Annotated in this window: 56 protein-coding genes and 1 pseudogene (1 of these 57 cut by a window edge); 28 read left to right on the top strand and 29 right to left on the bottom strand. The window is 67.6% G+C overall.

The window, feature by feature from the left end; translation table 11 throughout:
• Positions 1-80: 80 nt before the first annotated feature.
• The gene (locus tag ACFUJ1_RS23550; RefSeq protein WP_378648823.1) at positions 81-653 is read left to right on the top strand and encodes a methyltransferase domain-containing protein; all 573 of its coding nucleotides are present in this window, start codon (positions 81-83) and stop codon (positions 651-653) included.
• A gap of 108 nt (positions 654-761) precedes the next feature.
• On the opposite strand, the gene glgA is transcribed toward ACFUJ1_RS23550, so the two are convergent.
• Positions 762-1,925 carry a glycogen synthase gene (gene glgA, locus ACFUJ1_RS23555; RefSeq protein ID WP_378648947.1) on the bottom strand — a complete coding sequence of 388 codons (1,164 nt, stop codon included), beginning with the start codon at positions 1,923-1,925 and terminating at the stop codon, positions 762-764.
• A 138-nt stretch (positions 1,926-2,063) separates the two neighbouring features.
• Here glgA and glgC point away from each other — a divergent pair, with 138 nt between their 5' ends.
• Entirely contained in the window at positions 2,064-3,278 is a 1,215-nt protein-coding gene (gene glgC, locus ACFUJ1_RS23560; RefSeq protein WP_233020284.1) for a glucose-1-phosphate adenylyltransferase, read from the top strand.
• On the opposite strand, the gene ACFUJ1_RS23565 is transcribed toward glgC, so the two are convergent.
• Together ACFUJ1_RS23565 and ACFUJ1_RS23570 are read right to left on the bottom strand one after the other, a co-directional pair.
• Positions 3,275-3,520: a hypothetical protein gene (locus tag ACFUJ1_RS23565; RefSeq protein WP_378648825.1), complete on the bottom strand. Its 246-nt coding sequence runs from the start codon at positions 3,518-3,520 to the stop codon at positions 3,275-3,277. The genes glgC and ACFUJ1_RS23565 overlap by 4 nt on opposite strands.
• 84 nt (positions 3,521-3,604) lie before the next feature.
• The gene (locus ACFUJ1_RS23570) at positions 3,605-4,243 is read right to left on the bottom strand and encodes an O-methyltransferase (protein WP_378648827.1); all 639 of its coding nucleotides are present in this window, start codon (positions 4,241-4,243) and stop codon (positions 3,605-3,607) included.
• A gap of 234 nt (positions 4,244-4,477) precedes the next feature.
• On the opposite strand from ACFUJ1_RS23570, the gene sigE reads away from it, so the two are divergent.
• The 7 genes from sigE to ACFUJ1_RS23605 all read left to right on the top strand — a co-directional run bounded on the left by sigE (position 4,478) and on the right by ACFUJ1_RS23605 (position 9,343).
• Positions 4,478-5,152, top strand: a complete 675-nt coding sequence (gene sigE, locus ACFUJ1_RS23575) for an RNA polymerase sigma factor SigE (protein WP_378648829.1) — start codon at positions 4,478-4,480, stop codon at positions 5,150-5,152.
• A gap of 65 nt (positions 5,153-5,217) precedes the next feature.
• Positions 5,218-5,589, top strand: a complete 372-nt coding sequence (locus ACFUJ1_RS23580) for a zf-HC2 domain-containing protein (protein ID WP_378648831.1) — start codon at positions 5,218-5,220, stop codon at positions 5,587-5,589.
• Between the two features lie 10 nt (positions 5,590-5,599).
• The gene (locus tag ACFUJ1_RS23585) at positions 5,600-7,129 is read left to right on the top strand and encodes a trypsin-like peptidase domain-containing protein (RefSeq protein WP_378648833.1); all 1,530 of its coding nucleotides are present in this window, start codon (positions 5,600-5,602) and stop codon (positions 7,127-7,129) included.
• Between the two features lie 34 nt (positions 7,130-7,163).
• The gene (tatB, locus tag ACFUJ1_RS23590) at positions 7,164-7,598 is read left to right on the top strand and encodes a Sec-independent protein translocase protein TatB (protein WP_378648835.1); all 435 of its coding nucleotides are present in this window, start codon (positions 7,164-7,166) and stop codon (positions 7,596-7,598) included.
• A gap of 74 nt (positions 7,599-7,672) precedes the next feature.
• Positions 7,673-8,524 (top strand): hypothetical protein, encoded by an 852-nt coding sequence (locus ACFUJ1_RS23595; RefSeq protein ID WP_233020290.1) that lies wholly within the window; start codon positions 7,673-7,675, stop codon positions 8,522-8,524.
• Positions 8,525-8,645: 121 nt separating this feature from the next.
• The gene (locus tag ACFUJ1_RS23600; RefSeq protein ID WP_378648837.1) at positions 8,646-9,164 is read left to right on the top strand and encodes a hypothetical protein; all 519 of its coding nucleotides are present in this window, start codon (positions 8,646-8,648) and stop codon (positions 9,162-9,164) included.
• Positions 9,161-9,343 (top strand): hypothetical protein, encoded by a 183-nt coding sequence (locus ACFUJ1_RS23605; RefSeq protein WP_378648839.1) that lies wholly within the window; start codon positions 9,161-9,163, stop codon positions 9,341-9,343. Before ACFUJ1_RS23600 ends, ACFUJ1_RS23605 begins: the two co-directional genes overlap by 4 nt.
• Before the next feature lie 6 nt (positions 9,344-9,349).
• Here ACFUJ1_RS23605 and ACFUJ1_RS23610 read toward each other — a convergent pair whose 3' ends face one another.
• The 6 genes from ACFUJ1_RS23610 to dapE form a co-directional block, all read right to left on the bottom strand.
• Positions 9,350-10,288 (bottom strand): glucosyl-3-phosphoglycerate synthase, encoded by a 939-nt coding sequence (locus ACFUJ1_RS23610; RefSeq protein WP_378648841.1) that lies wholly within the window; start codon positions 10,286-10,288, stop codon positions 9,350-9,352.
• Positions 10,285-11,169 carry a dihydropteroate synthase gene (gene folP, locus ACFUJ1_RS23615; RefSeq protein ID WP_378648843.1) on the bottom strand — a complete coding sequence of 295 codons (885 nt, stop codon included), beginning with the start codon at positions 11,167-11,169 and terminating at the stop codon, positions 10,285-10,287. The genes ACFUJ1_RS23610 and folP overlap by 4 nt, the downstream gene beginning before the upstream one ends.
• Before the next feature lie 47 nt (positions 11,170-11,216).
• Entirely contained in the window at positions 11,217-12,968 is a 1,752-nt protein-coding gene (locus ACFUJ1_RS23620) for a long-chain-acyl-CoA synthetase (protein WP_378648845.1), read from the bottom strand.
• A 14-nt stretch (positions 12,969-12,982) separates the two neighbouring features.
• Positions 12,983-13,540: a TIGR00730 family Rossman fold protein gene (locus ACFUJ1_RS23625; RefSeq protein ID WP_378648847.1), complete on the bottom strand. Its 558-nt coding sequence runs from the start codon at positions 13,538-13,540 to the stop codon at positions 12,983-12,985.
• On the bottom strand, positions 13,537-14,331 hold the full coding sequence (locus ACFUJ1_RS23630) for a TIGR00730 family Rossman fold protein (RefSeq protein ID WP_378648849.1): 795 nt from the start codon (positions 14,329-14,331) through the stop codon (positions 13,537-13,539). The genes ACFUJ1_RS23625 and ACFUJ1_RS23630 overlap by 4 nt, the downstream gene beginning before the upstream one ends.
• Before the next feature lie 73 nt (positions 14,332-14,404).
• Positions 14,405-15,502: a succinyl-diaminopimelate desuccinylase gene (gene dapE, locus ACFUJ1_RS23635; RefSeq protein WP_378648851.1), complete on the bottom strand. Its 1,098-nt coding sequence runs from the start codon at positions 15,500-15,502 to the stop codon at positions 14,405-14,407.
• Between the two features lie 77 nt (positions 15,503-15,579).
• Between dapE and ACFUJ1_RS23640 the strand changes: the two genes are divergently transcribed.
• From ACFUJ1_RS23640 to dapD, 4 genes are all read left to right on the top strand, one after another.
• A complete protein-coding gene (locus ACFUJ1_RS23640) occupies positions 15,580-16,551 on the top strand; it encodes a LacI family DNA-binding transcriptional regulator (RefSeq protein ID WP_378648853.1) in 972 nt (323 codons plus the stop codon).
• A 69-nt stretch (positions 16,552-16,620) separates the two neighbouring features.
• Positions 16,621-17,688, top strand: a complete 1,068-nt coding sequence (locus ACFUJ1_RS23645) for a phosphotransferase (RefSeq protein WP_378648855.1) — start codon at positions 16,621-16,623, stop codon at positions 17,686-17,688.
• A 78-nt stretch (positions 17,689-17,766) separates the two neighbouring features.
• Complete coding sequence (locus ACFUJ1_RS23650; RefSeq protein WP_378648857.1) at positions 17,767-18,942, top strand: PucR family transcriptional regulator; 1,176 nt, start codon at positions 17,767-17,769, stop codon at positions 18,940-18,942.
• Entirely contained in the window at positions 18,939-19,886 is a 948-nt protein-coding gene (gene dapD / locus ACFUJ1_RS23655; RefSeq protein ID WP_378648859.1) for a 2,3,4,5-tetrahydropyridine-2,6-dicarboxylate N-succinyltransferase, read from the top strand. Before ACFUJ1_RS23650 ends, dapD begins: the two co-directional genes overlap by 4 nt.
• Here dapD and ACFUJ1_RS23660 read toward each other — a convergent pair.
• The gene (locus tag ACFUJ1_RS23660; RefSeq protein WP_378648861.1) at positions 19,883-21,334 is read right to left on the bottom strand and encodes an acyl-CoA synthetase; all 1,452 of its coding nucleotides are present in this window, start codon (positions 21,332-21,334) and stop codon (positions 19,883-19,885) included. The two genes, dapD and ACFUJ1_RS23660, sit on opposite strands and share 4 nt — an antisense overlap.
• A 68-nt stretch (positions 21,335-21,402) precedes the next feature.
• On the opposite strand from ACFUJ1_RS23660, the gene ACFUJ1_RS23665 reads away from it, so the two are divergent.
• Positions 21,403-22,248, top strand: a complete 846-nt coding sequence (locus tag ACFUJ1_RS23665) for an oxygenase MpaB family protein (RefSeq protein WP_378648863.1) — start codon at positions 21,403-21,405, stop codon at positions 22,246-22,248.
• Here ACFUJ1_RS23665 and ACFUJ1_RS23670 read toward each other — a convergent pair.
• Positions 22,245-22,913: a DUF4352 domain-containing protein gene (locus ACFUJ1_RS23670; RefSeq protein ID WP_378648865.1), complete on the bottom strand. Its 669-nt coding sequence runs from the start codon at positions 22,911-22,913 to the stop codon at positions 22,245-22,247. The two genes, ACFUJ1_RS23665 and ACFUJ1_RS23670, sit on opposite strands and share 4 nt — an antisense overlap.
• 90 nt (positions 22,914-23,003) lie before the next feature.
• Complete coding sequence (locus tag ACFUJ1_RS23675) at positions 23,004-23,654, bottom strand: TetR/AcrR family transcriptional regulator (RefSeq protein WP_378648867.1); 651 nt, start codon at positions 23,652-23,654, stop codon at positions 23,004-23,006.
• Between the two features lie 125 nt (positions 23,655-23,779).
• Between ACFUJ1_RS23675 and ACFUJ1_RS23680 the strand changes: the two genes are divergently transcribed.
• Positions 23,780-24,625, top strand: coding sequence for an oxygenase MpaB family protein (locus ACFUJ1_RS23680; protein ID WP_378648869.1), 846 nt, complete (start codon positions 23,780-23,782; stop codon positions 24,623-24,625).
• Between the two features lie 2 nt (positions 24,626-24,627).
• Here the strand turns inward: ACFUJ1_RS23680 and ACFUJ1_RS23685 are convergent, their stop codons facing one another.
• On the bottom strand, positions 24,628-25,614 hold the full coding sequence (locus ACFUJ1_RS23685; RefSeq protein ID WP_378648871.1) for a proline dehydrogenase family protein: 987 nt from the start codon (positions 25,612-25,614) through the stop codon (positions 24,628-24,630).
• On the bottom strand, positions 25,611-27,239 hold the full coding sequence (gene pruA / locus ACFUJ1_RS23690) for an L-glutamate gamma-semialdehyde dehydrogenase (RefSeq protein ID WP_378648873.1): 1,629 nt from the start codon (positions 27,237-27,239) through the stop codon (positions 25,611-25,613). Before pruA ends, ACFUJ1_RS23685 begins: the two co-directional genes overlap by 4 nt.
• 141 nt (positions 27,240-27,380) lie before the next feature.
• Between pruA and ACFUJ1_RS23695 the strand changes: the two genes are divergently transcribed.
• The 7 genes from ACFUJ1_RS23695 to ACFUJ1_RS23725 all read left to right on the top strand — a co-directional run bounded on the left by ACFUJ1_RS23695 (position 27,381) and on the right by ACFUJ1_RS23725 (position 31,853).
• The gene (locus tag ACFUJ1_RS23695) at positions 27,381-28,328 is read left to right on the top strand and encodes a hypothetical protein (RefSeq protein ID WP_378648875.1); all 948 of its coding nucleotides are present in this window, start codon (positions 27,381-27,383) and stop codon (positions 28,326-28,328) included.
• A gap of 211 nt (positions 28,329-28,539) precedes the next feature.
• Positions 28,540-28,731: a hypothetical protein gene (locus ACFUJ1_RS23700; protein WP_378610437.1), complete on the top strand. Its 192-nt coding sequence runs from the start codon at positions 28,540-28,542 to the stop codon at positions 28,729-28,731.
• Entirely contained in the window at positions 28,724-29,014 is a 291-nt protein-coding gene (locus tag ACFUJ1_RS23705; RefSeq protein WP_378648877.1) for a YbaB/EbfC family nucleoid-associated protein, read from the top strand. Before ACFUJ1_RS23700 ends, ACFUJ1_RS23705 begins: the two co-directional genes overlap by 8 nt.
• Positions 29,011-29,307 carry a hypothetical protein gene (locus tag ACFUJ1_RS23710; RefSeq protein WP_378648879.1) on the top strand — a complete coding sequence of 99 codons (297 nt, stop codon included), beginning with the start codon at positions 29,011-29,013 and terminating at the stop codon, positions 29,305-29,307. Before ACFUJ1_RS23705 ends, ACFUJ1_RS23710 begins: the two co-directional genes overlap by 4 nt.
• A gap of 237 nt (positions 29,308-29,544) precedes the next feature.
• Positions 29,545-30,528, top strand: a complete 984-nt coding sequence (locus tag ACFUJ1_RS23715; RefSeq protein WP_378648881.1) for a DUF6973 domain-containing protein — start codon at positions 29,545-29,547, stop codon at positions 30,526-30,528.
• Between the two features lies 1 nt (position 30,529).
• Entirely contained in the window at positions 30,530-31,069 is a 540-nt protein-coding gene (locus ACFUJ1_RS23720) for a hypothetical protein (RefSeq protein WP_378648883.1), read from the top strand.
• A gap of 43 nt (positions 31,070-31,112) precedes the next feature.
• Positions 31,113-31,853 carry an FAD-dependent oxidoreductase gene (locus ACFUJ1_RS23725; RefSeq protein WP_378648885.1) on the top strand — a complete coding sequence of 247 codons (741 nt, stop codon included), beginning with the start codon at positions 31,113-31,115 and terminating at the stop codon, positions 31,851-31,853.
• Positions 31,854-31,907: 54 nt separating this feature from the next.
• On the opposite strand, the pseudogene ACFUJ1_RS23730 reads toward ACFUJ1_RS23725, so the two are convergent.
• Both ACFUJ1_RS23730 and ACFUJ1_RS23735 read right to left on the bottom strand, forming a co-directional pair.
• Positions 31,908-32,102 (bottom strand): annotated as a pseudogene (locus ACFUJ1_RS23730) (hypothetical protein); the annotation flags it as partial.
• On the bottom strand, positions 32,103-32,351 hold the full coding sequence (locus tag ACFUJ1_RS23735; protein WP_378648887.1) for a hypothetical protein: 249 nt from the start codon (positions 32,349-32,351) through the stop codon (positions 32,103-32,105). It abuts the pseudogene before it with no gap.
• A 148-nt stretch (positions 32,352-32,499) separates the two neighbouring features.
• On the opposite strand from ACFUJ1_RS23735, the gene ACFUJ1_RS23740 reads away from it, so the two are divergent.
• Both ACFUJ1_RS23740 and ACFUJ1_RS23745 read left to right on the top strand, forming a co-directional pair.
• Positions 32,500-34,167: a hypothetical protein gene (locus ACFUJ1_RS23740; RefSeq protein ID WP_378648889.1), complete on the top strand. Its 1,668-nt coding sequence runs from the start codon at positions 32,500-32,502 to the stop codon at positions 34,165-34,167.
• Between the two features lie 53 nt (positions 34,168-34,220).
• Positions 34,221-35,288: a dTDP-glucose 4,6-dehydratase gene (locus ACFUJ1_RS23745; protein WP_378648891.1), complete on the top strand. Its 1,068-nt coding sequence runs from the start codon at positions 34,221-34,223 to the stop codon at positions 35,286-35,288.
• Here the strand turns inward: ACFUJ1_RS23745 and ACFUJ1_RS23750 are convergent.
• Genes ACFUJ1_RS23750 through ACFUJ1_RS23770 form a run of 5 tightly spaced genes read right to left on the bottom strand, consistent with a single transcriptional unit; the run spans position 35,285 to position 40,943 of the window.
• Positions 35,285-36,085 carry a class I SAM-dependent methyltransferase gene (locus ACFUJ1_RS23750; RefSeq protein ID WP_378648893.1) on the bottom strand — a complete coding sequence of 267 codons (801 nt, stop codon included), beginning with the start codon at positions 36,083-36,085 and terminating at the stop codon, positions 35,285-35,287. The two genes, ACFUJ1_RS23745 and ACFUJ1_RS23750, sit on opposite strands and share 4 nt — an antisense overlap.
• A gap of 6 nt (positions 36,086-36,091) precedes the next feature.
• Positions 36,092-37,711, bottom strand: coding sequence for a carbamoyltransferase (locus ACFUJ1_RS23755; protein ID WP_378648894.1), 1,620 nt, complete (start codon positions 37,709-37,711; stop codon positions 36,092-36,094).
• 15 nt (positions 37,712-37,726) lie between these two features.
• Entirely contained in the window at positions 37,727-38,665 is a 939-nt protein-coding gene (locus tag ACFUJ1_RS23760; protein ID WP_378648896.1) for an NAD-dependent epimerase/dehydratase family protein, read from the bottom strand.
• Positions 38,650-39,708 carry a DegT/DnrJ/EryC1/StrS family aminotransferase gene (locus tag ACFUJ1_RS23765; RefSeq protein ID WP_378648898.1) on the bottom strand — a complete coding sequence of 353 codons (1,059 nt, stop codon included), beginning with the start codon at positions 39,706-39,708 and terminating at the stop codon, positions 38,650-38,652. The genes ACFUJ1_RS23760 and ACFUJ1_RS23765 overlap by 16 nt, the downstream gene beginning before the upstream one ends.
• Positions 39,709-39,752: 44 nt before the next feature.
• Complete coding sequence (locus ACFUJ1_RS23770) at positions 39,753-40,943, bottom strand: NAD(P)/FAD-dependent oxidoreductase (protein WP_378648900.1); 1,191 nt, start codon at positions 40,941-40,943, stop codon at positions 39,753-39,755.
• 268 nt (positions 40,944-41,211) lie between these two features.
• On the opposite strand from ACFUJ1_RS23770, the gene ACFUJ1_RS23775 reads away from it, so the two are divergent.
• Positions 41,212-41,487 (top strand): hypothetical protein, encoded by a 276-nt coding sequence (locus tag ACFUJ1_RS23775; protein ID WP_378648902.1) that lies wholly within the window; start codon positions 41,212-41,214, stop codon positions 41,485-41,487.
• On the opposite strand, the gene ACFUJ1_RS23780 is transcribed toward ACFUJ1_RS23775, so the two are convergent.
• Entirely contained in the window at positions 41,441-41,728 is a 288-nt protein-coding gene (locus ACFUJ1_RS23780; RefSeq protein WP_378648904.1) for a WhiB family transcriptional regulator, read from the bottom strand. The genes ACFUJ1_RS23775 and ACFUJ1_RS23780 overlap by 47 nt on opposite strands.
• A gap of 481 nt (positions 41,729-42,209) precedes the next feature.
• Positions 42,210-42,662: a hypothetical protein gene (locus ACFUJ1_RS23785; protein ID WP_378648906.1), complete on the bottom strand. Its 453-nt coding sequence runs from the start codon at positions 42,660-42,662 to the stop codon at positions 42,210-42,212.
• 340 nt (positions 42,663-43,002) lie between these two features.
• Between ACFUJ1_RS23785 and ACFUJ1_RS23790 the strand changes: the two genes are divergently transcribed.
• A complete protein-coding gene (locus ACFUJ1_RS23790) occupies positions 43,003-43,857 on the top strand; it encodes a helix-turn-helix domain-containing protein (RefSeq protein WP_378648908.1) in 855 nt (284 codons plus the stop codon).
• Positions 43,854-44,054 carry a DUF397 domain-containing protein gene (locus tag ACFUJ1_RS23795; RefSeq protein WP_378648910.1) on the top strand — a complete coding sequence of 67 codons (201 nt, stop codon included), beginning with the start codon at positions 43,854-43,856 and terminating at the stop codon, positions 44,052-44,054. Before ACFUJ1_RS23790 ends, ACFUJ1_RS23795 begins: the two co-directional genes overlap by 4 nt.
• A gap of 327 nt (positions 44,055-44,381) precedes the next feature.
• On the opposite strand, the gene ACFUJ1_RS23800 is transcribed toward ACFUJ1_RS23795, so the two are convergent.
• On the bottom strand, positions 44,382-46,769 hold the full coding sequence (locus ACFUJ1_RS23800) for an AAA family ATPase (RefSeq protein WP_378648912.1): 2,388 nt from the start codon (positions 46,767-46,769) through the stop codon (positions 44,382-44,384).
• A gap of 568 nt (positions 46,770-47,337) precedes the next feature.
• Here ACFUJ1_RS23800 and ACFUJ1_RS23805 point away from each other — a divergent pair.
• Positions 47,338-49,461 carry an AIPR family protein gene (locus tag ACFUJ1_RS23805; RefSeq protein WP_378648914.1) on the top strand — a complete coding sequence of 708 codons (2,124 nt, stop codon included), beginning with the start codon at positions 47,338-47,340 and terminating at the stop codon, positions 49,459-49,461.
• 315 nt (positions 49,462-49,776) lie between these two features.
• Here the strand turns inward: ACFUJ1_RS23805 and ACFUJ1_RS23810 are convergent, their stop codons facing one another.
• The 5 genes in view from ACFUJ1_RS23810 to ACFUJ1_RS23830 are tightly spaced (at most 31 nt apart) and all read right to left on the bottom strand, a layout consistent with a single transcriptional unit that may run on beyond the window.
• Positions 49,777-50,499, bottom strand: a complete 723-nt coding sequence (locus tag ACFUJ1_RS23810; protein WP_378648916.1) for a M48 family metallopeptidase — start codon at positions 50,497-50,499, stop codon at positions 49,777-49,779.
• Complete coding sequence (locus ACFUJ1_RS23815) at positions 50,486-53,581, bottom strand: type I restriction endonuclease subunit R (RefSeq protein ID WP_378648918.1); 3,096 nt, start codon at positions 53,579-53,581, stop codon at positions 50,486-50,488. Before ACFUJ1_RS23815 ends, ACFUJ1_RS23810 begins: the two co-directional genes overlap by 14 nt.
• A complete protein-coding gene (locus tag ACFUJ1_RS23820; protein WP_378648920.1) occupies positions 53,578-53,943 on the bottom strand; it encodes a hypothetical protein in 366 nt (121 codons plus the stop codon). The genes ACFUJ1_RS23815 and ACFUJ1_RS23820 overlap by 4 nt, the downstream gene beginning before the upstream one ends.
• Before the next feature lie 31 nt (positions 53,944-53,974).
• Positions 53,975-55,189, bottom strand: a complete 1,215-nt coding sequence (locus tag ACFUJ1_RS23825; RefSeq protein WP_378648921.1) for a restriction endonuclease subunit S — start codon at positions 55,187-55,189, stop codon at positions 53,975-53,977.
• Positions 55,186-56,703: the 3' portion of a type I restriction-modification system subunit M gene (locus tag ACFUJ1_RS23830; RefSeq protein ID WP_378648923.1), read on the bottom strand. 930 nt of this gene lie beyond the right edge of the window; 1,518 of the gene's 2,448 nt are visible here — the last part of the coding sequence; the start codon falls outside the window, past its right edge; its stop codon occupies positions 55,186-55,188. Before ACFUJ1_RS23830 ends, ACFUJ1_RS23825 begins: the two co-directional genes overlap by 4 nt.

A 56,703-nucleotide genomic window follows, 5' to 3' on the forward strand; every position in this document is an offset into this window, starting at 1 on the left:
CCCCCCCCCCCCCCCCCCCCCCCCCCCCCCCCCCCGCCGCCCCGCCCCCCCCCCCCGCGCCGCCCCCGGAGGGAAACGGCGTGCTGCTCGAAATAGGGGCGGGCAACGGCTACTTTCTCGGCGCGGCGCTCGATGCCGCGCCCGGCGCCCGCGGGATCGCGCTCGACATCGCCAAACCCGCCGCGCGCCGCGCCGCCCGCGCCCACCCGCGCGCCGCCGCGGTGCTCGCCGACGTGTGGCGCGGGCTCCCGCTCCGCGCGGCGGTGCTCGACACCGTGCTCACCGTCTTCGCCCCGCGCAACCCGGCCGAGGTGGCGCGGGTGCTCGCCCCCGAGGGGCGGTTCGTCGTCGCCATACCCACCGAGCGGCACCTCGGCGAGCTGATCGGCCCGCTCGGGCTGGTCCGGGTCGACCCGGACAAGGAGCGCAGACTCGAAGCCGCGCTGGAAGCCGATTTCGCGCCGCTCGGCGCCGAACTCGTCGAGTACCCCATGACGCTCACCCGCGCCGACGCCGCGCTCCTGGTGCACATGGGCCCGTCGGCCTTCCACGCGGGCGCCGAAACCGCGGCTGGACTCGCGGCGCTCGCCGAGCGGCTCGACGTCACAGCGTCTGTGCGAATCGGCACCTATTCCCCGCGCAACGCGCTCTGACCGCCCGCTCGGCAGCGCAGACCCCCTCGTCAGCGCGGCCTCGCGGGCTGCGATGGCGTGCAGCACCACGGCCGGCCCGAGCAACAGCTGCGCCGGGCTCCCTCCAGCTCAGCGCACCGAGCGGTAGACCGCTTCGGTCTGCTCGGCGATGCGCGCCCAGTCGAATTCGGCGATGGCCCGCTCGCGCCCGGCCGCGCCGTACCGCGCCGCCAGCTCCGGATCGGCGGCGAGCCGGTTCACCGCGTCGGCCAGCCCGCGCTCGTACTCCGCGGCGGCGGCCGGGTCGTAGCGCACCAGGTTCCCGGTCACGCCCTCGACCACCACCTCGGGAATCCCGCCCACATCCGAGGCGACGACGGCGGTCCCCGCCGCCATGGCCTCCAGGTTCACGATGCCGAGCGGCTCGTACACCGACGGGCAGACGAAGACCGCCGCGGCGGCGAGGATCTGCCTGATCTGCTCGGTGGGCAGCATCTCGCGCACCCAGAAGATCCCGCTCCGCCGCTCGCGCAGCTCGGCCACGGCCGCGATGACCTCGGCCTCCAGCTCGGGCGTGTCCGGCGCGCCCGCGCAGAGCACCAGCTGGATCTCCTGGTCGAAATCGCGCGCGGCGGCGAGCAGGTGCCCGACCCCCTTCTGCCGGGTGATCCGCCCGACGAAGGCGACGATCGGCCGATCCCGCCGCACCCCGAGGTCGTCGAGCACCCGCGGCACCCCGTCGGCGGCCGCGCCCGGATGCCAGAGCGTCGCGTCGATGCCGTTGCGCACCACGTGCACCCGCCCGGGGTCCAGCGCCGGGTAGGCGTCGAGCACGTCGTGCCGCATGCCGTCGCTGACCGCGATCACCGCGTCCGCCAGCTCCACCGCGTTCCGCTCGGACCACGAGGAGAGCCGGTACCCGCCGCCGAGCTGCTCGGCCTTCCACGGCCGCCGCGGCTCCAGCGAATGCGCGGTGAGCACGTGCGGGATGCCGTAGAGCGTGCTCGCGAGGTGCCCGGCGAGCCCGGTGTACCAGGTGTGCGAGTGCACCACGTCGAAGTCGCCGACGGCGCCGGCCATCCGGACCTGGGTGGAGATCATCCGCAGCGCGGCATTGGCGCCGTCCAGCTCCGGATCGGGAGCGTGCACAACGGCATCCGCCCGCGGAACGCCCATGCAGTGCACCGTGACCTCGCACAACCGGCGCAGCCGCGCGGTCAGCTCGGTGACGTGCACCCCGGCACCGCCGTACACCTCGGGTGGGTACTCCCGAGTCATCATCGCGACCCGCAGCCGCGGGTCCGAATGCCCCTGCCCGTCGGAGCGCGCTGCCGAGCGTTCGCCGTCCGTGCCGAAACTCACCGGTCCCAAACTAGACGCTCCTGCCTGCCCGGGCCACTCGCCCGGCGGTGGCACGGTAGTTTGGCAATTGTGAGGAGCCAGCCGCACGTACTCGGGATCGTGCTCGCCGGTGGCGAGGGCAAGCGACTATTTCCCCTCACCGCGGATCGTGCCAAACCGGCCGTTCCGTTCGGAGGGGCCTATCGACTCATCGACTTCGTGCTGAGCAACCTGGTCAACGCCGGGTTCCTCCGACTCTGCGTGCTGACGCAGTACAAGTCGCACTCGCTGGACCGGCACATTTCGCAGACGTGGCGGCTCTCCGGGTTCGCCGGCGAGTACATCACCCCGGTGCCCGCCCAGCAGCGGCTCGGGCCGCGCTGGTACACCGGCAGCGCGGACGCGATCATGCAGTCGCTGAATCTCATCTACGACGAAGACCCGGAGTACATCGTGGTCTTCGGCGCCGACCACGTGTACCGGATGGACCCGGAGCAGATGGTGCGGCACCACATCGACTCCGGCGCGGGCGTCACCGTCGCCGGGATCCGGGTGCCGCGCAGCGAGGCCAGCGCCTTCGGCTGCATCGATTCGGACGAGACCGGCCGGATCACCCAGTTCCTGGAGAAGCCGGCGCACCCGCCCGGCACCCCGGACGACCCCAACGTGACCTTCGCCTCGATGGGCAACTACGTCTTCACCACCAAGGTGCTGGTCGACACGATCAAGGCGGACGCGGAGAACTCCGACTCCGACCACGACATGGGCGGCGACATCATCCCCACCCTGGTCGCCGCGGGCGAGGCGAGCGTCTACGACTTCGCCGACAACGAGGTGCCCGGCGCCACCGCCCGCGACCACGGCTACTGGCGCGACGTCGGCACCATCGACGCCTTCTACGACGCGCACATGGACCTGGTCTCGGTGCACCCGGTCTTCAACCTCTACAACCGGCACTGGCCGATCCGCGGCGCGGCGGAGAACCTGCCGCCCGCCAAGTTCGCCCAGGGCGGGCTGGCGCAGGAGTCGATCGTCGGCGCGGGCAGCATCCTGTCCGCGGCCACCGTGCGCACCTCGGTACTCAGCTCCAACGTCATGATCGACGACGGCGCGACGGTGGAGGGCAGCGTGCTCATGCCCGGCGTGCGGATCGGCCGCGGCGCGGTGGTGCGCCGGGCCATCCTGGACAAGAACGTCGTCGTCGGCGAGGGCGAGATCATCGGCGTCGACCTGGAGCGCGACCGGGAACGCTTCGCGGTGAGCAACGGCGGCGTCGTCACCGTCGGCAAGGGCGTCTGGGTCTAGCGGCAGGCGAACGGGTAGCAGTTGCCCGGCTGGCTCGGGATGGTCGTGTTGGTGTGCGGCCGATCGCTGGAGTTGCCGCCGCCGAGCATGACGGCGAGCACGATCGCGATCACCACCACCAGCAGCACGCCGATGAAGGCGCGGATCAGCCAGCGCTGCAGGCCGTCTCCGCCGCTGTTGGTGGCGGCCGCCTCGGTGGTCTCCACCGCGATGTACGTACTGCCGCCGCGTCCCCAGATCATGCCGCACCTCGATCTCGTTGCCGGGCCGTCCCTTTGAACAGCTTACGGCCCGAATACCCCCGTGCGGGACCGGAAATCCCCGGTTCAGCCCCGGCTGGCGCAGAGCAGGCCGTCGCCGACCGGGATGAGCACGCTGGTCAGCCGCGGATCCTCGGCGACCGCGCGGAGCGCCGCGCGCACCGCGTGCGTGGTGGCGTCGCGCTGCGCCGGGTCCGGCACCCGGCCGCCGAGCAGCGCATTGTGCAGCAGGATGGCGCCGCCGTCGCGGAGCAGCCGCACGCCCTCCTCCACATATTGCGGGTGCTCGATCGGCGCGGCGTCGACGAAGACCAGGTCGTAGGCGCCGTCGGCGAGCCGGGGCAGCACGTCCAGCGCGCGGCCGTTGATCAGCCTGGTGCGCGCGGTGGGGATCTCCGCGGCGCGGAACGCCTCCTTGGCGGCGCGCTGGTACTCGTACTCCGGGTCGATGGTGGTCAGCGTGCCGTCCTCGCGCATGCCGTCCAGCAACCACAGCCCGCTGATGCCCGCCCCGGTGCCGACCTCGACCACCGCGCGGGCGGCGAGCAGCTGGGCGTACATGCTCAGCAGCGCGCCCACCGACGGCGGCACCGGCGCCACGCCGAGCTCGAGTGCCCGTTCGCGGGCGCCGACGAGGATCTCGTCCTCCACGACCGAGTCCTCGACGTAGGCGAGGGTGCGCTCCAGGTTCGATGCCACGACCATGAGGCTAATGCGGACCAGGCGGTACCGGGTCGCTCCACGCGCCCGCGCGATTTTCTCAGCTCACCCTCAGCCTCTATATATCCAGGGCATATGACGGCAGGAGAGAGTGTGAATCACGCGGAAACCGCTCGACGGTAAACGCGGGCGACGGGAACAACGATGTACCCCCTGTCGGTTGTCTCCGTCGACGACCCGCGGCGTTTACGGTCCCTAGTAGGAGGTAGCCCCATCCACATGGTCGATGCGGCGAGAGAATACGCCACCCTGCCGGAACATCCCGAGCCGGGCGACTTCGATGCCACCGATGCGGTTGCCGAGGATTCGCCGGAAAGCCTGACCGGAACCGCCGCCTTCGACGCGACCGGCGACCGCTCCGCCATGCCGTCCTGGGAGGAGCTCGTCCGCGAGCACGCCGACCGGGTCTACCGGCTGGCCTACCGCCTCTCCGGCGACGCCCAGGACGCCGACGACCTCACCCAGGAAACCTTCATCCGGGTATTCCGCTCGCTGCAGAGCTACCAGCCCGGCACCTTCGAGGGCTGGCTGCACCGCATCACCACCAACCTCTTCCTCGACATGGTCCGCAGGCGCAACCGCATCCGGATGGAGGCGCTGCCGGAGGACTACGACCGGGTGCCCGCCAACGGCCCGACCCCGGAGGACGTCTACCACGACGCCAGGCTCGACCCGGACCTGCAGTCCGCGCTGGACTCGCTGGCCCCCGAGTTCCGCGCCGCGGTCGTGCTGTGTGACATCGAGGGGCTCTCCTACGAGGAGATCGGCGCCACGCTCGGTGTCAAGCTGGGTACCGTGCGCAGCCGGATCCACCGCGGCCGTCAGGCCATCCGGGATCACCTTGCGCATAATGGAGCACAGCAGCGGTCCAACGCTGACTCGACGATCGGGTGACCCGGCAGGGTCGGCGTCACCCGTCTGCTGTGGTCGATGTCGATAGTCGGAAGGGTGAGCACCGAATGAGTGGCGACTCCAGCGCATCGGGCCGGCCGCCCCGGTTCCACGCCACCGAGCATCTGGCCAGCGAAGCCGTCGCGGCCTATGTCGACGGCGAGCTGCGGATGAACGCCTACCTGCGCGCGGCCCAGCACCTGGCGGCCTGCCCGGAGTGCGCCGCCGAGGTGGACGCCCAGCAGCAGGCGCGGATCGCGCTGCGCCGCTCCGGCGCGGTGTCGGCCCCGCACGGGCTGCACGACAGCCTGAGCCGCATCCCGTTCGCCGAGCCGCAGCCCGGCCCCGCGCACCGGGAGAACCGCCGTGACGAGGCGGTCTTCGGCTTCCTGTCGGAATCGTTCACCGCGACCCGGTGGACAACGTGGTGGCGCAAGTAGAGTTCACCGGGTGACCACCGAATCGACGAATTCCGGATCGGCCGACACCTCGGATTCGGCGGCGAACCGGGGGAATCTGCGGCCGCCGGACGCCCCGGTGCTCGGCCCACGCCCGGTGTACCGGCCCCACATCGATACGCACACCGCCTCCACCTTCCGCAGGCCGTCCGGGCTGAGCGGCTCGTTCGCCGCGCACGACCAGGCGCGCGCCGCCGGAAGCGGCCCGGAGCCGGTTCCGCAACGCCCGCCGGACACCGTGCTGGCCGAGGCGTTCGGCAGGCCGGACGGCTCCGCCGAGCTGCTGCAGCGCGACCCGGACGCCGCCGAGCGGGACGACCGGATCGCCGGCCCCGCCGACCCGTGGCGCGATCCCGCCGCTGGCGCCAGGCTCGGCGCCCCCGCGCTGCCGACCCCGAAGCCGGCCGCGCTGCCCGCCGCCGAGCGGCTGACCGCGCGCGAGGTGCTCTTCGGCTCGCGGGTCGCGCCGCGCGCGCTGGCCGTGCTCGCCGCCGCCGCGCTGGTGATCGGGCTGCTCGGCGGGCTGGTCGGCAGGCTCACCGCGGAGACGGCCTCCACCCTGACCTCGCGCAAGGTCACCCTGGAGCAGGTCGAGGGCGGCGAGGAGCCGCACGGCCAGATCGCCGCGGTGGCCGACGCGGTGCTGCCGTCGGTGGTCTCCATCCGGGTCACCGTCGGCGACAACGGCGCCACCGGCTCCGGCGTGGTGATCGACGGCGCCGGGTACGTGGTCACCAACAACCACGTGATCTCCATGGCCGCGCAGGACACCAGCGGCCGCGCCGCCATCCAGGTCACCTTCAACGACGGCACCCGGGTGCCCGCCAGGATCGTCGGCCGCGACCCGAAGACCGACCTCGCCGTGATCAAGGTGGAGGCGAACAACCTGACCGTCGCCCAGCTCGGCCGCTCGGAGGAGGTGCAGGTCGGCGACGACGTGCTCGCCGTCGGCTCGCCGCTCGGGCTGAGCAAGACCGTCACCTCCGGCATCGTCAGCGCGCTGCACCGGCCGGTCAAGCTCTCCGGCGAGGGCAGCGACACCAACGCCGTGATCGACGCGGTGCAGACCGACGCCTCGATCAACCCGGGTAACTCCGGCGGCGCGCTGGTGGACATGCAGGGCCGGGTCGTCGGCATCAACTCCGCCATCCGCTCGGAGACCGGCGGCTCGGTCGGGCTCGGCTTCGCCATCCCGGTGGATGTGATGACCGAGGTCGCGCAGACGCTGATCCGGGACGGCGAGATGCACCACCCGATGATCGGGGTCAGCGCCAACACCAGGCAGGTCGCGAACGAGGTGATGAGCGGCGCCGCGGTGGCCGACGTGCAGCCGGACGGCCCGGCCGCCAAGGCCGGGATCGTGGAGGGCGACGTGATCGTGAAGGTCGGCGACCGCGAGGTCACCGGGCCGGACGAGCTGGTGGTCGCGGTGCAGACGCGGAAGATCGGGGAGACGGTGAACGTCACGCTGATCCGGGACGGCAGGCAGGTGGATGTTCCGGTCACGCTGCAATCCGACTGACCGGTCGGCCGCGGTCGGAGGGTAGCCTGGAGCGGTGTTCAGCAATATCGGCTGGGGCGAGTTCGTCATCCTGATCGTCGCCGCCCTCGTGATCCTCGGTCCGGAGCGGTTGCCCGGCGCCGTGCGCTGGACCACGCGCAGCCTCAGGCAGGTGCGTGACTACGCCAGCGGCGCCACCTCCCAGCTCCGGGAAGAACTCGGGCCGGAATTCGACGATCTGCGCAAGCCGCTCGCCGACCTGAACGAGCTGCGCGGAATGTCGCCGCGGTCGATGGTCACCAAGCACCTGCTGAACGGCGACGAGTCGATCTTCCGCGATCTGGAGCGGGCCGTACCGGACACGAACGACCTGTTCGGTACGGGTGGCGCCATGCCGGACTACCCGAAACCGACCGGTCCGAGCCTCAGCAAGAACGACAAACCGTTGGGGCACAACGAGCGTCCGCCGATCGACACCGACGCCACCTGATCATGCCGCTGACCGGCCGGGAAGCGTCAAGCAGGCTAGACGCAGGATGCTGGTCGTCTGTCTAGACTTCGCACATGTCGGCCGATGACGTGGCACGGGTCTTTGCGATCGAGGACAAGGTCGATCGACTCAAGGCGGCAACCGAGGGAGTCGCGGCGGCCCAGCAGACCATCAACGAGCTCACCCGGATCCGCCGCGCGGTCATCCGCGAGTTGCACGACGAGGGCTGGACGTTCGCGAGAATCGGTGCCGCCGCGGGTCTTTCCCGGGCCAGAATCCACCAGGTGAGTACCCAGGGCCCGGCGCCCGAGGGGTTGTTCTTCGGGCACGGGGCATTGCGCGTGCTCGTCCCCGAGGTCAGGGCGGGGCGCGTGCTCGGCGCGCCGGACCCGGCGGCCGCGCAGCGGCTCGCGGAGCTCCTGCGCCAGCTCGGCTTCGCCGTGGTGGTGGAGAACTTCCTGCCAGGGCGCCCGCTGGACCTGAACCGGGACGGGCTGATCGTGCTCGGCGGCCCCGAGCTCTCCCCCAGCCTGCGCCAGCTGGTGACCGCCGATCCGCGGTTGCGCCGCACCATCACCCGGGCGGGCGATGCCAGGCGCGGGATCGAGGATCGCGCGGCGCGGCGGGTCTACCGGCCGGGCGGCCCCGAGCCGCACGACATCGCCTACCTGGCCCGGCTACCCCGGCCGGACGGGCGCGGCACGATCCTGGTGATCGACGGTCTGCACCCGCCCGGCTCGCTCGGCGCGGTGCGGCTGCTCGCCACCCGGCTGGCGACGCTGCACGAGCGGGCGGACAGCCACCTGTTCTCCGTGCTCATCGCGGTGAAATACGAACGGGCGACCGGCGAGCCGGTCGATGCCGACCTGCTCACCCCGGTCTACCGGCACGATGCCGACCCGCGCCCGGCGCGGCTGCGGCGCTGAACCGGCCATACCCGGCCCCGCTCGATTGTGTTGGAGTTCACCGCCGCTTCCGGCCCACCTTTCCTACGTTCATGTTTGAATTGCTGCGCGATAACTGATGGGCAGTAAGGTGAACTCCGTGGTGGCGACCTCCGATGACGGCGGGTTCCGCGTCCCGGCCGTGGCGAGCGATACCGGCGCGCTGGTGACCCATCGGATGACCTACAGCGACCGGCTCCGCGTCTTCATCGGCCCCGACGAGGCCGTGGCGCGGTACCTGCGCCCGCTGCGCGGGCTCGACGGCAGGCGGCGCTACGCGCTGAACCTCGCCCGGCTGCCGATCCCGCTGCCCGCCACCGGGATCACGCTCGCCGACAGCACCGCCTTCGGCGGCAACTTCGTGCAGTGCCTCGGCGCGGCCGACGCGCTCATCATCGAGCTGTGCCGCACCGGCGGCGGCGGGTCGCCGCGGCACTACGTGCTCGGCTTGCCCGGCGCAAGGACCGGGACGCCGGGCGTGCCCATCCCGTGCGGCAGCGCCGACCGGTACGTGCACGCGGACGAGGTGTTCACCGCCGCGCACGCCGCCCAGGTCTTCACCGAGTACTTCCACAGCGGCGACGTGCCCGCCGGATTCCAGCTGCGCGGGAACGGGCCATGAGCGAGTCGGCCTTCGTCCTGCTCGCCCTGGCGATCTCGGCGCTGGCGCTCGGCACCGCGCTGGTCCTGCGCCTGCGCCGCCCGCGCGAGGTCGAGCAGGTCACCGTCGACGAACTGCGCGCCCGCCTCGCCGCCGAATCGGAGCCACCCGAGGCGACGACCGATTCGGCGGACGAGTAAGCGAATTCAGGCCGCGACCTCGGCGGGGCGCAGCGTGTTCATCGGGGGGCGGTCGGCGAGCGAGACGTGCGTGCTGTGCGCGGTGAACTCGTCCCCGATCAGCGGGAACTGGGTGAGCGCCGCCCCGGAATCGGGGATTCCGCAGCGCCCGAGCACCGTCCCGAGGATCTGCCGCGACATCACCCCGAGGTCGGAGAGCGGCCGGTTGCGGTGTGTCCGCACCCCGAGATTCACCTGCCCGATGGCGTGCAGCCCGAGCCGGTCGTAGGTGTCGAGCAGCAGCCCGATCTCGACGCCGTAGCCGGGCGCGAACGGCACCGAGGTGAGCAGCTCCCTTGTCCCCGCGTACTCCCCGCCGAGCGGCTGCAGCACGGGGGTGAGCCCCGGCCGCAGCGCGGCGAGCAGCGGCCGCGCCACCAGCTCGGTGACCCGCCCGCCCCCGGTGGCGTCCACGGCGGCACCCTGCCGCAGCGGCCGCCGGTAGTACGCCTTCACCAGGTGCAGATCCGGCACCGTGAGCAGCGGCCCGAGCAGCCGCGGCACGAAGGACGGGTCCGGGTCGATGAGATCGGAGTCCACGAAGGCGACCAGGTCGCCACCGGTGGCGGCGAGCGAGCGCCAGAGCACCTCGCCCTTGCCGGGCACCGGCTCCAGCTCCGGCACGGCCTGCTCCCGGCTCACCACCCTTGCCCCGGCGGCGCGGGCGCGCGCGGCGGTGGCGTCGGTGGAGCCGGAGTCGAGCACGACCAGCTCGTCCACCAGTGTGCCGAGCAGCGGCCGGATGCTGGCCACGACGTCGGCGACGGTTTCCTCTTCGTTCAGGGCGGGCAGCACCACGGAGACCGTGCGCCCGTCCTTGGCGTCGACCAGTTCGTCGACGGTCCAGACGGGGGCGTCCCACGTGTGGGTGTTCGCCCAGCCGTGCTCGCGATAGCGGTTCGTCATACCAGTCCTCGCAATGTTCGCGCCGGCGGCCGGAGGCCCTGGATCGCCGCGGTCATGTCCACCACCCGCCGGGTCGCGGCGACCTCGTGGACCCGGAAGACCCGGGCGCCCTGTGCCGCCGACAACGCTGTCGCCGCCAATGTGCCCTCCAGCCGTTCGGATAGTCCGACACCAAGAGTCTCCCCGATGAAATCCTTGTTGCTCAGCGCCATCAAGACAGGCCATCCGGTCTTTACAAGAACGTCCACTCCGCGCAACAGAGCGAGCCCGTGATAGGTGTTCTTGCCGAAATCGTGGGTCGGATCGATGAGGATTCCGTCCCGCCGCACCCCCGCCGCGAGCGCCGCCTCGGCCGCCGCGGTGACCACCGCGGTCACCTCGGCCACCACGTCGGCGTAGCGCACCCGGAACGGGCGGGTGCGCGGAATCGCGCCGCCGGTGTGGCTGCAGACGATGCCCATGCCGCGCTCGGCGGCGACGAGGACCAGCTCCGGGTCGGCGCCCGCCCAGGTGTCGTTCACCAGGTCGGCGCCCTCTTTCCCGGCCGCCAGCGCGACCTCGGCGCGCCAGGTGTCGACGCTGATCAGCAACTCGGGGTAGCGGGCACGGATGGCGGCCACGAAGGGCACCACCCGGCGGCTCTCCTCCACGGCGTCCACCTCGGCGCCGGGCCCGGCCTTGACGCCGCCGATGTCGACCAGGTCGGCGCCCTCGTCCACCGCGCGCGCGACGGCGTCCATCGCGGCGGCGTCGGTGAAGGTGGCGCCCCGGTCGTAGAACGAGTCCGGGGTGCGGTTCACGATCGCCATGACCAGGGCCCGATCCGTCGCCACCGGCCTACCGCAGAGGGTGGGCGGCGGGGCCGCGGGGGCGCTGATCATGCTCCGACTGTACCGAGGGGGATGGCGACCGGTCGGTGGTGTCCGGATCAGCCGCGCGGGGCCCGGCCTGCGGCGACCTCGGCCGGGTAGTCGGCGCGGAACGGCACGTACCCGGCCTCCCTGCCGTCCAGCACGTACAGCTCGCCGTCGGCGTCCGGGGCGAAGCCCTGGTTCCGCAGCTCCACCTTGCGGCTCTTGAAGGTCGAGGTCTGCTCCAGCTCGCCGACCACCCGGACGAAGAGCGGGCGGGCGTACGCGGGCAGCCGGTCGTACACCAGCGCGGCGAGCGCCGCGCCGTCGAACTCGGCCTCCGGGCGCAGCACCACCGCCGCCATCCCGGCCCTGCCGTCCGCGCCGGGCACCTCGACCCCGTACACGACGGCCTGCGCGAGCTCGGGTGCCGCACCGAGCGCGCCCTCCACCTCGGTGGTCGCCACGTTCTCACCCTTCCAGCGGAAGGTGTCGCCGACCCGGTCGACGAAGGCGATGTGGAACCAGCCCTGGTCGCGCACCAGGTCGCCGGTGTCGAACCAGACGTCGCCGCGGCGGAAGCCGTCGCGCACCAGCTTGGCCTCGCCCGCCTCCGGGTCGGTGTAGCCGTCGAACGGGGTGAGCCGGGTGACCTTGGCGAGCAGCAGCCCGGCCTCGCCGGTGCGCACCCTGCGCAGCTTCCCGTCCCGGCCGCGGCGCGGCCCGCCCGCCTCCTCGTCGTACTCGACGACGGCGTACGGCAGCGGCCCGAACCCGGCCGTGCGCGGCACCCCGAACCCGTTCACGAAGGCGATATTGCCCTCGCTGGCCCCGTAGAACTCGACGATCCGGCCCACCCGGAAGCGGCGCTGGAAATCGTCCCAGAGCTCCGGCCGCAGCCCGTTGCCGACGGCGAGCCGCACCCGGTGCCCGCGGTCGGTGGCGCGCTCCGGCTGATTCAGCAGGTAGCGGCAGAGCTCGCCGATGTAGACGAAGGCGGTGGCGCGCTCGCGGATCACCTCGTCCCAGAAGCGCGAGACCGAGAAGGTGCGGCCGAGCGCGAGCGTCCCGCCCGCCGCGAGCACCGAGGCGAGCGCGACCGTGAGCGCGTTGTTGTGGTAGAGCGGCAGGCAGCAGTAGAGCGTGTCCGAGCCGCGCAGCCGCACCCCGAACCCGCCGAGCCCGGACATCGCCCTGCTCCAGCGCAGATGCGTCATGACGCTGGCCTTCGGCATGCCGGTGGTGCCGGAGGTGAAGATCAGGAAGGCGCGCTCGCTCGCCCGCACCCGCGCGCAGGCGGGCGGATCGTCGGCAGCGGCGGTGCGCGCCCGCTCGGCCAGCTCCTCGGCCGCGAGCAGGTTGCCCGGGCGCTCGTCCAGGGAGTCCAGCGCCTCGGCGCACTCCGCCCCCGCGACCAGCACCCGGCTCTCCAGCAGCCCGATGCTGTGCGCGAGCACCTCGCCGCGCTGGTGGTGGTTGAGCAGCCCGGCGGTGGCGCCGAGCTTCACCGTCGCGAGCACCGCGAAGAGCGCCTCCGGCCGGTTCTGCAGCAGGATTCCGACGACGTCGCCGCGGCGCACCCCGGCCGCGGTGAGCACCGCGGCGTACCGGTTCACCTCGGCGTTCGCCTCGCGGTAGGTGAAGGCCGCGCCCTCGAAGCGGAGGAACACCCGGTCCGGAACGCGGTGCGCGACCTGCTGGAAGGCGAACCCCACCGAGCGGGCGTTCAGCAGCCCGAAGGCATTGCGCAGCATGGTCGGCGCGTCCGGCACCATGCCGGGCAGCCGGGTGACGATGTCGAGCAGGCCGACCGTCGAAGGGGTGCTCACCGGCGGTTCTCCTCTCAGATCGGCGCGGGCTCCAGCGCCGCGAAGGCGGACGGCAGGTCGGGCGCGACCACCACCCGGTCCAGCGCCGCCGCGGTGACGAAGCCGCGGTCGCGCAGGGTCGCGATCCAGTCCAGCAGCCCGCCGTAGAAGCCGTCGGCGTCCAGCAGGACCACCGGTTTGCCGTGCTCGCCGAGGTAGCCGCCGGTCCAGGTCTCGAAGAACTCCTCCAGGGTGCCGATGCCGCCCGGCAGCGTGAGGAAGGCGTCCGCGCGCTGCTCCATGACCTGCTTGCGCTGCCGCATGGTGTCGGTGACGACCAGCTCGTCGGAGTCCACGTCGGCGACCTCCTGGTGCACCAGGTGCTTCGGGATGACGCCGAGCGTGTGCGCGCCGCCCGCCCGCGCCGCGGTGGCGACCGCGCCCATCATGGAGACGTGCCCGCCGCCGGAGACCAGCCGCCAGCCGCGCCGGGCGATCTCGGTGCCGACGCGGGCCGCGAGCCGCACGTGCTCCGGGTCGGTGGTGCTTGCCGAGCAGTACACGCAGACGGCGTACCCGCTCGCAGCGGTCACCATTCGTCCTCGGTGCCGAGCGCGTCGACGGTGCCGGTGCCGCCGGAGGTGCGGATGATCTCCACCACCTCGGCGACGTCGTCGGTGACGTAGAGCAGGTCAAGGTCCTCCGGCGAGATCTTGCCGGAGGCGGCCAGCGAGTCCCGGATCCAGTCGACGAGCCCGCCCCAGAACCTGGTGCCGAAGAGCACGATCGGGAACCGGGTGATCTTGCGGGTCTGGACCAGGGTGAGCGCCTCGAAGAGCTCGTCCAGGGTGCCGAAACCGCCGGGGAGGCAGACGAATGCCTGCGAGTACTTGACGAACATGGTCTTGCGCACGAAGAAGTAGCGGAAGTTGATGCCGAGGTCGACCCACTCGTTCAGCCCCTGCTCGAACGGCAGCTCGATACCGAGCCCGATCGAGTAGCCGCCCGCCTCGCAGGCGCCGCGGTTGGCGGCCGCCATCGCGCCCGGCCCGCCGCCGGTGATCACCGCGTACCCCGCCTCGGCCAGCGCCGCGCCGATGGCGAGCCCCGCCTGGTACTCCGGGTGCTCCGCCCCGGTGCGCGCCGAGCCGAAGACGGTGACCGCGCGCGGCACCTCGGCGAGCGCGCCGAAACCCTCGACGAACTCGGCCTGGATGCGCAGCACCCGCCACGGGTCGGTGTGCACCCAGTCCGAATCGCCGCGCCTGTCGAGCAGGTTGCGGTCGGCGGTGCTGCCGTCCCTGCGTGCCCTGCGGAAGACGAGCGGGCCGCGAAACCTGGTGGAGGGCCTGCGCTGACCGGCAGCTTCGGCGTCGGTGGACATGCGCCCCACGCTACCGGCCGTTACCGCGCCCGAGCGCGGGGACCGAGTTGTTCGCCCGGCTGTTGCCCCAGCGTCACGCGCCGTCGGTCAGGTACCCCCTGAGCACCTCGGTGACCTGGGTGATCTGCCGCACCGGCACCCGCTCGTCGCGCTTGTGCGCCAGGTTCGGATCGCCGGGCCCGAGGTTCACCGCCGGGATGCCGCGGGCCGCGAATCGGGCCACATCGGTCCAGCCGTACTTGGCCCGCACCCCGCCGCCGCCCTGCTTCTGCACCGCCGCGATCAGGTCGGCCGCGGCAGGCGCCTTCAGCCCAGGCAGCGCGCCCGCCGCCGAGTCGGTGACCTCCAGCTCCAGCTCCAGCCCGGAGAAGACCTCGGCGACGTGCTCGGCGGCCTGCTGCACCGAGCGGTCGGGGGCGAAGCGGAAGTTCACCTCGACCTCGGCGGCGTCCGGCACCACATTGCCCGCGACCCCGCCGCCCACCCGCACCGCGGAGAGCCCCTCGCGGTAGACGCAGCCGTCGATGTCGACCTCGCGGCCGCGGTAGCTCGACAGTCGCTCCAGCACCGGGGCGAGCCGGTGGATGGCGTTGTCCCCCAGCCACGACCGGGCCGAGTGCGCCCGCACACCCGCGGTGCTCAGCTTGGCGCGCAGCGTGCCCTGGCAGCCGGCCTCGACCCAGCCCGCCGACGGCTCGCCGAGGATCGCGAGATCGGCCGCCAGCCACTCGGGGAGGTCCCGCTCGACGCTGTTCAGGCCGTTGTAGCGGGCGGCGATCTCCTCGCAGTCGTAGAAGATCAGGGTGAGATCACAGACCGGATCGGCCACGGTGGCGGCCAGGTGCAGGAAGACCGCGTCGCCGGATTTCATGTCCACCGTGCCGCAACCGGCCAGCACCCGGTGGCCGTCCTCCATGACGTAGTGGCTTGGCAGGTTGTCCGCGATCGGCACGGTGTCCAGGTGCCCGGCCAGGATCACCCGATCCCGCCTGCCGCGGTCGGTACGTGCGAGGACGACATTGCCGTGCCGCAGCACGGTGAAGCCCGAGGTCTGTTCGCGCAGCGCGGTTTCCACCACGTCGGTGATGGCCGCCTCGTCCCGGGAAACACTCGGGATGTCGACGAGGGCGGCGGTCAGCTCGATCGGGTCGGCGCGCAGGTCGATGCTCACGGCGTCAGCCTACGGCCAGTTCGCCGCGCGGATGCCGTGCCATAGTGGTCGCGGCCGGGGCGAGGAGAAGGGGTGTGATGACCGCGAGACCGACCAAGGCGGATGTGGCCAGGCAGGCCGGTGTCTCCACGGCGACCGTCAGCTACGTCCTGAACAACGTCCCCGGCCGCTCGATCTCCGAGCAGACCAGGGCCGCGGTCCGGCGCGCCGCCGACGAGCTCGGCTACCGCCCCAACCTCGCGGCCCGCAACCTGGCCCGCAGGCGCAGCGGCGTCGTGCTCTTCGTGCTCCCGCAGGTGGCGCTGAACGCGCTGGCCATCGAGGTGAGCACCAGGATGACGACGGAGCTCGCGCGCCGCGGCGTCATGCAGGTACTCCTCTTCGACACCGGCGACGAGGCGGCCGTCGTGAACGCCATCACCGACCTGGACCCGGTCGCCGTCACCGGCGTCTACCCGCTGCAGGGCGCCGCGCTCGCCGCCGTCGAGGCGGCCCGCATCCCCAACTTCCACCTGGGCAGCAGCCGCCTCGCCGACCTCGGCAACCTGCACCTCACCGCGGGCGAGGTCCGGATCGCGCACCTGGTGGAGCGCGGGCACCGGCGGCTGGCCTACGCCTTCTCCCCCGACGAGTCGGTGCGCCCGATCGGCGAGTACTGGCTGGCCGGGCTGCGCACCGCGATGACGGCCCGCGGGCTGCCCGAGCCGGAACTCGCCGAGGTACGCACGGCGAACGCGGCCCGGATCGTCACCGAGTGGCGGGAGCGCGGGATCACCGCGGTGTGCGCGCAGAACGACGACACCGCCTTCGTCGTCCAGCACGGCATGCGCCAGGCCGGGCTGGAGTGCCCGCGCGACCTGGCGGTGATCGGCGTCGACGCCATCCCGCTCGGCGAGGTCGCCGCGCCGCCGCTCACCTCGGTCGCCTTCGCCGCCGACGCCATCGTCGACATCGCCACCGCGGTCTTCATGACCGCGCTCGGCTACCCCACCGAGGCCAAGGCCACCGGCGCCGACCTGGTGGTGCTGCTGGTCCGCGAATCCACCTGATTTCCGTCGGTTACGCGCGTAACCTCTCCCGAGAATGCAATTCTCCTCGCTAGCTGAGAGAGGTTCTCGATGACGCGCGACCTTCCGATTCCCGCCGACTGGGCGGAGATCACCCCGGAGTGGATGACCGCGGCGCTCGCCGCCGACTTCCCCGGCGTCCGGGTGACCGCGGTGCACGTGACGCTGCGCGACGACGGCACCAACCGCCGCGCCCGGCTCGGCCTCGAGTACGCGGGCACGCCAGGCCCGCGCTCGGTGTTCGTCAAGGCCGCCGACCCCGCGCACAAGGAGCTGATCAAGCTGACCAGCGGGATGTTCCACGAACCGCGGCTCTTCCGGAGCGGGCTCCCGCTCCCGGTCGAGCACCCGGCCGTGCACACCGCGCTGATCGACGAGGAGCGGGAGGACTTCCTCCTGGTCATGGAGGATCTCGCCGAACGCGGCGCGGACCCCCGCGACGCCACCCGCCCGCTCACCGTCGACCAGGCCGCCGACGGCGTGCGCGCCCTGGCCCGGCTGCACGGCACCTACTGGGGCGCCCGGCTGGAGCAGCACCCCGAACTCGCCTGGCTGGAGCCCTTCGTCCCGTGGGACGGCATGGAGATCGCCCCGCTCCCCGCCGCGCTCGACCGGCTCGGCCCCGACGCCCCGCCCGCCGTGCTCGAGCTGACCATCGGCGCGCTGATCGACGACATCTGGAAGCCGTACATCGCGAGCCTCACCACCGGCCCGCAGACGCTGCTGCACGGCGACGCGCACATCGGCAACACCTACCTGCTCGACAACGCCCGGGTCGGCTTCCTGGACTGGCAGGTGACCAGGCGCGGCTCCTGGTCGCTCGACCTCGGCTACTTCCTGCAGGGCGCGCTCACCGTCGAGGACCGGCGCCGCGCCGAGACCGACCTGCTCGCCGAGTACCGCGCGGCGCTGGAGCTCCCGGCCGCCGAGCTGCCGTCGGCGGCCGAGATCAGGGACGGGTACCGCGCCTCCGTCGCGCACGGACTGACGCTCTGGCTCTGCACCGCGAGCGCGGGCGAGCTGTGGCAGCGCCCGGACATCGCGCTGGCGCTGGCCGAGCGGTACGCCGCCGCCTACGCCGACCTGGACACCGCGGGCGCACTCGCCGCACACCGTTGATAACCGGCGGTTACGCGCGTAACGTCTCGAGTAACACCGTTATCGCCTGGTAGGCGCCGAGCAGTGGAGGAGCCTGTCGTGACCGTCACCCTGCCGGAACGCGAACTACTCGAGATCGCGTCGCTCGAAGCCCCGGACGAGGTGACCGCGCTGACCCGGCAGTGCCTGGCGGTGGCGCTCGCCACCGCCGACGGCGACGACTCCACCGAGCAGATCGCCGAGATCGAGCGCGCCGCGACGGGCTGGGCCAGGACCGGTGTGCCGATCGACGCCGTGCACCATGCCGTGCACTCCGGCTACCGGATCGGGCTCGACCTGGTGGCCGCCCGCCGCACCGAGGGTGAGGTGCGCCGCGACGACTACGACACCCTGGTGGCCGGGATGCGCGCCATGCTGACCGCGCTGGACCGGATGACCACCGCGATCAGCATGGCCTACGTCCGCGAGCTGCGCTCCGCCGTCGCCGACCACCACACCGCCGTGCACACCCTCACCTCCGCGCTGCTCGGCGGCTACTCCACCAGCACCATGACCCGCGAGTGCGGCATCGAGCCCGCCGAGCGGTACGCCGTGCTCGCGCTGCAGATCCCCACCCACCCCGACGCGGCCGACCCCGCGCTCGACGGCGACGTCGTGGTCCGGCGCACCCTGCGCCGCGCCCAGGCCGCGCTCGCCGCGCACGCGGGACGCGACACCCTCGCCCTGCTCAGCGTGGACGGCGGCACCGTGCTGCTGCCCGCGCACACCGTCACCGACGCCTCGCTGGAGGCGCTGATCGCCGAGCTGTCCGCGGCCGCCAGGGTGCCGATCACCGCCACCGTCGTGCACGCCGACCGGCACGCCATTCCCGACGCCGCCGACCGCGCGCACCAGCTGCTCGACACCGTCACCCTGATCGGCGCCCGCGGCGGGCTGCACCGCTTCGAGCGCATGGCCCTGGAATTCCAGCTCACCAGGCCGGGCCCGGCCCGCGACTGCCTCGCCGCCATCCTGAACCCGCTGGACGAGCACCCCGAGCTGCTCGCCACGCTGCGCACGCACCTGGAGAACGACTTCAACCGCCAGCTGACCGCGCGGCAGCTGCACATCCACGCCAATACCGTCGACCACCGGCTCAAGCGGATCGCCCAGTTCACCGGGCTCGACCCCACCTGCGGCGCCGACATCTGGAAGCTGCGCTCGGCCCTGGTCGCGCGGTCTGCGGACGTGGCAGCACCACGCGCCGGACGCGATCGGTACGCTCTCTCGACGTGAGCACTCAGGGAGCAGCAGCAGTCGGCATCGCCACCGTGACCTCGTCCGGGACCGTTCTGGACACCTGGTACCCGGCCCCGGAGCTCGGCAGCTTCGACAGCACCGGCACCGAGCGGCTGGACGCGCCGCCCGCCGAGTACTCGACCCTGGTCGGCCCCGACGACGCGCGCGATGTCGAGGTGGTCGCCGTGCGCACCACCATCGCCGACCTCTCGGCCCCCCCGGTCGACGCGCACGACGTCTACCTGCGGCTGCACCTGCTCTCGCACCGGCTCGTCCAGCCGCACGGGCTCAACCTGGACGGCCAGTTCGGGCTGCTCGCCAATGTCGTGTGGACCAACCACGGGCCCGCCGCCGTCGACGGCTTCGAGAGCGTCCGGCTGCGGCTGCGCGGCCGGGGGCCGGTGACCGTGTACAGCATCGACAAGTTCCCGCGGATGGTCGACTACGTGGTGCCCACCGGGGTGCGGATCGGTGACGCCGACCGGGTCCGGCTCGGGGCGCACCTGTCCGCCGGGACGACCGTCATGCACGAGGGGTTCGTGAACTTCAACGCCGGGACGCTCGGGACCTCGATGGTCGAGGGGCGGATCTCGGCCGGCGTCGTGGTCGGGGACGGGTCGGACGTCGGTGGTGGCGCATCGATCATGGGCACGCTCTCCGGCGGCGGGACCACGGTGATCACCGTCGGTGAGCGCTCACTGCTCGGCGCGAACTCCGGGCTCGGGATTCCGCTCGGCGATGACTCCGTGGTCGAGGCAGGGCTCTACCTCACCGCGGGGACCAAGGTTTCGACGCCGGACGGGACGACCGTCAAGGCGTCGGAGCTGAGCGGGCAGCCGAACCTGCTGTTCCGGCGGAACTCTTTGTCAGGTGCGGTCGAGGTCGTTTCGCGCACCGGCACCGGGATCGAGCTGAACTCCGCGCTGCACGCGCACAACTAGCTCAACTGCTTCTTCTGCACCTTCCCCATGGCGTTGCGCGGCAGCGTCTCGACGAAGCGGATCTCGCGGGGCCGCTTGTGGTTCGACAGCTCCGTCGCCACGAGCGCCACCAGCTCCGCTTCGTCGGGCGCCGCGCCGCGCGGCACCACGAAGGCGACGATGCGCTGCCCCAGGTCGTCGTCGGGCAGGCCCACGACGGCGACCTCGGCCACTTCCGGGTGCCCGAGCAGCGCCGTCTCCACCTCCCCCGCCCCGACCCGGTACCCACCGGACTTGATCAGATCCACCGACTCCCGCCCGACGATCCGATGGAACCCGTCGGCATCGATCACCGCCACATCCCCGGTCGCGAACCACCCGTCCGCGAGCCAGCTCTCGGCGGTGGCGTCCGGCCGGTTCAAGTACCCGTCGCCGAGCATCGGCCCCCGCACCTGCAGGCTGCCGATACTCTCCCCGTCGTGCGGCACCTCGGCACCGTTCTCATCCAGCAGCCTGGTCTCGACCCCGCGCACCGGAAGCCCCACCCAGCCCGGCCTACGCTCGCCATCAGCCCTGGTCGAGAGCGTGATCATGGTCTCGCTCATCCCGTACCGCTCCACCGGCGCGTGCCCGGTGAGTTCGTGCAGCTTCCGGAACACCGGCACCGGCAGCGGCGCGCTCCCGGAGACCAGCAACCGAGCCTCCGCCAGCTTTCGCGCCGACTCCTCGTCCTCCGCGATCCGCGACCACACCGTCGGCACCCCGAAGTAGAGCGTGCCTCCGGCCGCCGCATACGCCTCCGGCGTCGGCTTCCCGGTGTGGATCACCCGGCTCCCGACCCGCAGCGGCCCGAGCAGCCCGAGAATCAGCCCGTGCACGTGGAACAGCGGAAGCCCGTGCACCAGCGTGTCTTTCCTCGTCCAATCCCACGCCTCGGCCAGCGCATCCAGCCCGGCCGCGATCGCCCCCCGGCTGAGCAGCACCCCCTTCGGCGCCCCCGTGGTACCCGACGTGTAGAGCACGAACGCGATCCCCGCCGGATCCGGCTCCGCGTACCGATGCCACGACCGCGCGTGCTTCCGCACCGGAATCCGCGGCAGCTCACTCCCCTCGGGAGCGTCACCCAGCCAAGCCTGGGCCCCGGAGTCCCCGAGAATGTGCCGCAACTCCGCAGCACCCGAATCTGGCGGCACCGGCACCACAGTCACCCCCGCCAGCAACGCCCCGGTCACCGCGAGCACGGTGGTCACCGTGGGCCGCGCCAGCACGGCGACCCGCTGCGCCACCGCCACCCGCTCGGCCACCGACGTGGCGGCCCCGAGCAGATCGGAGCGAGACAGCGTCTCCCCGGCGATGGTCAGGGCATCCGGGAGGTCGTCGCCGGCGGCGACGGCGGCCGGGTTCAGCGATCGCAGCAGCACCCCGCTCACGCTACTGATCACAGACCGGTCACCGGTCACCGGCGTCATTGACACAACTCCCGAAACGGTGAAACCGTGGGTGTGTATCCGTCTCACCGTCGAGATCGGAGGTCGCGATGCCCCGACCTTTGCCCGTGCCACCCGAGCCCCCCGCCGACTTCGAGGTCGCCGCCTTCCTCCCGGTGCTCGCGGGCGGCCTCGCCGCCGCCCCCAACGTCATCCTGCAACTCGCCGCCCCCGGCGTCGGCTACGGCGTGCTGGAGAGCACGGTGCACAGCGGCAACGTCATGATCCACCCGATCAAACGCCTCCGCACCACCATGACCTACCTCGCCGTAGCCCTGCTCGGCACCGACGAGGAGCGCGCCGCCTACCGCGAGGCCGTGAACACCTCGCACCGCCAGGTCCGCTCCACCGCTTCGAGCCCGGTCAAATACAACGCCTTCGACGTCCGCCTCCAGCTCTGGGTAGCCGCCTGCCTCTACTGGGGCCTCGCCGACCTGCACGAACGCCTGCACGGCCCGATGGACGGCCCCGAAGCCGACGCCTTCTACCAGTACGCCGCCCGCCTCGGCACCACCCTCCAGGTCCGCCCCGACATGTGGCCCCCCGACCGCGCCGCCTTCGACCGCTACTGGTCCGAGAACCTCGCCGCCACCACCGTCTCCCCCGCCGTCCGCGCCTACCTCCGCGACCTGGTCGACCTGAAGATGCTCCCCCTACCGGTCCAGCTCCTCCTGAGCCGCCCACACCGCTACCTCGTAGCCGGCATGCTCCCCCCGCACGTCCGCGACCAGATGGGCCTGCGCTGGACGCCCCGCGACGAATGGCTCCTCTCCCGCACCCTCCGCCTCCTCGGCCACGTCGACAACGCCCTCCCCTACTCGGTGCGCCGCCTCCCCCTCGGCATCTACCTCAGCGACCTGCGCTTCCGCCGCAAGCACGGGCTCCCACTGGTCTAACCGATGGCGACTTTCGCCCCGCCGGAGAACGCCGAATCGTGCAACTCCAGCGTCGCGGGCACCGACCCCGCCGGGACGTCGAAGACCACGGTGACGTTCACGCTGTTCCCCGGGTTGATCTCGGTGATGATCTCCTCGTTCACATTGATCTCCGCCGAGGTGTCGTTGTCGAACCTGCGCCCCTGCGTGTCGATCAGGTGCTGATTGCTGCCGAAGTAGGTCTGCGCCCGGTCCCCGATATTGGTCACCACCAGGTGCACCTGGACGAACTCGCCCTGAGCGGTTTCCTTCAGATAGGGGTTACTGCCCACCGTCTTCACCGGGGCATCGACCCCGGTCACCCGGAACTCGAACTTCCCGTCCCGCACTGTCGCCCCGGCCGAGGCGACCTGGGGAGCCGCCGTTTCCGGCGCGACCGCGGCCGGTTCGGCACCCGGCGCCGCCGAGTTGAAGGTGGCCGTCGACTTGTCCTCGTCGGCGCTGTTGCTCGACAGACCGACGATGCCGAAGCACCCACCGCAGAGCAACACCATGGCGCCGATCAGCACCCAGGGCCACACCGGTTTCTTCTTCGGCGGCTGCGGCGGCGGGTACGGCTGTCCGTACGGCTGCTGCTGGGGATACTGCGGCCCGTTGGGCTGCTGCGGATACGGCGGCTGAGTCATGACCTGACCTTGACTGGTTCTGGACGTAGGGCCACCCAGAGTGTCAGTTACCGCAAAGCAATTCTGTCCGCCGAATGATCGACACGGCGTTCAGCCTTCGGCCAGCCGCCCCGGCACCCGGAACGAAATCGCGATGTGATCGCGGGCGAATTCACGCACCGCCCGCTTGTCCTCGAACGGAATAACCGTCTGCGGCGTCAGCGCCAGCGAAAGCGCGGTCCGAGCGATCATCTCGGCAATGGGAGCCGGGTCGTACTCCGGCAGTTTCCCCTCGCGCTGCAACCGAGCGATGAACTCCACCAGGTAATCCCGCCCCAACTCGATCACCGGCGCCCCCTGCACCGTGAGGTAGGGCAGCACGATCTCCGGCTCGGTCTGCAACAGCCGATCCAGCAGCTTGTTCCCCCGCAACCCCTCGAGGAACACGACAAACAACTCGACGATCTGATCCTCGGCCCCGGCATCCCGATCGACCTGCCGCTGCAACGCCGCATCCACGTCCTCGACGAACTGCCGAGCCTGCCGCAACCCCACAGCCTGGATGAGATCGGATTTGCTGGCGAAGCGCCGGTAGAGCGTGGCCAACGAGAGCCCGCACCGCCGCGCCACCTCGACCATGCTGGTCCGCTTGATGCCGAAGTCGAGGAAGGCGACGAGCGCCGCGTCGAGCACCCGGGCCTGGTTGCGATCCTCCGGGCCCGCGGACCGCACCAGATGCAGCAGTCGGGTCAGCTTCGCCATGTGGGCCACCCTATCCATCCGCGAAACGATGACAGCTTCAGCATCGCATGGTTGCAGCCCCGATTGACAGCTTTGCGAGATGATGAGAGCTTTACCGGTAAATCTTCTCACGGAAGGCGGCAACGATGCCAGCACCGCTCCCCGCGCCGACGCCGCCCCCCGTCGACGACTTCGACATGGCCGCGCGGTGGACCGGCGCGGGCGCCTTCCTCGGCGGCACCGCGAACGTGATCATGCAGCTCAGCCACGCCCCCGTGGCCTACGGCGTGCTGGAGAGCTCGGTCGATTCGGGCAAGGTCATGCTGCACCCGATGAAGCGGCTGCGCACCACGCTCACCTACCTCGCCGTCGCGCTGATGGGCACCGACGAGGAGCGCGCCGCCTACCGCGACGCCGTGAACACCTCGCATCGCTCGATCCGCTCCACGAAGCAGAGCCCCGTGAAGTACAACGCCTTCGACCCGAACCTGCAGCTCTGGGTCGCCGCCTGCCTCTACTACGGCGTGATCGATATCGAGCGCAGGCTGCACGGCGAGTGGGACGACGACACCGCCGACACCTTTTACCGCTACGCCGCCCGCCTCGGCACCTCGCTGCAGATGCGCCCCGACATGTGGCCCGCCGACCGCGCCGCCTTCGCCGCGTACTGGGACTCCGGCCTCGCCACCCGCGCCATCGACGACCGCACCCGCGAGTACTTCGACACCCTCATCGACCTGCACATGCTGCCCAAACCGCTGCGCGCCTTCGCCCCGTTCCAGCGCTTCCTGGTGACCGGCCTGCTCCCGCCCCGGCTCCGCGAGCAGATGGGGATGACCTGGTCGGAGCGCGAGGAGCGACGGCTCGAGCTGCTCATGCGGGCCATCGGCGCCAGCCAGCGCAAGCTGCCGACGACGCTGCGCCTCTTCCCGATGAACTTCTACCTGGCCGATTTCCGGCTGCGCCGCAGGCTCGGCAAACCGCTGGTCTGAGTTCAGCCGCGGCTGACCAGGGCACGCAGGAAGAAGCCCAGGTTGGCCGGGCGCTCGGCCAGGCGGCGGGTCAGGTAGCCGTACCACTCGGTCCCGTACGGCACGTAGACCCGCACCGCCCGGCCCTCGCGCGCGAGCCTGCGCTGCTCCAGATCGCGCACGCCGTAGAGCATCTGGTGCTCGTAGCGGGTTCGGCCTGCTGCGATGGCCGCATCGACCAGCACCGGGTCGTGGCTGGCCACCATCGGGTAGCCGTCGCCGTGCATGAGCACGTCCAGGCAGCGCAGGTAGGAGTCGGTGACCTCCGCGCTGTCCTGGAAGGCGACCTCGGGCGGCTCGTTGTACGCGCCCTTGCACAGCCGGACCCGCGCATCCGTGAAACTGCCGCAGTCGGCCTCGGTGCGGTGCAGGTAGGACTGGAGAACCACGCCGAGCCAGGGGAACTCCGGGCGCAGGGCGTGCACGGTGGCGAGGGTTTCCGCGGTGCCGGTGTGGTCCTCGGCGTCGACCGTCACCCAGACGCCCGCCCGTTCGGCAGCGCCGCAGATGGTTCGCAGCCGATCGGCCGCGGTAGGCAGCCCCCGACCGCCGGTGGCGTCCGTTCCGCGGTTTCCGGTGGCGCGAGCAGGCTCGGGGAGTTCCCGGCCAAGGGCCGTGAGCTTCACCGATACCTCGAGTGCGCGCGCCCAGCGCGGGCCGAGCGCGATGCCGGGCACGTCGCCCAGCGTCGCCAGATCGGCGATCAACGCCAGGTACTCGGCGACGACGGCATCCGCCTGCGCCGGATCGACGGTGTTCTCCCCGAGGAAGTCGACGCTGACCCGCCGCCCGTCGGCGAGCAGTTCCCGCAGCACCGGGAGCAGCGCGGCCCGATCGGCACCGGCTACGAAGCGCCGCACCACCGCCGCGGTAGCGGGCACCGTGGTGACCGCCTTCGCCAGCCGCGGCGACCCCGCCGCAGCGAGAATGACCGGCCGCAGCGGGTTCACGGCGTGCCCATGTGCGGGTAGCGATGGTCGGTGGGCGGGACGAACGTCTCCTTGATCGTCCGCGGCGCGACCCAGCGCAGCAGGTTCAGCGGCGACCCCGCCTTGTCGTCGGTGCCGGAGCCCCGCGCCCCGCCGAACGGTTGCTGCCCCACCACCGCGCCGGTCGGCTTGTCATTCACGTAGAAGTTCCCCGCCGCGTACCGCAATCGGGTGCTCGCCTCGGTGATCGCCTGCCGATCGCGGGCGAAGACGGCGCCGGTCAGCGCGTACGGCGCGGCGCCGTCGACCTCGTCCAGCACGGCGGGCCAGGCATTGTCGTCGTAGACGTGCACCGCGAGAATCGGGCCGAAGTACTCGGTGCCGAACGCCTCGTCGCGCGGGTCGTCGACCAGCAGCACGGTCGGCTGCACGAAGTACCCCTCGCTGTCGTCCGCTTCACCGCCCACCGGAATCTCGATCCCCGCGGTTCTTGCCCTGTTCAGCGCTGCCACATTCTTGTCGTAGGCGCGACGGTCGATCAGCGCCCCGCCGAAATGAGTCAGGTCGGCCACATCGCCATAGCTCAAACTCGCAGTGGTGTGCAGGAAGTCGTCCCGCATGACGTTCCAGACCGAGCGCGGAATATAGGCGCGGGAGGCCGCCGAGCACTTCTGACCCTGGTACTCGAAGGCACCGCGAACCAGCGCGGTAGCGAGCGAGGCCGGGTCGGCCGAGGGGTGCGCGACGACGAAATCCTTCCCCCCGGTCTCGCCGACCAGTCGCGGATAGCCGCGGTACCGGTCCAGGTTCGCGCCGACCTGCTGCCACAGGTACTTGAAGGTCTTCGTCGAGCCGGTGAAGTGGATCCCCGCCAGATTCGGATCGGTGAGCGCGACCTCGGAGACCGCGTGCCCGTCCCCGGTCACCAGATTGATCACCCCCGGCGGCAGCCCCGCCGCTTCCAGCAGCTTCATCGTGTGGAAAGCGGCCACGGTCTGCGTCGGCGACGGTTTCCACACCACCGTGTTGCCCATCAGCGCGGGCGCAGTGGGCAGGTTGCCCGCGATAGCGGTGAAGTTGAACGGGGTGATGGCGTAGACGAAGCCCTCCAGCGGGCGGTAGTCCATGCGGTTCCAGGTGCCCGCGCTCGACTCCGGCTGCTGGGCGAGGATATCGCGGGCGAAGGCGACGTTGAAGCGCCAGAAGTCGACCAGCTCGCACGGGGCGTCGACCTCGGCCTGCTGCGCGGATTTCGACTGGCCGAGCATGGTCGCGGCGGCAAGGGTCTCCCGCCACGGGCCCGCGAGGAGGTCGGCGGCGCGGAGCAGCACGGCCGCGCGCTCGTCGAACGGGAGCGCGCGCCAGGCCGGTGCCGCGGCCAGTGCGGCATCGATGGCCGAGCGGGCTTCCTCGTGCGTGGTGTCGGTGTAGCTGCCGAGCACGTGGCTGTGCCGGTGCGGCGTGACGATCTCGTGCAGCGCGCCGGTGCCCGGCCGGTGTATTCCGCCGATGACCAGCGGGATCTCTACCTGCTGCTCGGTGATCTCGGTGAGTTTCGCGCGGAGCCGGTCGCGCTCCGGGGTGCCAGGAGCGTAGGAGTGCACCGGCTCGTTGCCGGGGAGGGGGACAACCGTGACAGCGTCCATATCTCAGGCTAGCGCCGGATCGCCGATCCGTCCGGTAGGCCACCGCAGGCTGCGAGAATCCAGCACCGCGGAGATGACCTACGGGAGCCCTCGCTCCGTCGGAAGTTGCCACTGCCGCCCGCGTAGTGAAATCTCTCCAGCATGGAGGAAGCGATCGAACCTCTGCAGCTCGAGGAAATCATCAAGATCATGCCCGAGCCGATCCGCGAGCACTGGGTGGTCGTCGCGAACAAGCGCTACCCACCCAAGCAGGTCTATCAGCTCCTCACCGGCTTGCCGCGCTCGGCATTCACCTCGCACCGCGCCCTTGCCGAACTGCGAAAGTCCGGCCTTACGACCAGTGTCTACACACCTCCCTCGACCGAGGCTGTCCGCACGGGACCGGTCCAGGAATCCGAAGAGTCGACGAGCAGCCTCCAACTGGCGGAATCGTTTGCGACACTGCTGAAGTTCCTCACCGACCGCGACCTGACGCTGCATCTCGCCACCGCGGAGGCCGCCCTCGAGCACGCGGATTCGACCGCGAGCAGCACGGTGATCACCGAGTACGGATTCAGCGACGACCTCCTCGACGCCGCGCTGGCCGTGCGTGCACACGTCGGTCGCCTCAGCGACGTCATCCACGCGACCGTCATCGCACGCGTTCTGCCGGCCATCCTCGAACCCGGCGAGGTGGTCGCGCAACGGCCGTCGCTGGGAGCGGGCAACGACCCGTCGCGTCCCTTCGACCTCGAAACCAACAGGCGGATAGCCGAATTCAAGGTCGCGCAGTGGAAGGGCGCCGACACCATGCGCAAACGAGGCGTAGTTGCCGACCTGGTCCACTTGGCGCTGGACGACCGTGATCTGCGCGCCCAACTGTTCGTTGTCGGCACACTTCCCATCCACTTCCTGACGACGTCCAAGACGACGATCGAATGGGCGCTCGGCCGATCGTCTCCGCACACCAGAGCCCGATTCGAAGAACGCTTCGGACCAGCGCGCGAACACACCGTCGCCGATTTCACTCGCCAGCACGGCGGGCATATCGAGCTCGTCGACCTGACAACGCTCGTCCCGTCCTTGGCGTTGCCGCCAGAGCTCATCTGACCCCGCGAGGCCCCGACCTCAGGTGGAATCCCGAGAGCCACAGCCTTCGCGGCGCTCCAGCATTGGGTATACGGTAGCGCCGGGGGATACCGCTGTGGGCTGTCCCGAAGACGTGAAAGCGGGGCGGAGCGTGCACGGTGCGGAACCCGAATCGGAGCTGGACCAGCAGATAGCGGCGGTTCGCGGGGAATCGCGATCGCCCGACGGAACGGTGACCATCGAGACCGACCCGGCGGGCCGGATCACCCGCCTGCACGTCGCCGACTACGCCATGGACGACGGCCCCGAACGCTTGGCAGCCGTCCTCGCCGAGCAGCATCGCAACGCACACACCGCTGCCATCGACCACGCCGTGCGCATCCTCGACCCCGCGGCGTCGAATCCGGGAGACAGCGGTGTCTGACGACCTGGCGCAGGTGGCCCGACAGGTCGCCGAACTCAATACCGCCGTCGCGAAGGTGCGGGGCGCTGCGTATTCGCCCGACGGCTCGATCACCATCGAGGTCGACATCTACGGCACCATCACCGACCTGCGCTTGACGGAGTTCGCGATGGAACGCGGGCCGGAGCACTTCGCCCAGCTCGTCCGCGACTGCCACGAGCGGGCGCATAGGGCGGCGCTGGCGGAAGCGCGGGAAACCGAGGATCGAGTTCGCGGGCAACAGGATTCGCGGGGTGCGCGGTGAACGTCGATCCGGTCAAGGTGCGGGAGCTGGCGACGAGGTTGCGGACGCAGGCAGGGATTATCGAGGGTCACCAGCCGCTGGCCAAGGCCACCCGAGATGCCGCTCGCGAGGGCATCGACGAATCCGAGACGTTCGTCCGGGTACAGGAAGTGCTCGGGGCGCTGGACCGGGTCGTCCGCTATCACGCGAGCCGAATCACCGCCGTCGCCGCTGATCTCGATACCGCCGCCGCGGCCTACGAAGCCCAGGAAGCGGCCAGCGCAGCGTCGATGGAGCAGGCGGGCCAGCGATGACGGACGGCAGTTCGATCGAGATCTCGACCGTGCTCGGGTGGACCATCAGCCCCGCTGAACGGCTGCCGACCGAACTCGACTCCCTCGCCAACACCATCGAGACCGATGTCGAAGCAGCCAGCCGCGACGTACAGAATTCACGCGACTACTTCGAAGGCGAGGCGGGTGACGCCCTCCGGACCCGGTTCGAGACCGAACGACGGAATGCGCTCGCCACCGTGGACGCGATCTCCCTCGATGAAGGCCCCCATCCAAGAGGTAGCCGAGATCTTTCGTTCGGCCAAGACATCCATCGTGGACACCGTCCGCAAGATCGAGGCCTCGGAATACGAACTGTTCTACACCGAGGACGGCCAGGTGCTGTCGAGGAAGTCGGTGCTGGACTGGATGACCGACAACCTGCTCACCGGCCTGACCCGATCGATGTCCGTCGAGCGAACACGTCGTGAATATCAGGAGGCGCTGCAGGAGGCGTTGAACGATATCTGGACAGCCGATCTCCGCTACAACGCCACCCTCAACGAGGTGCTCGAGAGCCTGCCGGAGGCGGTTCGCGAAGCGCTGATCCCGGTACCGAGCGATCCGGAACTGGCCCGCATCCTGCGCGAATACCAGGTCGACGCCTCGGGCACGACGGTCATCTTCCCATCCGGCGTCCTCTTGGACACACTGCGCCTCTACCTACCGGATATCCAGCCGAAAGCGATGACGCAGGAGGAGGCGGCGGCGCTGGCACTTCTCGCCACCAAACCCCCGGAGGGGGTGTTCAACCTGAAGACCTTCTACGCCGTTCAAGACGAGGCAGCGGAGGTGGCGAAGACCGCATACCCGGAACTCGACATGACGGAGAACAGAAGGTCTCTCGCGGACGGGCATTCCGATGCCTTCCGGCACATGTTCTGGAATGCGCGCATGACCCAGGAGTTCGGCCCCGAGTGGACGAGCACCTTCACCAGCGCGCACGAGATGGTGGGCAGCAACCCCGCGGCCCGGGAGGCGATGGACCTCTACAACAACGAGCGCGGCCGGGAAATCGGAACACAGAACATGAACGCTTCGCCGGAGGAGTTGCAGCAGAAGGTTCTGGAGGCCATCGACAACAACCGGGCGGTGGTCCTCCAAGAAATTCCCGGAGGTGCGCAGATCGCTTTCAGTAATTCGGTCACGCCCGGCACGAACCCGATTCAGCCTGGGGCCGACCTCCCCTTGAACGGAAGATGACATGCGATTTTCCATTGCCCGGCTCGCAGCAGTGACCATCGCCGCGATCGTGACCTGCACGGGATGTCAGTTGATCGGGAAGGAGCCCGCCGGCCCTGCCTGCTCCGGGCAGACCTTCAATCTGAAGGATCGGTCGGCGGCACCGCTCGGCCCGCCCAAAGAGCTGGTATCGGCCTTCAACGACGCGGTGGATCAGCGGCAGAAGTCCGTGACCATGGCCGAGATGGTGAACCGCGCCGGGTGGTCCGACGGCTGGGATCGAGCGATCTATTTCGGCGCGGGCATGACCGACGCGGACCTGAAGCAGATGTCCGGCTCGAACCTGGAACTGGCGTGCTTCACCGGGCGACCGCAGTACAACGACGACAATCCCGATATGGCCAGCCCGTACATGAGCCTATTCCTGTCCAACGGGCAGCCTATTCAGGCCGAGCTATGGACCGGCCAGAATCCGAGCCTGGATTTCGGAGGCCGGGAGTTCCTGACGCCGGACACGGTCTTCCGCTTCGATCCCAACCCTGGCGTGATGGTCGCGGAGTAACCGCTGGCTCGACAGCCGATTGGAATCGCCAGACAGTCATCGATTGGGTCATTCAACAGAGGCGAACGACTATCCCAGCTCCGCCGTCCTGGCCCACCGCGACCGCATGGCCTCCGACTGGGACGACAGCGCCCAGGCCGCCTGGCTCGCCGACGCGGGTATCGACCTGATCCGCGGCCACGCCCGCCTCAGCGGCCCGCGCCGGGTCACCGTCGGACCGCGCACGCTGACCGCGAACCACGCCGTCGCCATTTGCACCGGCACCCGCGCGGCACTGCCCCCCGGTTTCGCCGCCGTCCGCCCCTGGACCAGCCGCGAAGCGACCAGCGCCCGCACCGTCCCCGCCCGGCTCGCGATACTCGGCGGCGGCGTGGTGGCCGTCGGGATGGCGACCGCCTGGCAGGCGCTCGGCACGCAGGTCACCCTCATCGTCCGCGAGGACCGCCTGCTCCCCCGCGTCGAGCCCTTCGCCGCCGCCCTGGTCACCGACCGCCTGCGCGCCGCAGGCGCCGACCTCCACTTCACCAGCGGAATCACCCACGCCCAGCGCACCGACGCCGTGCGGCTGCTGATCGACCCGCACCGGCGGACGATCGTCGGCGCCACCTTCGCCGGCCCCGGCACCGCGGAACTGCTGCACTCCGCGACCATCGCGATCACCGCCGGAGTCCCGATCGACCACCTCTGGCACGCCGTCCCGCCCTTCCCGACCATCAGCGAGGTGTGGCTGCGCCTCCTGGAGACCTATCGCGACCGGCGATCCGCCGCCGCTCCCGGCCGTTGAGGCCGCCCAGATGCCGAAGCGCTCGTCGCGGGCGAGGGCGTATTGGTGGCAACGCTCGCGGACCTCGCAGCCAGCGCGGATGCGCTTGGCGTCGCGGGCGGATTTGCCCTGGTCGGGGAAGGTCTCCGAGGGGCCAGATGTCAGATTCGTCCGCGTGCGGCGCGGCGAGGGGCCGAGCCATTCAGCTGGTGCGGGCACGATCGCTGACGGTGCTGCACCGAGATCTGCTCCATGTCCGATGCACGGCATTCAGCCCACACCGGAGCTGGCTCCCTCGTCGTTCGCGTCGACCCGCTCCTCAACCGCAGGACGCCGCAGCAGCCGCTCCGAAGCCATCCGGGCAAGAGTCGGGCGCGCCCGCCGGACTGCATCGGCCGCCGCCGTCATGTCGGTCCGCCCGCCGACCCGGTACACCTGCCAGAGAAACCGCAGCACCAGCCACAACGCCACCAGACTGCACACCGACGGCACCACCATCGCCAGCAACCACGTCGACATCGCCATCCTCCGTCTCGGATCCCCGCGGCCGCACGGCCGCTGCGACCACATCAGCAGGCTCGCCGAAGCACCGCGAGCATTCAGGCTCGCGCATCGCGAAAGTGCGACATGCCCCGCTGGAGCCCCGCCTTTCGGGATACTGGAGCCCGTGAGCGAGGGGCAGGGAGAGGCGTCCGATTCCAGCAGGAACCGCCTGGCGCAAGCCCTTCGCGACCTGCGGGAGTGGTTGATCGAACGCCTCCGCGCCGGTGACGACCACCCGCCCCGCGCGGACGAGCTGCCCACCGACGCCGCGGCACTCGCCGCGGGCCGCAACCCCTCGCACCTCAGGGCCGCGCTGGCGCGCTTCGCCGTAGACAACAGGCTGTCGGCCGGACTGCCCGCCGACCATATTGCGATCTGGATCGAGACGTCGGGCTTGCGCGGGGTGCGCACCAGCGTTACCGAGTGTGCTCGGCAACGTCGGCTGTCCGCGCGCCAGATCCATCGGCGCATCTTCGAAGTCGACACTGCGATGGCAAGCCTGCTCATGCGTGAGTCCGCGATAGGTGCGGCGTTACCGGAAGTCGGCCCACCGCTGCCCGCGCCCGATTGGGACGAGCTGTTCGAGCTCCTTCGCGCCGAGGCGATGACCGCCCCCGATGCCCTCCGCGCAGTGGACGCCGTCACGTCCTACCGGCGCAACCGGCGAGGCGAAGCGACTGCGAAGGCCGGCGGCTATCTCGATACCGCCAAGGACAAGCGGTTCCGCGACACCCGCCGGGTCGAAGCCTGGGCCAGAACAGCGGTGCAGAACCCGCCGGTGGCCGCGCTGACCCCGGCGGAAGGTGAGTTGCTGGTGCGGTGCCAGGGTGTCAGCTTGGCCGAGGACCCGCGAACCGCCCTGGACAACATCGACCACGCCCTGGCCACGCAACAGCGGCACTCGTTACCGCTGCTGCTCGCACACGCAGGCCGATTGCTTCCGGACGCGAACGCCGCCGGCGTGGATTCGTGGTTGCGCTATCTTCAACTGCGCTTCCACGCCGCGATGGAATCGGAGCACATCTCCGCGCTGCGATTCGCCCGCGCACTCCAGGCCGATGCCGCGCGGCTGGTCGGCCCCGGCGACCCCCGCGTGCGCACCGGTCTCGCCGGACGAGCTCACATTCTGCAGATGTTCGGCCATTACGCCGCCGCTACCCGGTGCTACACCGCGCTCATCCGCCACGCCGCGCACTTTCCGGCCAGCGACGGCCATCAGAAGCAACGGATCCACGACGCCTATGCGCAGATCGCCAATACCCAGGCCCTGGCCTCCGGGGACTTGAGCCTGGCCGAGCGCTGCCTCGGACGCGCCGCCGGAATAGCCGACGAACTCGTCGATGACCTGGAAGTGCAGTTCGCCTTCCTGCGCCGACGAATAGAGGTCCGGCTTGTCCGTGAGGTGGGCCGGGCAGAGATCGCGCTGGTAGGCCGTCCCCGCACCGAAGCCAGGCTCGCGGACGACCTTCTGCAGCTGCGGTCCATCGCGGAAGGACTCGGCAAATCCAACCGGAGTCTGGCGATCAGTGACCTGCTCATGCTCTTCGCAGTCGCCACCCGCGACGCCGGTGCAGCCGAGCGGGCACGCGACGAGTTCCAGCACGTCACCGATCGGATCGGCGGCTTCGCGAACCTGACGTTCCGCTTCAATGCCCGATTGGATACGGCCAGGGAACTCGACGCCAGGTTCGCCGATATCGCACCGGTAACCGGGCCGGAGGATGCCCTGCGAACCGCCCTCGGCACCCCACCTCTCGCGACCGGGCTACTGACGACACGCACCCGCGCTTGACGTCCGACTACCTCTTCCGGTGATCGAGCCGGCGGCCGCTAGGCTGTGCAGTCGTGGCCGTCTACCTCGTGACCGGCGCCGCGGGATTCATCGGCGCCAACTATGTGCATCACCTGCTCGAGTGGGAGCCGGACGCGACAGTGGTCGCAGTCGACTACATCGGGTTCGCCGGCAATGTCGCGAATCTGGATTCGGTGATCGACCGGGTGATCTTCGAGAAGGTCGATATCGCCGATCTCGAGGTGATGGACGCCCTCTATCGTCGGCATCGTCCGGACTTCGTGGTCAACTTCGCCGCCGAGTCGCACAACGATCGAGCCATCCTGGGACCTTCGTCGTTCATGCGCAGCAATGCGCTGGGGGCGCAGGTGATGGCCGAATGTAGTCGTCTGGTGCCGGTCCGGTCCCATGTGCACGTTTCGACGATCGAGGTCTACGGCGAGCTGGCAACCGGGGATCAGTGGTTCACCGAGCGCAGCCCGTTGAACGCGAAGACGCCCTACAGCGCGGCGAAGGCTGCCGGGGACCAGATGGTTCGCGCCTACATGCAGACCTACCCGGACATGAATCTGCGGCTGACACACTGTGCGAACAACTACGGGCCGTTCCAGCTCCCGGAAAAGCTGATTCCGCTAGCGGTGACCAATGTGCTACGCGGCCGGAAAGTGCCCGTGTACGGAGATGGGCTGCAGAGCCGCGACTGGCTGCACGTTTCCGATCACTGCGCGGCAGTGCACCGGGTGCTGCACGCCGAGTTGGAGCCGACACCCGCGGCAGCCGCCACGGATCCCGGGTTACTGCCGATCTTCGATATATCCGCGCGCTGCGAGGTCACCAATCTCGAGATCGCGCGCAGGGTGGTGACCGAGCTCGGCCGGAACCCGGATGAGTGGATCGAACACATTCCGGATCGGCCGAATCACGACCGCCGGTACCTGATCGATCCTGGCAAGATCGAATCGCAGCTGGACTGGGCACCGAGTCACGACTTCGCCGAGGGAATCGCGGCGACCGTCGCCTGGTACGTCGAGCACCACGGGTGGTGGGAGCAGATCATCGCCGAGAAGGGCGAACTCGGCTTCGACTGGAGTCGGGTCGGGCCCGCCGCTCAGTCGCACTAAGTATCGGAACTCAGCACGGTATACCCCTTCGGGTCCCGCCACGGTCCGCCGTGGCGGTCGAACCAGCGTTCTACGTCGACGCGGACAGCAGCGAGAATTTCCGTGCGGTGCGCGGAGTCCCCAGGAACACCGCAGGTGAACTGAGCGAACACGTCGGCATAGTCGACGACGTCCTCCGGAGAAGGAAGGGCAAGGGCATTGTCACGACGCCAGATGCTGACGTTGCCGAATTCGGCACTGATCAGCTCGGCGGCACCTTCGATCGTCAGCTGTGCCGTACCGGCGGGGTCGGCGGCCCAGGTCATGGCGGCAGGGCGAGCTGCGAAGCCGTAGCGCTCGGCGTGCGCGACCACCAGTCCTCGGAGCCGGGGCGCGGTCGTGGTGTGGTTGAGAGTGAACGCGATGCGGCCGCCGCTCCGGATGATTCTCCTGATCTCGCGCACGCCGGCTGCCGGGTCGGACAGGTAGTAGAGCAAATGCATGGCGCTGACGCGGTCGACGGAGTCGCCGGTGAACGGCAGCTGGGTAGCGTCTGCCCGGCACCCGTACACCGAGCCGAGTGCAGCGACAGCGGTGAGTGCGCTGGCACGGAGGTCGGCGCCGATCAGGGGTCCATGATGCCCGTTCGCCCGGAGTCCGTGCAGGAATGTTCCGGTGCCGCAACCGATGTCGAGAACAGCCTCGTGACCGATCAGTTCCAGGGCGGTGCGAACGTCCCCCTGGAGGTCGAAGTGGTGTTCGGAGTAGCGAGCGTGGACGGCGAGCTGGGCGGCCAGCAGATCGATGGGGTCGCGCACCACTGCTCACCCCGGCCGGCCGGGCTTGGTGACGACATACGAGCCGATTATCAGCGCATCGGCAGAGCTGGAGTGCAGGAACGCCAGAGCGTGGGCGGGCTCGGCGATGATCGGTTCCCATCCGGAATTCATGCTGGTGTTCAGGACGGCCGGTACCCCGGTCATCGCGTGGAATTGTTCGAGGAGCCTCCGGTACAGCCCATCCCCCGCCGCGACGGTATGCGGCCGGCTGGTGCCGTCGACGTGTGTCGCTGCCGCGATTGGCTCCTGTCGAGCGGTCGGCAGAGTGAACGACATGAACGGTGCTCGGAGACCTTCTCGACCGAAGAGCTCCCCGCACTGTTCGGCCAGGATGGAGGGGCCGAAAGGGCGGAATTGTTCGCGGCGTTTGATCCGATTGACCTGAGCGCGGGTCCCCGCCCGAGCGGGGTCGGCCAGTAGCGAACGCGCACCGAGGGCACGGGGCCCGAACTCCATCCGGTCTTGGAACCAGGCCACCACTTTGCCTTGGGCAAGCAGGTCTGCAGCTGTGTAGGCGGGATCGTCGGTCACACCGTAGGTGGCTCCACAGTCGCGGAGAACAGCCTCGATCGCCGAGTCGGCGAAGCGGGGGCCGAGGCGGGCATCCTCGAGGCGGGCGGGCCGGTGGCCGTTGGCGGCGGCGACCAGCAGAGCCGCACCGAGGGCGGTCCCCGCGTCGCCGGAGGCGGGGCCCGCGTACACCTCGGAGAAACCGGCCTGCGCGACCACCTTGCCGAGCGCGACCGAGTTCTCCATCACTCCCCCGGCTACACACAATCTGACGTCGCCCGGCTGACGGTGCCGTGCGACGAGAGCGTGTACAGCAGCTTCGATCGTGCTCTGCGTGGTCGCGGCGACATCGGCGTGTCCAGGCGTGAGGTGTCCGCCGGGTTGCCTTCGCGGCGGCAGTCCGGGCAGCTCATCGACGCCGACCATCGGCAATTGGTCGGTGTGAAATACAGGATGGCGGTGCAAGACCTCGCGGTGCAGCAGGGTGGTGTCGAGCTTCGGAAGCCCACCTTCTACGCGCAGCAGGGGGTGCGTGTCCTGTGGGGTGCCGTGCGCGGCAAGACCCATCACCTTGAATTCGTCGTGCTGACTGCGGTAGCCGAGGTACTGGGTCATTGCGGCGGCGAACAAGCCGATGGAGTCGGGAAAGGCCACGGTCTCGATCGGAGCGATCACGGTGCCAGCGGCGCGGTATACACCGGCCGAGACGCCGTCGCCTGCTTGGTCAGCGGTAACCACCAGGGCGTCATCGAACCCGGAGATCAGGTAGGCCGATGCGGCGTGGGCAAGGTGATGGTCGACGAGTTCTATGACGGGTACGTGACCGAACTGATAGTTCAGGTAGGCCTGTAACCGGGGAACGAAGTCCCGCCAGGTGGCGCGGGGAAAGGCGATCACATCTACATCGTGAATATCGATCTCCGCCGCGGACAGCACGTAGCGGATCGCGTGATCGGGCATGAGCCCAACGGCATGTTTGTAGCGAATGAATCGCTCTTCCTCTGCCGCGGCGACGATTCGGTCATTGTGGATGAGCGCGGCCGCGGCGTCGTGGTCGGCTCGCCCGAAGCTCCCGTGAATCCCCAGCACATACATCGCGGTCTGCTCCTGTCAACCGGTGTGGGCGCGACGGTAGGCGTCGATGGTGTGTTCCAATCCGGCGCTCAGCGTGCGGGACGGGGACCATCCGAAAGCGTGGCGGGCTTTGCTTGCCGAGGTGATCTGCCGGGGTGGATCGCCGGGGCGGGCCGCCGTGTACTCCACGACCACTCTCGGGTCGGCGACCGAGTCGATGATGCGGTGTACGAGTGCGGCGACGGTTTCCTCGGTGCCGGTGCCGACATTGAAGACCTGGCCGTGCACTTCGGCCTCGGTCAGTGCCCCGCGGACGAGAACTTCGCACATGTCGTAAACGTGAATCCAGTCGCGGCGGGCGGTGCCGTCTCCGTAGATCGCAATCGACTCCCCCGCCAGAGCGCGGGTAATGGCCACCGGCACCAGCCAGCCGGGCTGCTGGTGCGGGCCGTAGATGGTCACCGGGCGCAGTACGACGACCGGCAAGCCGTCCCGAGCGTGGAAGGCCGACAGGTAAGCCTCGAAGGCGGCTTTGGCAGCCGCATACAGCGTGGTCGGATGTACCGGATCGGTCTCGGTCAGGTCGTCGGAGTCGTTGATGCCGTATACGTCGGCAGTCGAGACGAACAGCAATCGGCCGATCCGGGCATCCGTGAGCGCGCGCAGATAGCCGACGGGGTCGTCGGCCACTCCCATCTGTGGCGAGTCGGCCGTATTGATCTCCGCAGCAAGGTGGATCACCACATCCCCGGGACCGACCAGGTCGGCTACCAGGCCCGGGGTGTAGATCGAAGCACGCTCGAACCGGACCCTGGAATCCGCCAGCACCTCTTGAGGAATCGTCTGCGTCCCGTAGGACAGCGGGTCGATCAGCACGAAGCGTTCGAACCTGTCGAATTGCCGATCGAACATGATCCGCCTGAGCAGGTTGACTCCGATGAATCCGCCTGCACCGGGAACTATGAGATTGGGCACTGCGGTCGACCTCTCAGGATGGCGCCGACAACATCGATCACTTCCGCGACCGTGGCGTCGGAAATGTCGCGCCACAGCGGCAGGCATATATGGCGGGCGGCGAATTCGTCAGCGACCGGAAACGGCTGATCACAGAGATCTGCGAACACCGGTTGGGTATGCAGAGGCCGGGTGTACACGCCACGGCCGAGAGTAACGACGGCAGCAGCCGCACTGTCGTAGAACTGTTCGCGATCGATCGAACAGTCGAGGAGAGCGACAGCTTTATGGCCGCTGACCTGGCCGTATATCGCTGGGAATGTCAGTCCGTGCCCGTCGAGCGCGACGCTGTAGCGATCGATCACCGCGCGTCGTCGGGCGACATCCCGAGCGAGATGCGCGAGTTGCGCGCATCCGAGCGCGGCGCCGATTTCGCTCATTCGCCAGCTCGAGCCCACCAGGGTGTGCTGATCACTGTCGTCTTTGCCTTGGTTGCGATACTTGCGAGCGCGGGCTGCCAGCCCCGGATCGTCCGTGGTGACAGCTCCGCCCTCTCCGGTGGTGACGACCTTGGTGGCGAAGAAAGAAAACGCGGCCGCATACCCGAGTCCTCCCGCCGGGCGAGAGCCGAGGGCCGAGCCGTGCGCGTGGGCAGCGTCCTCGATGATCGGCACGCCCGCTTCGCGGCATCGGGTGGCGATGTCGTCCAGGCCCGGACTGACGTACCCACCGATATGCACGACCACCACCGCCGCAACATCGCCACACAGGCGACGGCTGAGGTCCTCGTTCGACGGGTACAGTCCGGCGTCGTACAGCCGCACCCGCGCCCCGGCTGCCAGCGCGGCGGCGGCAGTCGCATAGTTGGTGTTCGTCGGCACCAGCACAATCCGACCCGCGACGTTCAAATCCCGAAAAATGATCTCCAGCGCCGCGGCTCCGGAACCGACCGCTACCGCATGCCGAGTTCCGGCCATCGCCGCCACCGCCGCCTCGAGCGCTTCGGTGTGCGGGCCGAGTACCAGCCGACCCGATCGAAGGACCTCGCCGGCCGCCTGCAGCACGGTAGCAATTTCGTCCTCCGGTACGGCGGCGGTGAATGGGGGAATCACTGCGCACCCGCGCGCGTGTGCGCGCCCCAGGGCGTGACGTCGATCAATCCGGTGATGTCGAGCCTTCCGCTTGCCCGCGCCTCGAGCTCCAGTGCGGGCTCGGTGGCTGTGACCGCCGCGGCCACCGCCCGAGAGGCATGCAGGGCGAGCGTCATCTTGCCCGGCAGCACCGTCCACCACCCCGCGACACCATCTCGTTGCCGGTGATCGATGACGGCGTAGTCGGGCTCGGTGCCCCACTGATCACCACTGCCTCGCACGTGCTCGGTCTTGCTGCAAACCCACCCGACCCCACCACTCAGGTCCACTCGCCCGGGTTTCAGCCGTTCGGCCAGGTCGCGGACCAGCCGCGCGTTCTCATCGGCGGGGACCGGCCAGCGAGCCGGCCCGTCCACGAATCGCTGCGGCGCACCGTAGCGAGACGCAAGCACCACGCCCCCACAGGCCGAGGGCGCCACCGCCGGCCACCCGAACTCCAAGCCGATGATCGCGCGCGGCAAGTCGCCGGGAAAGGCCATCATCGTCTCCAACCTCGAGCGCAGCTCACCGGCTACCACCGACCCCGATGACTCGAGGATGTCCCGGGTACCGATTCCGCTGCAAAGCACCACATTTGCCGCTTCGACGACTCCGAGGGCGGTTCGCACTCCGCGCACCGCCCCGTGGGCGGTGACCACCTGTAGCGCCCGCGCGCCGACCAGCAGCCGAACACCGCCGCGGAGACAGCGGCGAGCCAGATCGGCGATCAGCTCGCCGGTATCGATCAGCAGCTCTTGGACCGCTCGGGCCGACGTGCGCGCTCCGTCCACCATGTTCAACAGCTCAGCAAGTTCGTCGTCATCAACGGCGCTGTGCGCAATGCCGAAACTCCGCCACAATTTGTCGTAGGTATCGACCGTCGTCGCCGACCCGATGTACCAGCAGGCTGCACTCCCGGTGACAGCGTCGGGGAACGACTTGCGGTATGCCGTCTGCGCCTGTGAGCAGGCTGCCACGATCTCGGGATGCCACCGCGCATACAGCGCGCCGCCGTGCACCATGCCGTGGTTTCGCGTGGTCGCACCGGAACCGAGCAACTCGCTCTCCAGCAGCGCAACCGACGCTCCCGCTTCGCTCAACCGCGACGCGGTCATCAATCCGGCCACCCCGCCGCCCACCACGACACAGTCGTACTTGCCTGCTTCCATCGCTCCCCCTTGTTCACACCGCTTCGAGACACCCCGAGTCAGCCGCAATGAAGCCCGATCCCCCTGCTGATGCGGACCTGCCAGCGCGCAGGTCAGCCGATCCACCCGAGCGGTCGCACCCCGAAACGCATTCAGCCTCAACAATATAGCTCGCATCCAGCACCCTGTGGCGCGATCATGCAATGAACGCATCCGCAGCCCTACGGCTCGAGAAATAGACACTCGTTGGGCATCCGGACTGCTCCACCCTGGCACCGACTGGCTCTACGTGGTGGACGTCGTGGACTACGACCTGAGCCGCGTCATCGGCGCCCAGCAGTACCTCCCCGGCTACCGCGGCCAGGCACGGCTCCTCATCGACCCGCACCAGCGCACCATCGTCGGCGCCACCTTCGCCGGCCCCGGCACCGCGGAACTCCTGCACTCCGCGACCATCGCCATCACCGCCGGAGTCCCGATCGACCGCCTCTGGCACGCCGTCCCGCCCTTCCCGACCATCAGCGAGGTATGGCTGCGCCTCCTGGAGACCTACCGCGACCGCTGATCCGCCTGCGCTCCCGCCCCGAGAGCCCGCCCCAGATCCCGAACCGCTCGTCCTTGGCGATGGCGTACTCCAGGCAGCGCTGCCGCACCCCGCACCCGGCGCAGATGCGTTTGGCGTCACGCGCCGATTCGCCCTGGCTCGGGAAGAAGGCGTCGGGGTCGGTCTGCGCGCACAGTCCGTCGGCTCGCCACGACAGTTCCTCGAAGGCGGTGTCGCACGAGGTGGAGAGCATTGTCGTCATGCTGTGAACTTTCGCCGATCCGGGGTCGGGCGTCGCCACCGCTGACAGGGAATTCCGGTGGCGGCTCTCCCCCATCCGGAATACCTGCTACCTGGAACAGCGGGTCGCGGGCTACGGCTCGAGGAATAGGCACTCATTGGGGAGTCGCGGTGTCTCGTGTGCACCGTACGCGGCGATGCGGACGTGTTCCGCGAGGCGGTGGCGTTGCAGGTCGCAGACGAAGATGAGGGCGGCGGTGAGGCAGGCGACGAAGTGGAATTCGAGTCCACCGAGGGTGAGGGTCAGCCAGATGTCGGGTTCGTCCGGGTGCGGGGAGGTCGGGGCCGACCCGTTGCGGCCGGTGTGGGCTTGGTCGTTCGCGGTGCGGTGAGGGGGCATTGGGGGTCGCCTCCGTGGACTGGGGTGTTGGAGCGCTTTCCGTGGGGTTGGGGTGGCAATCGGGCGAAGGGGTGTTGCGGGCAGGGGGAGGGCGGTGGTTCGTTCAGTGGTGGGTTCGGGGGTGGCACCAGCAGATTGCGTCGACGATCCAGTCCCTGGTGGGGAGGTAGGTGTCGGTGGGTGGGATGACCCATGTGCGGTGCGCGGTGCCGGGCGTGGGCAGGGGGAAGGTCCCGGCATCGGTGATTCCGGCGTTCAACGCGGCGAGTTCGAGGTCGGCGTAGGTGTCGAGGGGGCCGACTCGGGCGAGGAACATCCAGCGTCCGCTGAGCGTGGACGACGAGATCGGGCCGCATCGTCCTGGTACGTCGTCCATGCGTCGTTGCACAGCGGCGCCGAGGTGTGGTGGTGTGGTGACCACACAGAAGTCGTCGCCGCTGGCCCGGATGGTGTTCACCCCGTCGGCACTGACGAAGGCCGGGATGCCGCACACTTCGCGGTAGTAGTCGCAGAGCTCTTCCAGAGTCGTCTCCCACGGTGGCACGGCGACATACATTCGGTTTCCCCCTCGGTTGCTGGCCCTCGGATGCGAGGGCGCCCGGCTCCGGACCGGGGCAGTGGGTCCGGTGTGCGGGAGGAACCCCTGACGTTCCTTCCGGGCCGGGCGCCGGGGACAGAAGACCGCATTGGTAGGCGCGTTTCGAGGGTGTCCGGATGATCCGTGGCAATCGCGTCGATCAACCTGAGCGATCTCCAGATATGATGTAAACCGTTGTATGTGAAGACTTTTCCTTCATCCAAAGGGGAGATCTGTGGCATCCAAAAATAGGGGCCCCAGTGTTCAAAACGGGGAATCCAAAAGTGTGGGGCGGCCTGAGGCTCACGCGGGGTCGACCGTGCCGCGCAGACAGTTGGGTCGGCATCTGCGGGAGCTACGGCAGGAGTCCGGGCTGACGATCGCAGAGGTTGCTCGGCTGATCGAGCGGGGCGCGGGGACGGTGCAGCGGCTCGAGACCGGAACACCGCACCGCATCCGGCTACTCGACATCGAGGCGCTGTGCCGCGTGCTGCACGCCGATCAGACGATGACCGATGCGCTGATGGGGTTGGCTCGCCAAGGCAACGACCGGAGCTGGTGGCACGAGTACGGCGACCTCATCCCGGAAGCTTTCAGCGTCTACATCGGCCTGGAAGCGGCCGCCGCCACCTCGACATCGTTCAGCAACATCGTCCCCGGCCTATTCCAGACGCCGTCATACGCCGAGGTCATGATCCGCACAGCCTATCCGGACAATGCCGCCTCGGACATCTCCCGACGGGTGCAGATTCGGCTCCACCGGCAGAGGCTCGTCACTCGCAATTGGCAACCGTTACGCGTAATCGAGTTGCTGGACGAGCAAGCGCTGCACCGTGTCGTCGGAAGCCCGGCGATCATGTCGCAGCAGCTCCGACACCTCGCCGACCTGAGCACCCGGGACAACATCGAGATCAGGATCGTGCCGTTTACCGCTGCGCTACCACTCGGCGAAGTCGCCGGCCCCTTCGGCATTCTCGACTTCGCACAGGGCACTACCGGTACGCGTGAACCGTCCACTGTGCATCTCGAAGGCTTCACCGGCGCCTTGTATCTTGAGCAAGCTGAAACCGTAGAGCGATACCGTAAGGCGCACCAGGCCCTGAGCCGCGTAGCGTTGAATCCGCAACAGTCACGTGACCTGCTCCGGCAGGCAGCAAGGAGGTTTGTGCGATGAATGTCGACTTCGCCGGAGCCCGTTGGTCCAAATCATCCAAGAGTGGTGATATCGACTGCGTCGAGGTTGCATTCGCTGGCCGACAGGTCGGTGTTCGAGACTCCAAATGCATTGAACAGGGCCATCTGATGTTCACTGCGGAGGTCTGGGGTGTCTTTATCGCTGGTGTGATGGGCGGCGACTTCGAACAGTCATAACGTGCTGACGGGAGTTCAGCAAAGGACCTGCTGACCGAGCTCCCGTCCGGGCTTCTTGGCAACTCGAATGTAATCAGCAGACGAGGCCAGCAAGCCCTCGGAGCTAACCGGCAGGCAGGTCCTAACCGTCCAAGTTGGGACCGCTTTTTACCGTCGGATAGAAGACACCAAATTTCGTGGCCGGAATGAACAATGCCGAGTTTTCACTGCGATGACCATCATCAACACCAGAATCGACGTTGATCTGCCGACCAATATCACCGGGCGACACCGACGCGGACCCGCACAATTCCCCAAATTGGCACATACCGGCCGCACAGAATTTGGTTATTCCGGTTTCGCCCTGCCCGCCGCAGGGTACTTCGAGTGCGAGAGCGTGGTGGATCCGATCAATCCTTGATCTCGAAGACGTTCAAGGTGGCGAAGGTTACTCAAGGCTTCGATGAACCCTGCGAAGTCCTCGACCTTCTTCAACGGCTCGGTAGCGAGCTTGAAGTTGCGGCGAATTCGAGCAGTACCGGCACGCACGACATCCCCGGCAGCCGTGTCGTCAACTGCCGCATCGATGCGTGCGAGGGTCAGAGCGGCCAGATCTCTGCTGCATCCGGCAGGTTGGTCGGCGATAAATGTGTCGATGATGCGTTCCAGCCGGTTGTCGCGGCGGTCGTCGGTCTCACGTTCCCGAGCACGGCGCAGTGTGAGGGCCAATTGCTCAATCAGTACCGCGAAGTTGTTGTCCAGCGCTGGCACTCCGGCAGGACGGGGACCGCCCTGACTCTGAGAATCCTTAAGGTACCCCAGCAACTCCTTCGCAAATCCCGCCTTGCCGATTGTGGTGCCGAACGCGGACTCGAAGGCTTCTTGTAGGGCGTCCCACAAGCTGCCGTTCAAAGCGGGAATCCGCTCGATCACCGATTGTTCTGTCAGCCTCTTGGTGTCCTCGTCGAGATAGCCCAGAAAGGTGCGCGCGTAACGTCGTGCGACCGGGACCGCGACGCCGACTGGTACGAGGTCCTCCGGCTCGCGCACGACAACCCCGCCGGTGACCTCGAGGCTGTGCTGTTCGGCCCATTCGGAGACCAGCACGATCAGATCGTCAGCGACTGTGGGTTTGCGGTGGGCACCGCCGCGGCGGATCTGCTTGCGCGCTGTCTGACCGGCGTCGTCACCGTCGAGCAGTACAACGCAGGCCGGTCTGACCTGGTCACGTCCGCGGGCGAGGTAGAGCATGTATGGAATGTTGGCGCCACCGGGCACGATGGTGACCTGATTCAGGTCCAGACATCGACTCGGTGGCGTACCAGCGCGGAGCAGGCGGGCGTTCATGCCCGCGATCAGGACTTGATCGGCGATGCCCTCGACGAATAAATTGTCTCCGCCGATGAACGCAGTTTCAGCTACGAAAGCGCCCAACGAAGTACGCAGCGGCTCGTAGTGATTGCGTGTAGCATCCTTGACCAATCGTGTGCCCTCGTCACGAGAGCCCTTGTCCAACACTCGTACTCGATGCCCGGCATTGCGATTGATTAGAAACGGAGAGTGCGTGACGTACACAATCTGTTCGGCCCGGTCGCTGTCCTCTGGGTACGCGAAGTGCTCAAGTATTCGCAGCAGATCCTGCTGACCTGACGCCGACAGGTAAGCATCGGGTTCGTCCATCAGCAGAACTTCCGGCCGATCCGCTGGTCGCTCGTGCGACAGTAACTGCACGTAGTAGCTCAAGAAGTACCGCAGGCCGCGGCTGCGTTCGCTGAACGAGTAATCGGTACCGGTGCGGTCGCGGATGGTGAAAACAAGCTCATGCTCGCGCGGGGACACACGAAGCTGGAACTGCGGGTCTTGGCTCCACCACCGCGACACGTTTAGATGCCGAGCAATGGAGTTGTTCATCTCCTGGATCAGGCCGTTGACAAGGCCCTCGCGCTCATCGGCGATCGCCGCTTGCAGTTCGGCGAAACTGGAGCGCTCGATGCGAGCGATGTCGAGCAGAAGCGCCATGCCCAGATTCTGGGCCTCGGTGTGCTCGGAATCAGAGGTCGCGAGCAGGTCGAGCAACTCACCAGCGCGTTTGTTCGCTGTGTCCGCGGTACCGAACGACAGCAGTTTCGAGAGCACCGTAGAACGGGTCCGCCGGCCCGCAACCATCGCCACGCTTCCCGAAAGCGCTGCAATTGACACCGAATCTGGCAACGCCACACTGGTTTTCAGCTGGTGAGGGAATGGAAGCAGCGCCTCAAGTTTGGCTGCTACGTCCATAGACAGGTTACTGCGCTCACCTTGAGCGTTCACAACCTGCACGATTTTTGGCTCCGGGCGGATCATCAGTATGTCACCGTTGTTCAGCCTGGGAATCGTCACCCCGAGTAGCCGCCGTTCGTCCTCGGGATCGAGTGCCAATGTCGCAGCCACCTCAGGGAATAGCCGGGCGTCCTGCTCGACCGAGAACAGCGACGATGACCGGCAGAAGTCGCGTTGATGGTGTTCTTGCCCGGTCAGCAATAGCTTAACGGCGTCGATGAGGTGAGTTTTACCTGACTCGTTCGCGCCCACCACGGCGGTAATGTCACCCTCAAGCGGAATACGTATGTGCGGCATCCAGCCGTGCGGAGTCTGCTGCCAGGGCGCCGATTTGGTTCTCGCTTCGGGATTCGCCTTCAACTCATAGTCGAGATTGAACGACTTGTAGAACCGGATCCATACCGCACGGATCTGCATCTCACTCCCCTGTCCCCACCCGGAATCCACGCCGAACAAGACCTTCAGCAGCCTAGAGGCTGGATGAGCTGTAGGTGGGCTGTTCTGCGACAATGACCCGCTGCAGGGCACTGATCCGAGCCCGCAGCAATCATTTCGACACGCGAGGGCGCAGACCGTTCCGTCGCGGCGGGGTGCCAGCGGGTCGAGCGCGCGCATCGGAGGTCTGCCCCATCCGATGGGTTCCGGGCTCGTCTGCCTGACCGGGCGGAGCAGATCAACGGTCACCCTATCCAGCAGCAGCTCCACGTGCTACGAAACTTGTTGCAGTGCAGATGTTTCAGATAGGCCAACGAACTGAACCTACCGTGGTCAGCATTGCCAGTGGCAGGACGACCAACCCGCCCTTGTCGAGTCGACACCGACCAGTTCGATCACAAGAGCTAGAACGTGGCACGGGAGTTAGATCCGTCCGATTCTGCAAGGATGGGGGAAACAGTCTTGCCGATGGACGAGGGGATGAACCATTGGCAAGCGACACATCCGGAGGGAAATATTGACAAGCACGCCGCCCAACAGCACTGTTCCGATGCAGGTTCGCCAGGTCGAGAGCGAACTACGCCGGATCTATCTTGACGGCGGGCTGCTCGACATCAGCGATCTCGACGGCCGTCCGCCCGCCGAGGTGACGCCGCGGGCGCTATCTCGCGCGCTCGCCGCTCAAGCGGTACGGATCGTGACCGGGTTCAGCCATGCTGATGCCGCGCTCACGGTCATCGACGGCGAATCCGATCAGGGCATCGACGCGATTGCCGTGGTGGAGGGCTCGCACCCACACATCTACCTTGTCCAGGCGAAGTGGAGCAAGGACGGTCGCGCGAAGGGCGACCGCCAGGCGGTTCTTGAGTTACTGGGCGGACTTCGGCTCATCGATGACGGTGACTTCACACCGTTCAACCCGCGCGGTCGACTCCTCGCCGAACGCGCCAACAATGTAATGACGAGCCAAACCGTCCCTGTCACTCAGGTCGCGGTTCTGATGCGCCCTGACGATGTCGGTGACGGTTTCATGGCAGCACTGGACACCGGAGAACGGGAGTTCAACAAGTACGGTGAGCGTCTCGACCATCACATCATCCTTGCTGGAGACGTGTGGGCTTCGATCCGCCAGGATCAGAGTCCGCCGCCAGTAAATCTTGAGGTCGAGATGTTCCCCTGGTTCGAGATCGGCTCGCCTCACCCTTCCTTCCAGGGGGTAGTCAATGCGGAGGATGTCGCGCAGTGGGTGGAAAGCGGCTCCGACCTGTTCAACCAGAACATCCGCAATCCTCTGGGGCGCACCCCGATCAACAATGAATTACAGAGGACGCTCATCGAGGAACCCGCGAACTTCTGGTACTTCAACAACGGGGTGACAGTGCTGTGCGAGTCGGTGGAACGCACGAACCGCTCGATGCGATCGCCGCAAAATCGCCCGCTGGCACTGACTCTGCATAGCGCAAGCGTGGTCAACGGCGCGCAGACCGTGAAGTCCATCGCCGAAGCACTCGCAGTGAACAAGGTCGCGGCCGAGGCACAGGTGGGGGTTCGCATCATCGTCACCGGCCAGTCAGCGGAATTCGCTAAACGCACGACGCAGACGACAAATCGACAGAATCGCGTGGAAGCACGCGATTTCATAGCGCTCGATCCCGTCCAAGCATCGATCATGGCTGAGATGCGTGCTGAACTCAGCCTTGAGTACGGAGTACGTCGTAGCGCGCTTGAGCCCTCGGGCGACACTGGATGCTCGGTTGTCGAAGCGGCGCACGCATTGGCCTGTGCACATCCGGACAGCCAGTACGCGGCCCGCATCGCCACCACCTCGGACGGCTTGTGGGAACGCGGCCCTCAGGGGATCTACGATGTGCTATTTCGTCCTCAGCCCGGTGCCTACACGTTGTGGAATGCCGTTCTGGTGCTGCGTGAGGTTCAACGCGAACTGCACAAACTGCAGAATCGACTCGAACGACGCTGCGTTGTATTGATGGATCACGGGAGGTATCTGCTCACCCACCTGGTGCTTCGCACACTCGACAGCGAAGGCTTCCACGAGCCCGATTTGGAGCTGGCGTGGGCTGAACGTGCTCGCAAGCAGATTCCAGATCTGTTGCGCGACCTAGTCCCGCGAGTCGCGGCGACGATCGACGAACACATCGGAGAGCGCGCTCGCCTGTCAGTGGTCTGCTCCGACGTGAGTCAGTGCCGCGACATCTCTGAGCGAATTCTGCACGATGCCGCCGCCACTCCGGCAGCCACCACCCAGAAGTACCTTAAGACCACAAAACGCCGCCCACGCCGGCGACCGAACGCGGTGACAGTACTTGTCGACAAGGCAGTGCTGGCCGAGGGTGAGCCGCTGGAGCTCTCTAAAGACTTCCCGGTGGAGACGGCAGCGCTAGCCGATTGGCTGGCGGAAGATCCGCGGCGCGGCATGGCCTCGTGGGTTCCGCATCGCCAACGCCCAATTCTATGGGCGGCGGATGGCACTCAGTACTCGCCTTCGGGGCTTATCTCCCATATGTGGGAACTGGCGCAGTGGGAGAAGCGACCGGCGGCAAATCAAGGCACTACTCGGTGGACGACCACGTCCGGCGAGTCGCTCGCCGATCTGGCGTGGCGGGAACTAAAGGCGCTGGAAGGCGAGGAAGAAGAGGTTCCTGGCGAGCCGTGAGAGTTTGTGCGCTTGAGAGGTTCCGACGACTACACGAGGTTTGGTGCGGCCCGACAAGCTTGTGTCGATCGCCGCGCCTTCGCCTCGCCGCACCTGTGCCAGTCCGGCTTCGGATTCAGACCCGCGCCGGTCGTTATGGCGCTTGTTTAGCTCACTCAAGGAAAAAGCGGTCCCCCACCCGTGACGATTTAAAGCCGTCCCTTTCGCGTGACGGTTCACTCATCCATTATGGACGGCCCAGAGGCGCGACCGCCACGAACGACAACGGATCGCGCCCCGTGGGCTCAACCGACCAAAACGAGTTGTGCTCTGCGGTCATGTCCAGGACTCCGCTGCCAGCGGCGCCTTGTTCAGTTCGTCACGACGGACGCGCCAGTCCGGTATGAAGTTGTCCATCAAGGCAACAAAGCGCTCACCGTGGCCGCGCTCGAGGAGGTGCGTCAGTTCGTGAACAACAATGTACTCCAAGCACCGCGGGTTCTTCTTCGCGAGCTCGGGGTTGAGCCAGATCGTGCCGGAGTGCGTTACGCACGTCCCCCACTTGGTCTTCATTCGCCGGACAACGACCTTCTCCGCCTCAACGCCGATGATCGGTTGCCACTTGGCCAACAGGGCGGACACAGCCGCCTTGAGCTCGCGACGGTACCAGCGATCCAATGTGGAGTAACGACCTGCGGCGTCGGTGCCTTCCGGCGTCACCACCCAAAGCGTCCTGCCCTTGGGCTCAACGCTGTAGTGGCCGCTCGTGCGGGAGACATCGAGCTGGTAGCGGTGTCCCCACACGTAGTGGGTTTCGCCCGAGAGCATCTCTCGCGTCGATTGGCGTTCGGCCCTCCGGAGCTGCTCGCGCTGGCGCTTGATCCAGGGAAGCCGCTGGACGATGGCGAGCCGAATTGAATCCTCATCGGTGCGCTTCGGTGCCGCCACTCGCACGCGGCCGACCGGCGGGTATACCGAGATGTGCAGGTTCTTGATGTCCTTGTAGATAACGTCGACACCGAGACCGGCGACAGTGAGATAGACGCTAGCGGTACTCATTGTGCTCCTTGAGCCGGTCAATCAGGCGCCTTATGCTCTCTGCGTTGAAACCACCGGGCAGAACCTTGCGCAGTTCACGAGCCAACGCACGCTCCTTCATCGGATTGCCAGCCCAGCCGTGTTCCTTAACGCTCTGAACCTGCTGGTAGATCTGCTTTACATCAACATCGCCGTCGGACCAGTCGAAGTCGTAAAGGGCCCGCCGAGCTGCGGTATCGGCCCAAGCCGGATAAGCTGCCCCGTCCTCGGATTCGCCCTTGCCGACCTTCTCGGCGTGCTCAAGGAGTTTGGTGAGGTAGTCAGCGTACTCGACCGCATCCTGACGTTGCTGCTCGATGATGGCGTCGAGCAGCAACGACATGCGATCGAAGTACTTCGGGTTCATCGCCCGCTCATCTACAATGGTCTTGCGGACGTTGTTGATGATCGTCTCGGCAACCGCTTCCGGGTTCTTCTTGATGCCGTCGGGCAGCATGTCGATCGCATCGGCACCGCGTTCTACGATGAGCTGGACGAGACCCCTGTCGATCGTGGCGACATGTTCGACTGGGTCGGCCTGGATGTAGGTGTCCAGGAGTGCGCGCATGCCCGCTTCGAACTGCTTTATGTCGATGTTCTCGCCAGCGCCGACCTCGACCTCGTTCTTGACCGCCACGTAGTGCGCGACCTCGTCTTTGATCGCCCTCGCCTCGGCGGCGGTATAGCCAGCCCGATCCATATCGTTGGCAACTGCTGCATACGCGCGGACCAGTGCTGCCACGGACTTGTACAGCTCGACCCGCTTGGGCTCATTGGTCTTGATCTGGTCGGCGTCACCCGGGATGGTCGCCACGAAGTAGCGCTGGTACTCAAGCGTGCCCTTGGGCATTGCAACCGGTTCGCAGAGCGCACGAATCTTCTCCAGTACCTCGTCGAGGTCCTCTCGCTCCTGCTGGATGCGGTTCTCAAGCAGGCCATCGACGTCCTCCTTGTCGTAGCCGTCGAGAGCCTCCGAGGTGTAGTTGGTGATCGCCTTGTCGAGAGACTTGAACAAGTCGCGGTAGTCAATGACGTAACCGTAGGTCTTGTCGTCGCCGTCGAGCCGGTTCACACGACAGATGGCCTGGAACAGGCCGTGGTCGCGCATCTTCTTGTCGATGTACAGGTAGGTGGCGCTCGGCGCGTCGAAGCCGGTTAGCAGCATGTCGACCACGATCAGCAACTTCATCTGTCCGGGTTCTTCAACGAAGCGACGCTTGACATCTTTATCGAACTCATCGATGCGCAGGACAGCCTTGTCGGCGGACTCGTTGAAGTAGTCCGCGAGCATCTGACGATAGATGTCGTACTTGCGGAGTTCCTCGTTGTCACCCTCACCAGCGTCCTCCTTGGAGATCGCGGTGGCGTTGGGCACATAGCTGGAGACGATGGCAACCTTGCCCTTGAAGCCGGCTTGGACAAACAGCTCGTAGAACTTGCACGCCTGATAGACGCTGTCGCCAACGAGCATGGCATTGCCGCGCCCGGAGATCAGCCGGGGTTCGCGCTCAAAGTCCATGAGGATGTCCTGGACGATCATCTCGGCGCGAGACTTGGCCGAGACGATCTTCTTCATCGTGCCCCACTTCTTCTTGAGGCGCGCCTTGGAGAGGTCGGTGAGACCCTTGGTCTTGAGACCGAACCACTTGTCGACCTGAGCTGCTCCCTTGAGCTCCTGGTCGATATTGCGGGCCTCGTAGCGCAGGTCAAGCACGACCCCGTCGCGGACGGCCTCATCGAACTTGTAGGTGTGAACGAACGAGCCAAACGTCTCAATGCTCGTCATCTTGTCGGCCTTAAGCAGCGGCGTGCCGGTAAAGCCGATGAACATCGCATCGGGCAGGAGCTGCTTCATGGCACGGTGCATCTTGCCGCTCTGCGTGCGGTGAGCCTCATCGACGAAGACGAACAGGTTCCCCTTGGCTTTGAAATCTGCTGGGATCGTCGCGCTGAGCTGCTTGATGAGGTCCTCGGCATTCTCGTCCCGAGACGAGTCGTTATTGGATCCGCGGAACTTGTGGACCAGCGAACACATGAGCGAGGGGTGACTCTGGTTGAGCAGTCTTATCATCTCGGTCCCGGAGCCCGTGCGAGTGATCTTCTCGTTAACACCGCCGAAGACCTTCTCGATCTGCTCGTCGAGCTCGGTGCGGTCGGTAATGATGAGTACCCGCGCGTCGGTCTGGTTCCCTTGGATCCACTTGGCCAGCCAGACCATGGTCAGGCTCTTACCGGAGCCCTGCGTGTGCCAGATAATGCCGCCCTCGCGGGAACGGATGCGCTCTTGCGCGGCCTTGACGCCGAAGAACTGATTGTGTCGGGCGGTCTTCTTGACCCCGGCGTCAAAGACGATGAAGTCGTGGATGAGCTCCAGCAGCCGCTGCTTGGAGCACATCTGCATCAGGGAACGGTCGAGCGGGTTCGGCTCGTCCCCTGGCTCCTTCCACTCCAGCCAGTATTTCTCCGGTGTCTCGATGACGCCGTAGCGCAGACCCTCGACGTCGTTACCTGCGAACAGCAGTTGGACCGTCGTGAAGAATGGGCGGACAAAGTGCTGCTTCTGGTTGCCGATGTTTTGGCGAATGCCCTCGCTGAGGTGGGTGTACGAACGCTTTAGCTCTATAACGCCTAGGGCGATGCCGTTGACGTAGAGCACGATGTCAGGACGCTTGGTGTGCTCACCCTTGATGGTCACCTCTTCGGCCACTACGAAATGGTTGGCACCCGGGTTGTTCCAGTCGAGGAGCCACACCGTCTGAAAGTTCTCGCCGACGTCGCGTTTCACCTTCACGCCGTAGCGCAGGAGGTCGTAGACCTTGCGGTTCGCGTCATACAACGACTGGCCGGCACCGAGCGAGCCAGCCGTCAGGAGCTGCTGGATCGCGCGATTGACGAGCTCCTCGTCGAACCCGCGCGCCAGAAGGTTCTGACGAAGCAGTGCCTCGTCGACGTTAGAGTTGTCCTGGTCCTCAAGGTTCCCGCCGTACTCGTATCCGAGGCGGTCGCTGAAAAGCCTGACGACGCGGCTCTGCGTCTCGCGTTCCCTTTGGCCGACGTTGCTCATGAGACAGCCTCCACGCTTGCTCCATTTACCCACCGCGCCAGCACATCGAGCGATGCGTGGCGCTCAAGAGCTTCCGGCTCCGACCGCTCTTGGCTTTCCTCTTGGTTCAACGAGTTGCGGATCCCAGCTAAGAAGCAGAGATGATCCCATGTTTGGATCGCGGCCTCACAACACCAGGTCCATCGGTCATTCTTCAAACTGTTGATCGGCCATCCTGGGATGACGTGAGCAGAGACCTTCTCCGCCATCTGAGCCTGCTTGGTGATGTCCGCAGCGGACGCGGCAAGCTTATTGCGCAAGGTAACGAAGACGGCGCCGTCCGACAAGCCACTCGCGTAAGTCATCGCGGCCTGCACGATCAACTTGCCCTTCTCAGCGATGGCCCGCTCGGTCTCATGAAGCGGCCACCTCAGGCAGCCGGGTACGCCCGGTTAGCAGTTCTTGCATCATGCCCTGCTTTACATCAACCGCCTTCCTGTGGCGGAGCTCAAGCAACCGTATTTGGCCCTCGGACTCTCGCAGAACCTCGGCAATCGCCGACTGCTCATCGTAGGATGGCACCCATACCTCGATCTGCGAGAACTGTGGCCACCTTAGGCTGCCACGCCGATTCACCGAGGCGTTCGTCACCTTCGCGAATTCCTGCCGGTATTTCTCAAGCTTGAGCTGGCGCTGAAGGAAGAACGAGTTAACTCCAGCCAAGGGCCGCAAGACGACATAAATGGGGCTAACAAGACCAACATCGTACAGGTCTTGGACGCCAATCGAACCCTCCTCGACGTGGTTGGCGGGGTACCCAATATCGCCACGACGGATAATCCAATAGCCAGACAAGTCACGACTGAAAACTTGGTTCTTGAAGTAGTCAAGCGAGCGCACGAATCCGAGATGCTTCGTGCAGCTCAGCACCTCGAAGCTCGATCGATCTGCGTTGCGCTCCTTTCGTGGGGCGAGCAGCGTCTCGAGCGTAGTTCGCCGCCAGGGCGCCGAAAAGCCCGGCAGCCTCGTTGCTCCCGTCAAAAGACCCTGCATCAAACCCTTGTGAAGCTTGCGCTCTTTTTCGATCAGTCGCGCCAGCCGTGTGATTAGCTCGGTTGCGTCGTCCAAAGTTCCCACAATCGCTGCCTGCTCGGTGAGATCAGGCAGATGCAGACGAACGGTCTTGAGGTCACGCTGGCCGACGTTGGAGCGGATTTCTCCTTGCCCACGAGCAATGATCTGTTCCCTGACTTCAGCAGCGCGCAGAGCGTACTTGGCGTACCTCGAACTCATATGGCTTGTACGCGGACGTCCCCGGAACACGAAACCGCCGAACACGACCGGTTCGTCGCCGTCATAAACAGCAGTCATGCCCACTTCTTCAAGGGTTTCCGATGTCCTGTTGAAGAGGACATCGCCTCTCTTCACTTCGTATCTCGAGAGCATAGCCTTTGGGAGTGTGATGCGGCCCGGGATCTGCGATGGCGTCAGCGCCTCGTTTCGCGTCACCTCCATCACGTTCACGAACGGCACTCCCCGTCCATAGGCTGACTTGTCGGCGTTGATCCCGTTAGAGAAGTCGAACAACTCTCCGAGGGTGTAGGCCGCCCAGTCGTCAGGTGCGGTCATCCCTTGACCCCTATCATCGCGAGATGCGAAGCGACCTTTGCGCCGAGTTTCTCCACTTCATTGTCCAGCTCACCGACAGTGAACTCGTAGCGGTCTGCCAGCATCCGGAGTCGAGCAACAAGGGTCGCGCCAAGCGCTGTCACCTCGGCACCGACCCGACCGTGGACCGTGCCGCCCCATTTGTCGTCGACGACAAGCGTCTGGACGTCGTTTATCGTTAGCTTGGGGTACTGCGCCAACGTCATCGCTTCAAGTTTTGACGTCGCTTCCTTGACGACCTTGTTAGCCTCCGCCTCTGCGGTGTAGAGCTTGATCACATGCTGCAAAGCAGCGACCTCGTCCGACTCGGTACCGTCGCGCTTCGCGACTCGTAAGCGAGCAGCCACCGATGCCTTAGTGATCTTGTCGTCCTCGACGGCCTCCCAGAGCAGGCCTTCCTCGACGGCGTGTTCATCCGTGTACTCCTCGACTGCTTGGCTGGCGACCTCATGCTCGATGACGAATCTGTCGAGCTCAGCCTTCTGCTCCGGAAAGAACCGTGCGATGACGTACTCGGGGGGAATCAGGTCCATGACCCAGCGCTTGGCGGTCGCACGAGTGCCGGTGACGATGTGGGCGTCCTCGTACTTGGTCTTGTTGTTCTTGTCCTTCCAGGTGCGGGCCAGACGCGGCTTGGCAGAGCCCTCCCAACCCTCGCTTACGATGATCGCAACGTCGTCGTGCATCGAGGCGTTCCAGTAACTCATGAGCTGCTCGTACACGCCGTACTCGTTGATCAGCGGGCGCGGCCGGAAGGACTCCAGTAGCGCTTCAGAGACCTCATGGATTAGATCGCTGGCGCGGGTAGACGGCGTGATGTCGACGAGCACCTTGTGCTTGTCTGCCCACCAGGCTTCGACGGTGTCAGAGGCGCCCTTTGCAAACGCTTTATATTCGACCGATTCGGTGACCTTGCCCTGGATATCCGCTTTTTCGACGGCGAGCTCCGAGTAGCCCTCGCGGAGGGGCCTGAAGAGCTCGGCACGCAAACTCGGGAACGCGTCCCAGTACGGCTGAAGTGCGTCGAGGTCGCGGTTCGGGATACCGCCTTGCAAGTGGGCGTTCAGATCCTGAATGTCCTCAGGCTCCGAGCTGTCAATGTAGCGAGGGATATTGAGGTTATAGTCGTTCTTTGGGTCGCGGATCTCGCGCAGCGGCACCATGCGCGAGTAGCGGTGAATTTCCTTCTGATTCACGAAGGAATCGACGATCTTGTGCATGTCGCGCGGCCGGAGGCGATTCTTCGGGCCGTCCTTTTCGAAGGCCTTTGACGCGTCGATCATGAAGATACCGGTCCGCGCCTGAGCGTCCTTCTTGTCGAGTACGATTAGACAAGCCGGGATGCCCGTGCCGTAGAAGAGGTTCGAAGGCAGGCCGACGATCGCCTTGATGAGCCCACGCTTGATGAGCTCCGTGCGGATGGTGGCCTCGGCGTTCCCGCGGAAGAGCACACCGTGCGGCAGGACGACAACGCC

This window comes from Nocardia sp. NPDC057227 (assembly GCF_042669725.1).
GTDB lineage: Bacteria > Actinomycetota > Actinomycetes > Mycobacteriales > Mycobacteriaceae > Nocardia > Nocardia asteroides_A.

Coding starts and splice junctions, on each gene's coding strand:
- ACFUJ1_RS23565 (WP_378648825.1), bottom strand. CDS start 3,520: ATGATCTGGGGACGCGGCGGCAGTACGTACATCGCGGTGGAGACCACC.
- ACFUJ1_RS23570 (WP_378648827.1), bottom strand. CDS start 4,243: ATGGTCGTGGCATCGAACCTGGAGCGCACCCTCGCCTACGTCGAGGAC.
- sigE (WP_378648829.1), top strand. CDS start 4,478: ATGGTCGATGCGGCGAGAGAATACGCCACCCTGCCGGAACATCCCGAG.
- ACFUJ1_RS23580 (WP_378648831.1), top strand. CDS start 5,218: ATGAGTGGCGACTCCAGCGCATCGGGCCGGCCGCCCCGGTTCCACGCC.
- ACFUJ1_RS23595 (WP_233020290.1), top strand. CDS start 7,673: ATGTCGGCCGATGACGTGGCACGGGTCTTTGCGATCGAGGACAAGGTC.
- ACFUJ1_RS23605 (WP_378648839.1), top strand. CDS start 9,161: ATGAGCGAGTCGGCCTTCGTCCTGCTCGCCCTGGCGATCTCGGCGCTG.
- ACFUJ1_RS23610 (WP_378648841.1), bottom strand. CDS start 10,288: ATGACGAACCGCTATCGCGAGCACGGCTGGGCGAACACCCACACGTGG.
- folP (WP_378648843.1), bottom strand. CDS start 11,169: ATGATCAGCGCCCCCGCGGCCCCGCCGCCCACCCTCTGCGGTAGGCCG.
- ACFUJ1_RS23630 (WP_378648849.1), bottom strand. CDS start 14,331: ATGTCCACCGACGCCGAAGCTGCCGGTCAGCGCAGGCCCTCCACCAGG.
- ACFUJ1_RS23640 (WP_378648853.1), top strand. CDS start 15,580: ATGACCGCGAGACCGACCAAGGCGGATGTGGCCAGGCAGGCCGGTGTC.
- ACFUJ1_RS23645 (WP_378648855.1), top strand. CDS start 16,621: ATGACGCGCGACCTTCCGATTCCCGCCGACTGGGCGGAGATCACCCCG.
- ACFUJ1_RS23660 (WP_378648861.1), bottom strand. CDS start 21,334: ATGACGCCGGTGACCGGTGACCGGTCTGTGATCAGTAGCGTGAGCGGG.
- ACFUJ1_RS23665 (WP_378648863.1), top strand. CDS start 21,403: ATGCCCCGACCTTTGCCCGTGCCACCCGAGCCCCCCGCCGACTTCGAG.
- ACFUJ1_RS23670 (WP_378648865.1), bottom strand. CDS start 22,913: ATGACTCAGCCGCCGTATCCGCAGCAGCCCAACGGGCCGCAGTATCCC.
- ACFUJ1_RS23675 (WP_378648867.1), bottom strand. CDS start 23,654: ATGGCGAAGCTGACCCGACTGCTGCATCTGGTGCGGTCCGCGGGCCCG.
- ACFUJ1_RS23680 (WP_378648869.1), top strand. CDS start 23,780: ATGCCAGCACCGCTCCCCGCGCCGACGCCGCCCCCCGTCGACGACTTC.
- pruA (WP_378648873.1), bottom strand. CDS start 27,239: ATGGACGCTGTCACGGTTGTCCCCCTCCCCGGCAACGAGCCGGTGCAC.
- ACFUJ1_RS23695 (WP_378648875.1), top strand. CDS start 27,381: ATGGAGGAAGCGATCGAACCTCTGCAGCTCGAGGAAATCATCAAGATC.
- ACFUJ1_RS23715 (WP_378648881.1), top strand. CDS start 29,545: ATGAAGGCCCCCATCCAAGAGGTAGCCGAGATCTTTCGTTCGGCCAAG.
- ACFUJ1_RS23720 (WP_378648883.1), top strand. CDS start 30,530: ATGCGATTTTCCATTGCCCGGCTCGCAGCAGTGACCATCGCCGCGATC.
- ACFUJ1_RS23735 (WP_378648887.1), bottom strand. CDS start 32,351: ATGTCGACGTGGTTGCTGGCGATGGTGGTGCCGTCGGTGTGCAGTCTG.
- ACFUJ1_RS23755 (WP_378648894.1), bottom strand. CDS start 37,711: ATGTATGTGCTGGGGATTCACGGGAGCTTCGGGCGAGCCGACCACGAC.
- ACFUJ1_RS23770 (WP_378648900.1), bottom strand. CDS start 40,943: ATGGAAGCAGGCAAGTACGACTGTGTCGTGGTGGGCGGCGGGGTGGCC.
- ACFUJ1_RS23780 (WP_378648904.1), bottom strand. CDS start 41,728: ATGACGACAATGCTCTCCACCTCGTGCGACACCGCCTTCGAGGAACTG.
- ACFUJ1_RS23785 (WP_378648906.1), bottom strand. CDS start 42,662: ATGTATGTCGCCGTGCCACCGTGGGAGACGACTCTGGAAGAGCTCTGC.
- ACFUJ1_RS23795 (WP_378648910.1), top strand. CDS start 43,854: ATGAATGTCGACTTCGCCGGAGCCCGTTGGTCCAAATCATCCAAGAGT.
- ACFUJ1_RS23800 (WP_378648912.1), bottom strand. CDS start 46,769: ATGCAGATCCGTGCGGTATGGATCCGGTTCTACAAGTCGTTCAATCTC.
- ACFUJ1_RS23805 (WP_378648914.1), top strand. CDS start 47,338: ATGCAGGTTCGCCAGGTCGAGAGCGAACTACGCCGGATCTATCTTGAC.
- ACFUJ1_RS23810 (WP_378648916.1), bottom strand. CDS start 50,499: ATGAGTACCGCTAGCGTCTATCTCACTGTCGCCGGTCTCGGTGTCGAC.
- ACFUJ1_RS23815 (WP_378648918.1), bottom strand. CDS start 53,581: ATGAGCAACGTCGGCCAAAGGGAACGCGAGACGCAGAGCCGCGTCGTC.
- ACFUJ1_RS23825 (WP_378648921.1), bottom strand. CDS start 55,189: ATGACCGCACCTGACGACTGGGCGGCCTACACCCTCGGAGAGTTGTTC.